Origin of the sequence: Anaeromyxobacter oryzisoli, from assembly GCF_022690765.1 — a bacterium.
GTDB classification, from domain to species: Bacteria; Myxococcota; Myxococcia; order Myxococcales; family Anaeromyxobacteraceae; genus Anaeromyxobacter; species Anaeromyxobacter oryzisoli.
Map to the genome: position 1 here is coordinate 1 of NZ_JALCZA010000029.1, position 55,475 is coordinate 55,475.

A 55,475-nucleotide genomic window follows, 5' to 3' on the forward strand; every position below is an offset into this window, starting at 1 on the left:
CGCCGTCCTCGCCCTCGTCGCCCGCGCCCTCGGCCGGCGACGCGCGCGCTAGGGATGCGCGTCGGCGCCGGCTTCGACGGCGTCGAGGACCCGCTCGTAGACCTCCCGGTCCGGCGCGGAGAAGCAGCAGAAGATCGCCCGCTTCACGGAGGTCGGCGCCTCGAGGGCGCGCCGCACCTCCCGGACCGCGATAGGGGCGGCCCGCTCGATCGGGAAGCCGTACACGCCGGTCGAGATGGAGGGGAACGCGATGGTCGCGACGCCGTGCTCGGCCGCGAGCCGCATCGCCTCCCGGTAGCAGGAGGCGAGCAGAGAGTCCTCGCCGGCGCCGCCGCCGCGCCAGACCGGACCGACCGCGTGGAGCACCAGGCGGGCCGGCAGGTGGTACCCCCGGGTCGCCTTCACCTCTCCGGTGCGCGCGCCCCCGAGCTTCCGGCACTCGGCGAGGAGCTCCGGCCCCGCCGCGCGGTGGATCGCGCCGTCCACGCCCCCGCCGCCGAGCAGCGATCGATTCGCGGCGTTCACGATGGCGTCCACCGCGAGCCGGGTGATGTCGCCCTGCACGAGCGCGAGCCGTTCGCCGAGCCAGGTCCGCTCCATGGCCGGGTCTCTACCCGCGGCCGCGGGGGAGGGCAAGCCGGCGCCAACGTGCGTCCGACCCGCACACCCGCACGGAATGCTGCCGGGGAGGATGCGCGGACCGTCGCGGAGGCGATCCGGTGCCGTAGGACTTGAAAAAAGTCCACGGTCCGGCATGTTCCGGCGTCCGATCGAGGCGCCGGCCGCTCCGACGGCGCACGGCGGCCGCAATTCGTGCACGCAAACCCGGCCAAAAGCCGGGTACGGCGCTTGCTATGCCTCGGCCGATCTGGTCTTCCCGATGAAACGCGAACGCATCCTGGTCATCGACGGCAATCCCCTCGACGGTGCCGCCCTCCGCGCCGCCCTGTGCGAGCGCGGCTTCGACGCGGTGGAGGCGGGGAGCGCCGACGGCGCCCTCGCGCTGGTGCCGAGCTTCGGTCCAGGGGCCGTGCTGGCGGACGCCACCCTGCCCGACTGCGACGGGCGCACCTTGATGGCGCGCCTCCGGGAGCTCGGCTCGGACGCGGCGGTGGTCGTCTCGGCGTCGCAGCCCGAGCTCGACGCGGCGGTCGCCGCGCTGCGCGCCGGCGCGGACAGCTATCTGCTGCGCCCCATCGACGGCGCCCAGGCGTGCGTGGTCCTCGAGAAGGCGCTGGAGCGGCGCCGGCTGCGGCGCGATCGCGCCGAGCTCCGTGAGCAGGCGCGGGCCCGGGTCGCGCTGATCGGCTCGACCGCGGAGCTGGCGCAGGTCGTCGAGGTGGTGCGGCGGGTGGCGCCGACCAAGGCGACCGTGCTCGTGGTCGGCGAGGCGGGCACCGGCAAGGAGCACGTCGCCCAGGCGCTGCACGAGGCCTCGCCGCGCCGCGAGCGGCCGTTCGTGCGCGTGAACTGCGCCGCGCTCTCCGAGATCCTCCTCGACTCCGAGCTGTTCGGCCACGAGCGCGGCGCGTTCGCAGACGCCGACGCGCGGCGCGAGGGGCGCCTCGAGCAGGCCGACGGCGGGACGCTCTACCTCGACGAGGTGTCCCGGCTGCCCCCCTCGCTCCAGGTCAAGCTCCTCCGCGTGCTGCAGCACGGGGAGATCGAGCGCGTGGGCGGCACCGAGGCGATCAAGGTGGACGTCCGGATCGTCGCCGGCGCGCAGCACGACCTCGCCGAGGAGGTCCGGGCGGGTCGGTTCCGCGACGATCTCTACTACCGGCTGAACGTGGTCGCGATCCCGCTGCCGCCCCTGCGCGAGCGGAAGGCCGACATCCCGGCGCTGGTGAACCACTTCATCGAGGCGTTCGCCCGCGATCAGGGGAAGGAGCTGGCCGGCGTCACCCCCGGCGCGCTCTCCACGCTGTTCGCCTACGACTGGCCGGGCAACGTGCGCGAGCTCGCGAACGTGATCGCGCGGGCCGCCGCCTCGGCGCGTGGCAACGAGATCACGGGCGAGGATCTCTCGCCGGTACTCCACGGCGGCCGCCCGGACGAGAGCGCCGCGTCCGCCCTCATCCCGGGCGCGACGCTGTTCGAGATCGAGCGCGAGGCGATCCTCCGCACGCTCGAGCAGTGCGACGGCTCCACCGCCCGCGCCGCGGAGATCCTCGGCGTCTCGGTCCGCAAGATCCAGTACCGGCTGAAGGAGTACCGGAGCGGCGTCTCCGGCCGCCGCCGCGCCTCGATCGACGAGGCGTTCCGGGTGGCGGGCGAGAAGTAGCCGGGCGCCGCTCCCGCTTCCTTCAGCGCCCGAGCCGTGCGGCGGCGTGCCGCACTCGGGGTCATGCCCGCGAACGCTTCACGCACGGAATGCGTGGACGGTCCGTGAACCGCGCAATGTTTCTCCGGCTCGCGCGAGCGGCCGGGCCGCGTTCGCCGGACGATTCTCCTGTCTTTCCGGGACGGCGAGCGATCACCGCGGGCGCAGGCAACCGCGCAACCGCGCCCGTGGCGTCCATGTTGCAGCCGGGCTGTCCCCGTCGGCGCCGAAGGCGCCAGCGGAGGGGAGCCATGCAACCTGACATCATCGTCACGATGCACGAGGATCTGGAGCGTGCCCTGAAGAAGCCGCCGGAGCAGCGGCGCTGGGTGATGCTCCTCGACGTGCGGAAATGCATCGGTTGCCACGCGTGCACCATCGCGTGCGTCTCCGAGAACAAGCTGCCGCCACACCTCTATTACCGGCCGGTCTCCGACCAGGAGCGCGGGAAGTACCCGCACGTCACGCGGACGTTCCTGCCGCGGCCGTGCATGCAGTGCGACGAGCCGCGCTGCGTCGCCGCGTGCCCGGCGAAGGGGAAGGGCGGCGCGACGTGGAAGGAGACGGAGGGGGTCGGCGCCGGGACGGTGCCGATCGACTACGCGAAGTGCCGCGGCTGCGGGAAGTGCGTGGCCGCGTGCCCTTACGGCGCGCGCACCCTCGACCGCGGCGGGTACCACTCCGACGGCACGCCGGCGCGGCAGCGCTACGAGGCGATGCCGTCCTACGAGTACTCGAAGAAGTGGCCGCGCGAGGGCGAGAAGCCGCCCGTCGGCCGCGCCCGCAAGTGCCACTTCTGCGTCCACCGGCTCGCGAGCGGGCTGCTCCCGCAGTGCATCACGAGCTGCGTCGGGCGCGCCGGCTACTTCGGCGACGAGAACGACCCCGAGAGCCTCGTCGCGAAGGTGAAGAAGGCGAACCGGATCCAGATCCTGGAGCCCGCGGCCGGCACGGCGCCGCGCGTCTACTACGTCGCGAACGAGAAGCTGGAGGTGTTCCATGGCTGACCGGAACGGATCCTCGCGCCGCGAGTTCCTGAAGCGGAGCGCCCTCGCCGGCTGCGGCGCGCTCGCCGCGTCCCAGCTCGACCTGGCCCGCGCGCTCGTCGCGAGGGCGGAGGCGGGCGAGCTCACCCCCGCGGAGCTCTACGAGCTGAACCGGCTCGAGAACACGCTCTACACCGCGTGCCTCGGCTGCAACACCGGCTGCGGGATCAAGGTGAAGGTCCTCGACGGCGTCGCGGTGAAGATCGACGGGAACCCGTACAACCCGTTCACGCTGCACCCGCACCTGCCGATGACCACCGACCTCTCGACCGCGGCGAGGCTCGACGGCGCCATCTGCCCGAAGGGGCAGGCCGCGCACCAGGGCGCGTACGACCCGTACCGCATCCGCAAGGTGCTGAAGCGAGCGGGGAGGCGCGGCGAGAACCGGTGGACGTCGATCCCGTTCGACCAGGCCGTGGACGAGATCGTGAAGGGCGGGAAGCTCTTCGCGCACGTGCCCGGCGAGGAACACCGGACCGTCACGGGCCTCGAGGAGGTCTTCGCGCTCCGCGATCCGAAGGTGTTCGCGGAGATGGGCGAGGACGTCGCGAAGCTCCGCAAGAAGGCGATGACGGTGGAGGAGTTCAAGGCGAAGCACGCCGCGAACCTCCGCTTCCTCATCGACCCCGATCACCCGGACTTCGGCCCCAGGAACAACCAGTTCGTCTACTTCTGGGGGCGCAAGAAGGGCGGCCGCAGCGAGTTCGCGAAGCGGTTCCTGGACGCGTTCGGCACCGTGAACGCCCACGGCCACACGACGGTGTGCCAGGGGTCGCTCTACTTCGCCTGCAAGGCGATGAGCGAGCAGTACGCCGGCGACGGGTTCAAGGACGGGCAGAAGTTCTACTGGCAGGCCGACACGGAGAACGCCGAGTACGTCCTGTTCGTCGGCGCCAACCTGTTCGACGCGAACTACGGACCGCCGAACCGCAGCCCGCGGATGACCCAGCGGCTGGCGGACGGCTCCCTGAAGATCACGGTGGTCGATCCGCGCTTCTCCAAGCTCGCCTCGCGCGCGCCGGGGAGCTGGGTCCCCGTGAAGCCGGGCACCGACGCCGCGTTCGCGATGGGCATGACGCGCTGGATCTTCGAGCACCAGCGCTACGACGCGAGGTACCTCGCCAACGCGAACAAGGCGGCCGCGGCCGCCGACGGCGAGTCCACCTGGTCGAACGGCGCGTGGCTCGTGAAGATCGGCGCGGACGGCGAGCCCGGCGGGTTCCTGCGCGCCTCCGAGCTCGGCCTCCGGCCCGCCGAGGTCCGCACGAGCCAGGACGGCAAGCAGACGCGCTACGAGGACCTCGTGGTCCTGCGCGACGGCAAGCCGGTGGCCTTCGATCCCAACGACGAGAAGGAGGCCGTCGAGGGGGCGCTGTTCGTGGACACCGCGCTCCCGTCCGAGCAGGGGCCGGTGAAGGTGAAGAGCGCGCTCCAGCTCATGCGCGAGGTCGCGTCGGAGCGGACGATCGCGCAGAACGCGGCGCTCTGCGGCGTCGCGCCTGAGGTCATCGAGCAGGTGGCGCGCGAGTTCACCTCGCACGGCAAGAAGGCGGCGGTGGACGTGCACCGCGGGCCGGCGCAGCACACGAACGGCTTCTACGCCATCTCGGCGCTGATGAACCTCAACCTGCTCGTCGGGAACTTCGACTGGGCGGGCGGGATGATCGCCGCGTCCACCTTCAACGTGGACGGGACGAAGACCGCGGCGCAGCCGTTCGACCTGAAGAAGCTCGCGCCGAAGCCCCGGAAGCCGTTCGGGCTCTCCGTCATCCGGCACGACGCGAAGTACGAGGAGTCCACCGTCTTCGCGGGGTACCCGGCTAAGCGGAACTGGTGGCCGCTCTCCTCCGACGTCTACGAGGAGATCCTGCCGTCCATCCAGGACGCCTACCCGTACCCGGTGAAGGTCGTCTACTCGTACATGGCGGCGGCGACCTACTCGCTGCCGGCCGGCCAGACCAACATCCGGGCGCTGCAGGATCTCGAGCGCGTCCCGCTCTACTTCGCGAGCGACATCACCGTCGGCCCGACGTCGCTGTACGCCGACTACGTCTTCCCCGACGTGCACTTCCTCGAGCGGTGGGAGATGCAGGGCTCGCACCCGAACATGCCGGTGAAGGTCCAGCCGGTCCGGACGCCGGTGATCGGCTCGCCCAACGAGGTCGTGAGGGTCTTCGGCGAGGAGCAGCCGATCTCGTACGAGACGCTGTGGCTCGCGCTCGCCGAGCGCCTCGGCCTCGCGGGCTTCGGGAAGGACGGCTTCGCCCCCGGCCGGGACCTCACGCGCCCCGACGACTTCTACGTCCGCCTGACCGCGAACGTCGCCACCGACGGGAAGCAGCCCGTCGCCGACGCGTCGGACGAGGAGGTCCGGGTGTTCCTCCAGTCCCGCCGTCACCTGCCGCGGAGCGTCTTCGACGCCGCGCGGTGGGAGCGGAGCGCCGGGCCGGCCTGGCGCAAGGTCGTGACCGTCCTCACGCGAGGCGGGCGGTTCGACACGGCGGAGAAGGCGTACGAGGGCGATCACGTCGCCAACCGGTACGGGAAGCTGATCAACCTGTACCAGGAGAAGACCGCCCGGGCGAAGGACGCGTTCACCGGGAAGCACTACCTCGGCATGGCCCGGTACGTGCCGGTCACCGACACGCTCGGCCGCGACACGAGGGCGCTCGAGGCCGGCCACGACCTCCAGCTCATCACGCACAAGGACGTCCGGATGACCAAGTCGCGGACGATCACGCACCCGTACCTCACGGCGCACCTGCCGGAGAACGCGATCCTCGTGAACGCGCGCGACGCGAAGCGGCTCGGGCTGCGGAGCGGTCAGCGGGTGAAGGTGGTGTCCGCCACGAACCGCCGCGGCGTCTGGGACCTGGGGAACGGGCACGAGAAGCCGATGATCGGCAAGGTGGCGGTCGTCGAGGGCATCCGCCCGGGCGTCGTCACCTTCACGCTCGGCCACGGCGTGTGGGGCTCGGGCGCGACCGCGATGGTGATCGACGGCGCGACGCTGGAGGCCGCCCCCTCCCGGCAGGGCGGCGTGCACGCGAACGCGGCGATGTGGATCGACCCGCACCTGAAGAACACCTGCTTCATCGACAAGGTCGGGGGCAGCGTCTCGTTCTACGACACGCGCGTGAAGCTCGTCCCGGTGTGACGCCGCCCGCCGCGGGACGCGCGGCGACGGGAACGCGAAGAGCGGGAACGCGAAGGGCGGGCACGTCGTCGGCGTGTCCGCCCTCCGCTCGTCTCGCGCCCGGTAGGGGCGGTGCCAGGGGGCGCTACTTCGCGGCGGGGGCCGGGTTCCTCGCCATCCAGCGCTCCATCTCGCGCACCGAGTCGTAGTCCCTGTCCTTCGGGACGATGAACCGATCCACCATGATCCCCTCCAGGATCGCGTGGCCCTTCGGGTCGGCGTGCATCGCGAGCAGCACCTCCCGCAGCTTCGCCTTGAGCGCGGGGGACGCGGCCTTGTTCACGACGACCGGCGGGATGCCGTACGGGGGCGACTTCGCCACGATCTTCGTCTGCCGCGTGAAGGTCGGCGACTTGGCCGCGAGGTAGTCGTAGATGAGGCTGTCCACGGAGGCCCCGTCCACCACGTGCTTCGCGACCTCCTCGATCGACTTGTCGTGGGAGAACGTGAACTTCACGGTCGAGAAGAACCTCTCGGGCGTCGAGGAGAACTCCTTCGCGACCAGGTACGTCGGCACGATCTTCCCGGTGTTCGACTTGGGGTCGGTGAACGCGAAGCTCTTCCCGCGGAGGTCGGCCAGCGACCGCGCCTTGCTGTCGAGCGGGACGATGACGTACGCGTGGTAGAAGGGCTTCCCGTGCGACTGCGGCGCCACGAGCAGCTCGGCCCCGAACTTGTCGTGGTCGCGGACGTACGGGCCGGCGCAGATGAAGGCGACGTCGAGGTCGCGGCGCGCGAGGGCGGCGTCCATCTCGTCGTAGGTCCGGTACTGGACCATCTCGACCTTCCGGCCGAGCTTCTGCCCGACGTAGCCGAGGAGCCCGTTGTAGTAGATGAGCGTCTCCTTCGGCGAGATCATCGCCGCGAGGCCGATCTTGAGCGGCGGCTCCGCGGCGCGCGCGGAGAGCGATCCTGCGACGAGGGCGAGGAGCAGCGTCGATCTCAGGAGCTTCATGACACCTCCAGGGGTGGGCTCAGCGGGAGACGGCGAAGATCGTTCGGGGACGAGCGGCGGGGGGCGGCCCGTCCGTCGCGTCCAGGCGCGGGGCCGGCGCGGCGGCGTCGAAGCGGAAGTAGCGGACGATCTCCTGCAGGCGCGACGCCTGCTCGGAGACGTGGGCCGCGGTGGCGGCGAGCTCCTCCGCCGCCGGCGCGTTCTGCTGCGTCACGCGATCGACCTGGGACATGGCCTCGCTCATCCGCGCGACGCCGTGCGCCTGCTCCCGGGACGCGGCGGCGACCTCGCGGACGAGCTCCGTGGTGTCCCGGATCGAGGGCACGAGCGCGGCGAGGAGCGCCCCGGAGCGCTCCGAGATCCCGACGCTCGTCGCGGAGAGCTGCGCGATCTCCTTCGCGGCGGCCTGGCTCCGCTCCGCGAGCTTGCGCACCTCGGCCGCGACGACGGCGAACCCCCTGCCCTGGGCGCCGGCCCGCGCCGCCTCGATCGCCGCGTTCAGGGCGAGCAGGTTCGTCTGGTAGGCGATCTCCTCGACGATCGAGATCCGCTCCGCGATGCCGCGCATCGTCGCGACCGTCCGCGCGACGGCCTCGCCGCCGGCCTCGGCGTCACGGGCGCTCGCGTTCGCCATCTCCTCCATGCGCCGGCTCGTCTCGGCGTTGCGCGTGATCGCCGACTGCATCTGGACGAGGAGCTCCGTCGTGGCCTGCACGCTCTCGGCCTGCTCCGTGGTGCCGGAGGAGAGGGAGCGCGACGCGCTGGCGACCTGGCTCGACGCGTGGCCCAGCGTGTCGGCGGACTCGCGGACGTCCCCGAGGACGCGCGCGAGATCCGCGGACATCCTGCGCATGGCCTCGAGCAGCCGCCCCGCCTCGTCGCGCCCGCCGCCGGAGATGGCGAGCGAGAAGTCGCCGCGGGCGATCTGCTCGGCCGCCGTCACCGCCTCCAGGATGGGGTTCGCGACGCTCCGGGTCACCAGCGTCGCGACCACCGCCGCGAGCACCGCCGCGAGGACGATGAGGCCCACCACGAGCGAGCGGCTCGCGTAGTAGCGCTCGTGCCCCTGGGTCCGGGCGAGCTCGATCTCGTCCCCCTGGTGGCTCGCGTACGCGCTGAACGCGTCGATGAGCGTCGAGAGGAGCGGGACGACCTCGTCGGTGAGCTTGCGCTGCGCGTCGGAGAGCCGGTCCTGATCGAGCATGTCCTTGGCGGCCTGGGCCGCGGTGCCGTAGGTCCGCCACGACGCGCGCGCCTTCTCGAACAGCGCCTGCTCCGCCGGCTCGCTCGCGGAGAGCTTCGAGATCTGCGCGAGCGCGCTGTCGATGGCGCCCCGGTTCTGGTCCACCGCGGCGAAGTCCTTCTGGGCCGCCTCGCGGTCCATCTGGAGGAACGCGTGGTTCAGCCGAAGGCTCGTGTCGTTGGCCGCGAGGAGCGCGCGCTGCGTGAGCCGGGCCTTCGCCCAGTTCACGTCCGCGACGTGCGTGAGGCTCTCGTCGAGCGATTGCATCCGGACGACGGCGAGCCAGCCCACGCCCACGAGGAAGACGATCAGGAGCCCGAACGCGACCGCGAGCCGCTTCCCCATCGCGAGATGGTTCATCCCGTCCCCTCCCGGCGGCGCCGCCGCCTCGCGAGGCGACCCTCGCTCAAGCCGCGAACGTACCGCCGACGAGGGTGAGGGTAATGCCCCACGAGTCGTCTACACCATGGGTCGGCGCAAGACCGTGCGTCAAATTACCCTGGGTCGCTGAAACGCACCGTCCGGGTCGGCGAGAGTGGAACTTCCGCACAGCGGCGGAGAGCGGCCTCCGCTCGGCGGTGTTCGGGTGAGAGCGGGCCCGGACCTCGGGAATCGCTGCGCTCGAGCGGGTGCGGGGCCGCGTGCGGCGGGAACGAGCACTTCCCTCGGTGAAGCGAAACTTCTCTCGGTCGGGTGAACGCGGTCGGGTGAACGCGGGTGAACGCGACCTGGCGCTGAAGGTCGTGGAGGAGCGCTCGGTCGGAGCGGCTCCTCGAAGCAGCCCCGTTTGGGGGAGAACACGGCGTCGGGATCGACTGGCTCGATCCGGCGGTGATCGCCGTCAGTCCTCGGAGCCGGCGAGGGCGGGAGCCTGCAGCCGCTCGAGCCGGCCCGCGATCAGGGCGGCGAGGGCGTCGGCCACCGAGCCGCGGGCGCCGCCGTAGACGGAGACGTGCCGCCGCTCCATCCGCTCCACCGTGCGCGGGTCGGCGCGCTGCACGAGCACCACGTCCACCGGCGTGTCCTCGAGCGCCTCGCACGGATCGCAGCCGCGCTCCCTCCGCCGCTCGGCGGAGTTGGGGATCGACCGGAACGCCAGGGTCTCCGCGTCCACGAGCAGGAGGTACGGCGCGTTCGCCAGGTCCGGGTGGACCGGGCTGAACAGCCCGCGACCTTCGGCCGTTGGGATGCAGACGATCTTCATCGCTTCTCTCCGGACGCGCCGCCGCGCATCGCACCCATGAGAGACGCGCGCGGCCGTTCGGGTTCGCGAGGTGCGGCAAAATATTCCGAAGACCAATCAATGCGACGTTCTGTCGCATGGGCCCCGGGTGCTCCCCACGTGCGCGTCCCGGATGTACGTGCGGCGCGCTGGCCCTTCCGCGTGGCTCCGCCGCGCAGCAGGAGAAGGCAGCTCAGGATGGCCACCTCCAAGGAGACGAGCCCCATGCAACGCGTCGCGATGATCCTCGCGGTCGGCGTCGGCCTGATCGCGCAGCCGGCGGGCGCGGCCGACCTCGCCGCCCAGGCCCGCAAGACGTTCAAGCCGATCCCGGCGAAGGCGCCGGCCTCGAAGAAGAACCCGAGCACGCCGGCGAAGGTCGCGCTCGGCGAGAAGCTCTACTTCGATCCGCGGCTCTCGGCGTCCCAGCTCATCAGCTGCAACACCTGCCACAACCTGGCGCTCGGCGGCGCCGACCTCCAGCAGACCTCCATCGGGCACGGGTGGCAGAAGGGGCCGCGCAACGCGCCGACCGTGCTGAACGCCGTCTTCAACGTCGCCCAGTTCTGGGACGGGCGCGCCGAGGATCTCGCCGCCCAGGCGAAGGGGCCGCTGCAGGCTTCGGTGGAGATGAACAGCAAGCCCGAGCAGGTGGTGGAGACGCTGAAGAGCATCCCGGGCTACGCGCCGGCCTTCCGGGCCGCGTTCCCGGGCGAGGCGGACCCGATCACCTTCGACAACGTGGCGAAGGCGATCGAGTCTTTCGAGGCGACCCTGCTCACGCCGGACGCGCCCTTCGATCGATTCCTGAAGGGCGACCCGAAGGCGCTCTCCGCGACGGAGGGGAGGGGGCTCGCGGCCTTCATGGAGAAGGGCTGCGCCGCCTGCCACGACGGCGTGAACGTGGGCGGGGCCGGCTACTTCCCGTTCGGCGTCGTCGAGCAGCCGTCCGTCGGGGTCCGCCCGGTCGAGGACCCGGGGCGCTTCAAGGTCACGAACACCGAGGCCGATCGGTACGTGTTCCGCTCGCCGTCGCTGCGCAACGTCGCGATCACCCAGCCGTACTTCCACTCGGGCGCGGTGTTCGTCCTCGAGGACGCGGTGAAGATCATGGGGTCGGCGCAGCTCGGCGCGACGCTCTCCGACGGCGAGATCGGGGAGATCACCGCGTTCCTCCGCTCGCTCACCGGGAGGCAGCCACGGGTGGCGTACCCGCTCCTGCCGCCGAGCGGCGAGAAGACGCCGCGGCCCGCGGTGGCCGTGACGCCCGCGTCGGGCGGATGAGCGCGCCGCCCGGCCGACGTCCGCCACGCCCTACAGGCCGGCCAGGGACAGCGCCCAGCGGACGGAGCCCGCGACGACGAGCACGAGCACCGGGCTCAGGGGGAAGCGCGTCAGCGTGAGCGCCGTGGCCGCGGCGATCCCGACGTCCGCCGGGCCGCCGAGCGTGCGCCCGAGCGTCAGGGCGGCGGCCGCCATGAGGCCGACGACCGCGGGGGTGAGGCCGCGCAGGGCGGCGCGCACCGGGCGCCGCGAGCGCGCGCGCAGCAGCCAGCCGCCGAGCACCACCACGAGCGCGAACGGCGCCGCGAAGATGGAGACGGTCGCGACGGCCGCGCCGGGGAGGCCGCGCGCGACGTAGCCGACGAAGGTCGCCATCAGGAGCACCGGCCCTGGCGTGAGCTTGCCGACGGCCACCGCGCTCGCGAGCTGGCGATCGGTGATCCAGCCGCCGTCCACCACCGTCGCGTGGAGCTGCGGCACGATCGCGAAGCCGCCGCCGTAGGCGCCGAGGCCGGTGCGAAAGAACAGGAGGCCGAGGGCGACGAGCCCGCTCGCCCCGGCGCTCGCCGCGAACGCGAGCGGGGCCACCGCGAGCAGCTCCCCGCGATCGTGCGCCGGCCGTGACGTCCCCGGGCGCTCCGACGCCGGCGCCGGGAGCGGCTGTCCCTCGTCCGGGAGGGCCACGGGTGGGCCGGGCCTCCGGGGCTTCCGTCGGATCCGCTCCAGGCGCGCGCGCTTCGCCGCGAGGTCGATGAAGAGCCCGGCCCCGATCCCCATCGCGGCGATCTCGCCGGAGGCGGCTCCCCCCGCGATGCTGAGGAGCAGGGCGCCGCCGGCGACGCCCATCTGCCAGAGGCGCCCGATGGAGGAGCGCACCATCTGGATCGCGAGCGCCGCGACGATCCCGACGACGCCCGCGTTGAGCCCGGACAGGACGATCGCCGCCCGCGGCGCGACCCCGAACCTCACGTAGGCCCAGGCGAGCGCGAGCGTGAGGAGCGCGCCGGGGAGGATGAACCCGGCGTAGCCCGCCAGCGCGGCGCGCGAGCCGCCGAGGCGCAGGCCGAGGTGCGCGAGCGCGTTCGCGGCCGCGCCGCCCGGGAGCATCTGGGCGACGGTCGCGGTGTTCGTGAACTCGCGCTCCGTCACCCAGCGCCGCCGCTCGACGGCGACGTGCCGGATCATCCCGAGGACGCTCACGCCTCCCCCGAAGCCGACGAGGCCGAGCCAGGACGAGATGCGGAGGAGCTCGCCGGCCGACGGCTTCGCGCGCGTGGCGGCCCGCTCCTTTCGGTGTGGCGGTTCGGTCGTGCTCGTCTTCAAGGGCGATACCTCGCGGCCGGCGGCCTCGCGGGCGAGCCGGATGCTACACGCTGCCGGCCGCCGTCGAGGACGGTCGCCGCCATCCGGAGCCCCGGGCGAGCGGACCGCTCGCGCGCGGCGAGCTCACGGCGCGCCCTCGTACAGCCATCGTCCGAGCCGCGGAGCCGGAGAAGGGTTCTCGGCTCCGCGCCTGTTCGCACCCTACCTGCGTCCGCCGCCGCCGCCTCGCCCGCCACCCATGCCGCCGCCCATGCCGCCCCGTGCGCCTCCGCCGCCGCGCGGTGCGCTGGGAACGGGGCGTCCGCCCGACCCGCCGCCACGGAAGCCGGGGGCGCCGTGGAAGCCTGGGCCACGCCCGCCGCGGAAGCCGTCGAAGCCGCGGCCGTCGAAGCCGCGCCCATGGAAGCCGCGGCCGTGGAAGCCGGGATGCGGCCGGACCCCGCGGAACGGCGCCGACCGCCACCACCACGGGGACCCCCACCACCACCCGCCGCCGGCGAACCAGCCGAAGTTCACCGCGCCGTAGAAGCCGAAGTACGGCCAGGGACCCCAGCCGTAGATCCAGGGCGCGGCCACCCACACCCAGCCGTACGCGGGATAGTACACGTACTCGTAGGGCGGCCCGCTGTCGTATGGCGCCGCGACGTACTCCTCCGAGTACGGGATCCAGATCCAGCCGTACTGCTGCGTGTAGACCCACTGGCCGTCAGGCGTCCCCGACCGCACCGGCGCGCGCTGCGCCTGCTGTGGCGGGGCCTGCTGCGGCGGCGTCGCCTGCGGCTGGGCCTGCTCCGGCTGGGCCTGCTCCGGCTGGGCCTGCTCCGGCTGGGCCTGCTCCGGCTGGGCCTGCTCGGTGACGGCCGGAGGCTCCGCAGGCGGTAGGGCCTGCGACCGGTCCTGCGGCGTCACCCCGTCGCCGCCCCCGCCCGGCAGGGCGACCTCCTCCCGGCTCCTCTCCGGATCGGCGGAGCGGGCCGTGGCCGGAACCATCGACAGAACCTCGATCAGCGCGAGCGCCTCGAGTCGAGCTCTCATGGCGTCTCCCCCTACACCATGCTTCATGAGCATCCTGCGTGCCATCACCGGGCCACCTCTGGCAGTGGACTCTGCGCCGCGCATTGGCGAGGCACTCGTGGTGGCACGGCACGGAGTGCGTGCCTGGCCCGCACGCCACGGGCGGGACGATTCCTCCTCGCGTTCGCCCAGCTTTGCCGCCGCCGTGGTGGGCGGCCGGCCGGGCTGCCGTCCGATCGAGGGCGAAGCGAAGGGACCGGACCGGAATCCGAATCCTGCTGTCCGATCGCCCGGCCGTGCGCCGCGCCGGGCGTCACGTGCCGGCGCTCCGCCGCTCCCCATCCTCTTCGGGAGGGAGGGCGAGACATGAACCCACGAGAGAACGGGTCGGGGGCGCAGACGACGACGCCGAGCGGAAGCCAGGCCGGGACCGAGGCGATGCCTCGGGAGACGGCCGCGGCGCTGCGCGGCCAGCTCCGGGGGAAGCTGTGCCTCCCCGACGAGCAGGGCTACGACGAGGCGCGCACCCTCTGGAACGCGATGATCGATCGGCGGCCCGCGGCGGTCGTCCGCGCGGCCGGGGCGGCCGACGTCCGGCGCGCGGTCGGCCTCGCGAGCGAGCTCGCGCTCGCGCTCGCGGTGCGGGGCGGCGGCCACAACATCGCCGGGAACGCGTGCTGCGACGGCGGGCTGATGATCGACCTCTCGCCCATGAAGTCGGTGCGGGTCGATCCGTTCGCCCGCGTCGCGCGCGTCGAGCCCGGCGTGACCCTCGGCGAGCTGGACGCCGAGACGCAGGCCTTCGGCCTCGCGACCCCGGTCGGGATCAACTCGACCACCGGCGTCGCCGGGCTCACGCTCGGCGGCGGGTTCGGGTGGATCTCCCGGAAGTACGGGCTCACGGTGGACAACCTGCTCTCGGTGGACCTGGTCACCGCGGACGGCGCGCTGCTCCACGCCAGCGCGGACGAGAACCCGGAGCTCTTCTGGGCGGTGCGCGGCGGCGGCGGCAACTTCGGCGTCGCCACCTCGTTCGAGTACCGGCTCCACCCCGTCGGCCCCGAGGTCCTCGCCGGGCTCGTCGTCCACCCGCTCTCGAGGGCGAGGGAGGTGCTCGACGGGTATCGCCGGCTCGCGGCCGGCGCCCCCGACGAGCTCACCTGCTGGGTGGTGATGCGGAAGGCGCCGCCGCTCCCGTTCATCCCGCCCGAAGCCCACGGGACCGACATCCTCGCCCTCGCGATGTGCTGGATCGGCGCGCCCGAGGCGGGCGAGGCCGCCGTCGCGCCGCTGCGGGCCCTGGGGACGCCGCTCGCCGAGCACGTCGGCCGGATGCCCTTCGTCGCCTGGCAGCGGGTGTTCGATCCGCTGCTCGCCCCCGGCGCACGCAACTACTGGAAGTCGCACGATCTGCTCGCGCTCCCGGACGGCGCGATCGACGTGCTGCTCGACCACGCGGGGCGGCTGCCGTCGCCGGAGTGCGAGGTCTTCATCGCGCACCTCGGCGGCGCGGTGAACCGCGTGGCGGTGGAGGCCACCGCCTATCCGCACCGGAACGTGCAGTTCGTCGTCAACGTCCACACCCGCTGGACGGACCCCGCCGACGACGTGCGCTGCATCGCCTGGGCGCGCGCGCTGTTCGACGCGGTCGCGCCGCACGCGACCGGCGGCGTGTACGTGAACTTCATGCCGCTGGACGAGGCGCACCGGGTCGAGGGGGGCGCGTACGGTCCCAACTACGGGCGGCTGGCGCGGATCAAGGCGAGGTACGACCCCGGCAACCTGTTCCACCTGAACCAGAACATCCAGCCGGCGTCTTGATGGCTGGTGAGCGGAGCTGCCGCCGGGCACGCTTCGGCGGCGGGCGGGCTCGCGTCGTCGGCGGGCCTCCCTCGGCGGACGCGATCACACCGTGACGTGATCCATCAGCGGCGCGCTTGACATACCCCCTCCCCCTATTTAGATCCGTGTGGCGCAAGATAGGGGGCGGGGGTATCGCATGGAGGTGCTGCAGATGGAGCCGAGCAAGGTCGTGGTCGCGGTGGCGGGGCTCGCCGCGATCGTCTGGGTCAACTGGTACTTCTTCCTGGCCGAGGGCCGGAAGGCCGCGGTCGCGGCCAAGGTCGGGGCCACCGGCCTGCAGCAGGTCGTGATCCGGGTCGAGGGCGGGTACGCGCCCTCCCGGGTGCGGCTCCGCGCCGGGCAGCCCGCGCGCCTCGTCTTCGATCGCCGCGAGGACTCGAGCTGCTCCGAGGAGGTCGTGTTCCCGGCCTTCGGGATACGGCGGTTCCTCCCTGCGCACCAGCGGACCGGGATCGACCTGCCGGCGACGGCGGCGGGCGCGTACGAGTTCACGTGCGGCATGGGCATGCTCCGGGGCAGCCTGGTCGTGGAGGACGCGTGATGGCCTCCTCGACCGAAGCGGCGCGCGCGGACGGGCCCGGCGCGGCCGGGCTGGCGGTGGCCCCCGGGCCGGCGCGGATCACGATCCAGGTCTCCGGGATGACGTGCGCGGCGTGCCAGGCCCGCGTCCAGAAGGCGCTCGCCGGGGCGCCCGGCGTCCTCGACGCCACCGTGAACCTCATGACCGCCGAGGCGACGGTCTCCTACGACCCGGCGGCCTCCGGCGCCGAGGCGCTCGTCGAGCGGGTGCGCGAGACCGGCTACGGCGCCGCGCTCTCCCGCGCCGGCGCCGACGCGGTGGTCGAGCAGGACGCGGCGCGGGCGCAGGAATTCCGCGAGCTCCGCGCGAAGGCGCTCGTCGCCCTCGCGGCGGGTGCCGCGGCGATGGTCGCCTCGATGCCGCTCATGGCCGCCCACGCGCACCTCGGGCTCGGCGCCCCCGCGGATCCCTTCATGCGGTGGAGCATGCGGGTCCTCGATCCGCCGCTCGCGCGCGCCCTCCCGTGGCTCTACGCGGTCCCGCCTCGCGCGCTCGCCTTCGGGCTGCTCGCCCTCACCACCGCGGTGATGGCGTGGGCGGGGCGCCACTTCTACGTCCGGGCGTGGGCGGCCTTCCGCCACCACGCCGCCGACATGAACACGCTCATCGCGGTCGGGACCGGCGCCGCGTACGTGCTCTCGCTCCTCGCGACGGTCGCGCCGGGCTTCTTCGTGGCGCGCGGCGTCCCGCCCGACGTGTACTACGAGGCGGTCGTCCTCATCATCGCGCTCATCCTGGTCGGCAACACGCTCGAGGCGCGCGCGAAGCGGCAGACCTCCACGGCCCTCCGGGCGCTGCTCCGGCTCCAGCCGCGGACCGCGCGGGTGGTCCGGGGCGGCGAGGAGCGGGACGTCCCGGTGGAGGAGGTGCACGCCGGGGACGTCGTCGTGGTCCGCCCCGGCGAGCGCCTCCCGGTGGACGGCGAGGTCCTCACCGGCGCGAGCGCGGTGGACGAGTCGATGCTCACCGGCGAGCCGCTCCCCGTCGAGAAGCACCCGGGTGACCGCGTCATCGGCGCGACCGTGAACGGGGCGGGGGCGTTCCGCTACCGCGCGACCGGCGTCGGGGCGGAGACCGTCCTCGCGCACATCGTGAAGCTCATGCGCGAGGCCCAGGGCTCGCGCGCCCCCATCCAGAAGCTCGCGGACCGGATCAGCGGGATCTTCGTGCCGGTGGTCCTCTCGATCTCCATCGCCACGTTCGTGGTCTGGTTCCTCGCGGCGGACGCCGCGCCCGCGGTCCGGGCCTTCGCGGCGGCGGTGGCGGTGCTGGTGATCGCCTGCCCGTGCGCGATGGGGCTCGCCGTCCCGACCGCGGTGATGGTCGCGACCGGCAAGGGGGCGGAGCTCGGGGTGCTCGTCAAGGGCGGCGAGGCGCTCGAGCGCGCGCACGCGGTGGACACGGTGGTCCTCGACAAGACGGGGACGATCACCGAGGGGAAGCCGGCCGTCACGGAGGTGGTCCTCGCGGCGGGGGCGCCCGTCCCGGAGGACGTCCTCGTCGCGCTCGTCGCGGCGGTGGAGCGCGCGAGCGAGCACCCGCTCGCCGCGGCGATCGTGGCGCGGGCCACGGCGAGCGGGCTGCCGGCGCCCGAGGTGCAGCGCTTCGAGGCCCTCGCCGGCCGCGGCGCGCGCGGCGTGGTGGACGGACGCGCGGTGGTGGTGGGGAACCCGGCGCTGCTCGCGGCGGAGGGGATCTCCACGGCCGCCCTCGAGGCGAGCGCGGCGGAGCGGGCGGAGCGCGGCTGGACCACCGTGTTCGCGGCGGTGGACGGCGCGCTGGCGGGCTTCCTCGCGGTGGCCGACCGGCTCCGGCCCACCTCGCCCGAGGCGATCCGGCGCCTCCGGCGGATGGGGCTCGAGGTGGTGATGCTCACCGGCGACACGCGCCGCACCGCGGAGGCGATCGCCCGCGAGGCCGGCGTGACCCGGGTGGTGGCCGGGGTGCTGCCGGAGGGGAAGGTCGCCGAGGTCGAGCGCCTCCAGCGCGAGGGACGGGTGGTCGCGATGGTGGGCGACGGGATCAACGACGCCCCGGCGCTGGCGCGGGCGGACGTCGGCGTCGCGATGGGGAGCGGGACCGACGTGGCGGTGGAGGCGTCCGACGTGACGCTGATGCGCTCGGACCTGCGCGCGGTGGCGGACGCCATCGCGCTGTCGCGCCGGACCATGCGGACGATGCGCCAGAACCTGTTCTGGGCGTTCGCGTACAACGTGGTCGGGATCCCCGTCGCGGCCGGCGCGCTCTACCCGGCGCTGGGGCTCCAGCTCTCGCCGGTGCTGGCGAGCGCGGCGATGGCCTTCAGCAGCGTGAGCGTCGTCACGAACAGCCTCCGCCTGCGGCGGTTCCGGGGGGCGTGAGATGGCAAAGGGGAAGGCGAGCGGAGCGGCGGCGGCGACCTGCGCGTGCGGCGCCGCGGAGCGCGTGGGGCCCGGGGGGCGGGCGGTCGCGGTGGACGCGGCGGCGACCGAGGCGAATCTGAAGCGGCTGCGCCGGATCGAGGGGCAGGTCCGCGGCCTCCAGAAGATGGTCGAGGAGGGGCGCTACTGCGCCGACGTGCTCACGCAGATCGCGTCGGTGCACGAGGCGCTGCGCGCCGTCGGGCGCGAGCTGATGCGCAATCACCTGAAGCACTGCGCGACGACCGCGATCCGGGCCGGCGGCGAGGAGGCGGACCGGATGTACGACGAGCTGCTCGAGCTCATGTACCGTCAGGTCCGCTGACGGGCACGGCCGCGAGGCGACCGCGGCCCCGGAAACCGTCCCTGGGGGCCGCGTCCGTGTCACCGCGCCGTGGAGCGCTACGGGCAGCCGAACGGCTTCGTGGTCGCGCCGGCGTGGCCTGGGTGCCCGGATCGGCGCGCCCCTGGCTCTTTCGCCGCGCCGTGGAAGAGGCGGCCGCAGCGACGCTCGTGCGCCCGCGCGGATCCTCGCGCGAGGCCCTGCCTCCGGAGCACCCCGGATTGCGGCGCGGGGCGGACGCACCGAGGGCCATCATGTCCGTGGCACCGGCTTGGCGCCGCCGGCGCGCGGGCGCCACGCGCCGGGGCTGTGGCGGGGGTGACCGCATGACCGTCGTCTGCGGCACGGATCTGTCGGAGCGCTCGCGGCCCGGGATCGCCGCCGCCGCGGCGATCGCCGCCGCGATGCGGTCTCCGCTGTGGATCGCCCACGTCGTCGGCGAGTCGTTCGCGCTCCTCGACCCTCAGGCGCGGGAGCAGCTCGAGGCCGCCGTCCAGGAGCGGCTCGACAGCGAGACCGCGCCGGCGGCGGGCGGCGTGGCCGTGCGCCACGCCATGCTCGAGGGGAGCCCGCACGACGCGCTCTTCGCGCTCGCGCGCGCCCAGCACGCGGAGCTGATCGTCGTCTCGTCGCGCGGTCACGGCGCCGCGTCGCGGTACCGCACCGGCGGGACGTCCACGCGGATCGCGGCGGACGCGCCGGTGCCGGTGCTGGTCGTCCGGGACGCCGAGCCGTTCCAGGCGTGGGCGCGCGGCGAGCGGGCGCTGCGCGTGGTCGTCGGCGTGGACCTCGGGGCGAGCGCGGCGGCGGCGGTCCGATGGGTCAGGACGCTCGCCGCCGCCGGTCCCTGCGACGTCGTCTTCACGCACGTCTACTTCGAGAACGAGGCGCTCGAGCGCTACGGCCTCTCGGGCGCCCCCGAGTCGCACGACCTCGCCGAGGCGGAGCGCCTGCTCGTGCGGGACGTCACCGCGCTCGTGGGCGCCTTCCCCGGGTACGGCTCGCACGCGGTGCGCGTCCTCGCGGGCACCGGCGCCGTCGCGGACCCGCTCCTCGGCGTGGCGCGCCAGGAGCGCGCGGATCTGGTCGTGGTCGGCACGCACCACCGGCGGGGACCGGCCCGGCTCTGGTCGGTGTCGAGCGCGGTCCTGCACCTCGCCCCCATGGCCGTGGCGGTCGTCCCGCGGCCCGCGGCGGGGCCCGCGCGCGAGCGCCCCGAGCGGCCGCGCCACGTCCTGGTCGCGACCGACCTCTCGCCGGACTCCAACGCGGCCGTCGCGTTCGCCCTCGCGCTCGTCCCGCGCGGCGGCGCCCTCCACGTGCTGCACGTGCTGCCCCCGCGGGAGCAGTCCGAGGAGCGCGAGCGCGCCGACGCGGCCGTCGCCGAGAAGCTGCGGAGCCTGATCCCGGCGGACGCCGGGGCGCGCGGCGTCTCCGTGCAGGTGGAGGTCGCGCACGGGCAGACGGTGAGCACGATCCGGGATCTCGCGGAGCGGCTCGGAGCGGAGCTGGTCTGCGTGACCGCCCGCCACGAGGGGCTCGCGCGGCTCGCGGGCTCGAGGGTGGTCGAGCTCCTGCGGGAGAGCCGGAAGCCGGTGCTCGTGCTGCGCCCGCCGCCCGCGTGACGGACGACTGGCGCGACGCGAGCAGCGGGCGGAGGTTCGAGAGGGGGAGGCACCATGTTCCGCGATCGCGAGGACGGGGGGCGGAGGCTGGCGGCGAGGCTCGAGCGGTTCCGGGCCGAGCGGCCGATCGTGCTGGGGCTCACCCGCGGCGGGGTGCCGGTCGCGCTGGAGGTGTCGCACGCGCTCGGCGCGCCCCTGGAGGCCATCGTGGTCCGCAAGCTGGGCGCGCCGGGGTGCCCGGAGTACGCCATCGGCGCCCTCGCCGAGGGCGGCGCGGTGTACGTGCGCCGCGAGGCGCTGCAGGAGGTCGGGCTCGACGAGGCGGAGGTCGCCGCGCTGGCGGAGCGCGAGGCGATCGAGGTCGCGCGCCGGGTGCGGATCTACCGCGGCGACCGTCCGCTGCCCGAGCTGGCCGGGCGCACCGTGATCGTGGTGGACGACGGCGTGGCCACGGGCGCCACCGCGCACGCCGCGGCGCGGGCGGTGCGCGAGCGCGGGGCGGCGCGGGTCGTCCTCGCCGCGCCGGTGATCGCGGCGGAGTCCGTCCCGGAGCTCGAGCAGGACTTCGACGAGGTGGTGGCGGTGGACCTGCCGGAGCCGTTCATCGCGGTGGGGCTCTGGTACGAGCGCTTCGGGCAGGTGTCGGACGAGGAGGTGCTCGGGTGCCTCGACCACGAGCGGTCGCCCTCCGCGCAGGCCGACGAGAGCCTCTGGAACGGCGAGTGGAACCAGCCGGCGTCGGCGGATCCGTCCGCCGCGCCGGGCGAGGAGACCGTCGCGATCCCGTTCGACCACTCCCACGCCGGCCCGGGGGCGCTCGAGGCGGACCTGGTCCTCCCCGAGGGGGCGAGGGGGCTCGTGATGTTCGTCCACGGGAGCGGGTCCACCCGGCGGAGCCCGCGGAACCGCTTCGTCGCGGGAGTGCTGCAGGCGGCCGGGTTCGGGACGCTACTGTTCGATCTCCTCACGCCCGGCGAGGCGGAGGAGGACGAGATCACCGGGCAGCTCCGCTTCGACATCGAGCTCCTCACGGCCCGGGTCGTCGCGGCGACGCGCTGGATCACCGCGCTCCCCCTCATCCGCGGGCTGCCGCTCGGCTACTTCGGCTCGAGCACCGGCGCGGCGGCGGCGCTGGGCGCGGCGGCGATCCTGCCGGATCACGTCGCGGCGGTCGTGTCGCGCGGCGGCCGGCCGGACCTCGTGCCCGGCCCGACGCTCGCCCTCGTGCGCGCGCCCGTCCTCCTCGTCGTCGGGGGCCGCGACGAGACCGTGCTGGAGCTCAACCGGTCCGTCCTCCCGTACCTCGGGCGGGCGCAGCTCTCCGTGGTGCCGGGCGCGACGCACCTGTTCGAGGAGCCGGGGACGCTCGGGGCCGTGGCCCGACTGGCCGCGGACTGGTTCGGGCGGAGCTGCGGCCCGCACGTCGCCGGGCCGAGCCCGGCCGCGTGACGGGGCCGGGGCGGCGCGTCGCCCGGCGCGGCCCCGGCTCGCGTCGCCGCGGGGGAGGACGGATGGTGAAGCCCGTCATCGTCTCCGGATCGGCCCACCCGGCGCTCGCCGAGGCGCTGGGGCGGGAGCTCGAGTGCGCGCCCGCGGCGTGCGTGCACCGGAGGTTCCCGGACGGCGAGCCGGAGGTGGAGGTCCAGGCGAGCGTCCGGGGGCAGGCCGTCTTCGTCGTCCAGCCGCTCGGCCCCGGCGCCGGGGAGCACCTGCTCGAGCTCCTGCTGCTCGCGGACGCGTGCCGTCGCGCGGGCGCGGCCTCGGTCGCGGCGGTGGTGCCGTACGTCGCGCTAGCGCGGCAGGACCGGGTGACGAGGGAGGGGCAGCCGCTCGGGGCCGCCGTGCTGGCCCGGGCGCTCGGGACGGGCCAGCTCTGCCAGGTCATCTCCGTGGATCTCCACAGCGCCGCGATCGCGTCCTGCGTGGAGGCGCCCGTCGTCCACCTCACGGCCGTGCCGCTCGTCGCGGCGGCGCTCCGGCCCATGGTGCGCGAGGACGCCGTGGTCGTCGCGCCGGATCTGGGGGCGGTGAAGCTGGCGGAGTCGTACGCGCGGCTCCTCGCGCTGCCGCTCGCGGTCGTCTCCAAGGTCCGGGTCTCGCCCAGCCAGGTGAGCGTGCGCAGCGTGGTGGGCGACGTCGCCGGCAGGCGGCCGATCGTGGTGGACGACATGATCTCCACCGGCGCGACCGTCCAGGCCGCGGTCGAGGCGCTGGTCGAGCATGGGGCCCGGCAGGAGGTGCTGGTCGCGGCGACGCACGGGATCTTCGCCGGCGACGCGCTCGAGCGGCTCTGCGGAGCAGGGCTGGTCCGGGTCCTCGCCACCGACAGCCTCCCGCCCCCGCCCCGCTCGCCCCCCGGCCTCGAGGTGATCCGGCTGGCGCCGCTCCTCGGCGAGGCCATCCGGCGGATCGTCGGGATGCGCGGGCTGCACGATCTGCTCGCGGGGCGGTAGCAGGAGGCGGTGAAGGCTTCAGGCCGCGCGGGTGAGGCGGTCGAGCTCGCGACGTCCCCGAGCCCCCGACCCCGACCGGAGCACGCGCGGACGCGTAACGAGCCCCCGAAGGCGGACACGGTTGTGCTCGTGCACGCAGACGAAGACAGGGGGGTGAGGGAGGCGCATCGGCTCATCCGCGTTGGGCCAGGAGCACGGCTCACTCGACAACCACGCGCCGATGGAGTGTGCTCACATCTAACCGGCCTCACGCGGGCAGCCGCCTAGAGTCGGGGGCAGGTCAAATCGGCACCGAACTCGGGCAGCAGCCACCAAAAATGCGGCACAAATTGCTCTATGCGCTTCTGCTGCTTCTGTTGTTCCTGCTCTCTTGTGGGACTGTCTGTCTAATGTATGGGTTGGGTAATGGACTCGGACAACAAAGAGGAGAATGTGAGTCCGAGACGGTTTCAAGGGCTATTTCGCAAGATGGCGCTTGGAGCGCGTACGTGTATGAAAGCATCTGTAGTGATGGTTGGTTCACCACGGTCGTAGCTGATACCGTTCACCTCGTGCGTGCCGGGGGGCAGCGGCTCGAAGGTGATGTGTTTACCGTGGATACAGGAGGGGACCCCGTGTGCAGACCGAAATTGGAATGGCTGTCGCCCCGTCTGCTGCAGGTCGAGGTTCCGAATCGGTCCTCGGTTGGGTTGAATAGAGGGAGATTTGGTGAGGTAGTCGTTCGTGTCAAATTCAATCCCGATGATCCTGCCGAGAGAGAGCGTTGGTTGAAGGAGATTGAAGTAGGCCCTTCGGCTGATCGGTGACCTCGCTGTGCAGCCACCGATCGGTCATCGGTTCACCAGCTTCGCTGCGGCGATCGCCGCGACCGCGGCCGCGAACAGCACAACGACGACGATCCGGACCCAGGCGGTCGGCCCGCGGGAATGCTCGAACGCCTTCCGGGCCATCTCGATTTGAGGAACGGCACGGGGCGGGTTTGGGCCGATCCAATATCGAGAGCTGTCTCCGAAAGGCTCCTCGATCGCGAAGCGGACCCCTTCGATGTCCGCCTCGCAGAACGAATCCTCGCGCAGCCACGAGAGCGACTTCGGCCGACGTACCGGGCGGCATCCAGGAACCTCGAACAGCAGCCGACACGCTCGTCTCCTGCCGAGGCCCGCGTTGTCGACCTCGAAAGCCAGAAGGCGACCCTCTTGGTCGAAGATCTCGAAGATCCGCATAGGACTGAGTTCCAGTTCACGACTGGCCTACCCGAACCTCACCTGGATTATCCACCCGAGGCCTGTCAACCTCGGCAGGAGGGAACACCGTTCGGGAGAGGTGTGCTGATCATCGGCGCTGCCCTCTCTGGTGGACGGGCTAAATTTAGCCCCGCGGATGGGAGCCTTGCGCGTTCTCGGTATCGAAGTAGACCGCAACGCGCTCATTCTTGAACAGGTACAGGCCGATCACGACCACGAACAGTGCGCCCAGGATGAGGTGACTCAGAATAGCGGCCAAACTGAGCCCAGTGACACTTTCCATGAGCGCAACCGATACGCTTGCTACGCACCATCCCAGCACGCACATCCGCCGCGCATGTCGAGACCGGACCAGCATCAACACGGCAGATGCAACGAGGAGCGCACTCGCGATGGACGTTCCAGCCCCCGCTCCGCTGAGCCACCACCGTGAAGAGGACACCGGCGTCCCATCGGCAGCAATCACGCCGCCGACCAGGGCGGCTCTCGCGGCAATCAACAGGAATCCGGCCGAGAATAGCGTCAGCCACCTGAGAGGTCGCGGCATCGCTTCGAAGTTCGTGATCATGATGCACCGCCTAGAAATGGGAAATCATGTGCCTGATCGTGAGTTGGCCGGTCAAACTCGGGTTGAGGGCTGGGGCAACGCGCACAAGTCGCGCCACGACGTTGTGCTCGTGCACGCGAGGATCTCGTCCTGTGTCGCCAGGTCATCTTCTGCGTCGCGGGCGAGGAACAGGGCTCCTCTGGGCTTTTCGGCTCACGCTGCGGAGTTCCCGCTATATCGTTCTGCCCACTCTCGTCTATATCGACCGTACGAGATGAAGATCTGCCGAGCGTCCTTCCCGCTCATCAGGAAGAGAACTGGGACTGCATCCCATAGGACCTTCCACGGCCAAGTCAGCTGATGCCAGTAGACCCACGCGACAACGATGCACGTCACCGACGCCATCAGCATGAACAGACCGAGGGCCCTCGTTGCGACGAACGCAGGTTTCGAAAGCGGTTGGTCGGGCGTTCTCATCAGCGTCAACCCACTGCTGCCTGTACCGACCATGCGAAACTACTGTTGTCGAGTGAAGTAGGCGTTCACGGCACGGCTGGAGAAGAGGTAAGAGGCAGCGAGAGTCGTGGCGAGCCCTGTCGAGACGAGCCCGGAAACGATAGGTGTAGCACCAACTCCGGCAGCTACAAGGGCGATGGGGATGGAGGCCGTCAATTTCACCAGGCCGCAAATGAACGCTGTTCGCCCGACGGCGGAGCGCTTCAATATCAACACGCTTGCGACTCCCAGCAGGGCGCCGCTCACAACGAGAACAAGCCCAGACCCGCTTGACCACCAGCGCGCAACCGAGATGGCAGCGCCCCTGGTGTCAACCAGCGCTACCGGAATGGAATAACGGAGAGCGATCAACGCCATTCCGGCCGAATACGCAGTGAGCCATCTTAGTGCTCGCGGCATCGCCGATATGTTGTTCAGAAGCGTCATTGGTGCACGAACGCCTCCGCGCCTGCGTCCCGTCGTGAAGACGCCCTGTGCAAACGCCAACACACTAGAGCGGATGCGAGCACGCGTCCCCCCGGGAAGTGCGCGACCGGACGCGAGCGAACAGATACGGACACTCGAGTCGCTCACGGATTAGTCTCGTACACGAGCCGGATTCCCGATTTCAAGCGGCAGTCTTGGGGTGTCCGTGGGTGGGCATGCGCCAATGTGACTTTCCTCCACGATGTCGCACGTCTGCGGGGGCCGAGACATGCGACTAAAGGTATAGGCATACCCTGCGTCCGGTTGTCCCGCGTTTGTCCCGCCGCGGCGGCGCGGTCGAACTGTTGCCCGGTCACGACCTCGACCGCGCGCGCGGCGCCGTTCGCGGATCGGAGCCGCAGGCCGCGGTCACAGTCACGGAGGCGGGCAGGGGCATGAATGGTGGACACGACCGTTTCCCGTGCATCGGCGTCGCCGCGCGCGCATCCTCCAGCGTCATGACGACGCAACCTCTCTCCGCGCGGCGGCAGCTCGGGCGCTCCGAGCTCCGCGTCTCCCCGCTCTGTCTCGGCGGCAACGTCTTCGGCTGGACCGCCGGCGAGAAGGAGTCCTTCGAGGTCCTCGACGCCTTCCTCGAGGCGGGCGGCAACTTCGTCGACACCGCGGACGTGTACTCGCACTGGGCCCCCGGGAACGTCGGTGGCGAGAGCGAGACGATCCTCGGCCGCTGGGTGAAGGCGCGCGGCGCGCGGGACCGCGTGATCGTCGCCACCAAGGTCGGCTCCAAGATGCCGACGGGCGAGGGGCTCTCCGAGCGTCACATCCGCCGCGCGGTGGACGACTCGCTCCGGCGGCTCCAGGTGGAGCGGATCGATCTCCTGTACGCGCACAAGGACGATCCGAGGACACCGGTGGAGGAGACCGTCCGTGCCTTCGACGCGCTGGTCCGGGCCGGGAAGGTCCGGGTCGTCGGGGCGAGCAACTTCTCCGCCGAGCGGCTCGGGGCGTCCCTCGAGCTCGCGCGGCGCGAGGGGCTGGTGCGCTACGAGGCCCTCCAGCCGAACTACAACCTCGTGGAGCGCGTCGACTTCGAGGGCCCGCTCGAGGCGCTCTGCCGGCGGGAACGGATCTCGGTCGCGCCGTACTACGGGCTCGCCGCCGGTTTCCTCACCGGGAAGTACCGCCAGGGCGAGCCGCGACCCGCCTCGCCGCGCGCCGCGAGCGTGCTCCAGCGCTACGGCACCGCGCGCGGGTGGGCGGTCCTCGAGGCCGTCCGCGCGGTCGCGAGCCGCCGCGGGGCGTCGCCGGCCCAGGTCGCCCTGGCGTGGCTCCTCGCCCAGCCCACGGTCGTGGCGCCCATCGCGAGCGCGACCTCCGCGGTGCAGCTCCGCGAGCTCCTCGGGTTCGAGCGGCTCGTGCTCTCCCCGGAGGACCTCGCCGAGCTCGACGTGGGCTGAGCGGGCCCCCGCGCAGGCGGCGCGAGAGGGGCTCCCAACGCGCCAGGCCGCCTCGCCCTGGCGGTCCGGTCGTTCCTGTGCGAATCCTCCACCGCCCCCGGGGCTCTCACCGACACGGCTCCCCCCGGGGGGCGTGGAACGATTCGATGCCCATCTACGAGTACACCTGCACCCCTTGCGGCAAGCAGTTCGAGGAGCTCATCGTCCGGAAGTCGGACGAGGCCCAGGTCGTCTGTCCCGCTTGCAGGAGCGCCGAGGTGAAGCGGCTCATCTCCCGGCCGGCGGCGACGCCGGGATCGGGCGACGGCGGCGGCGGTGGGTTCGGCGGGCCGTCGTGCGGCCCCATCGGTTGAGGCATCTGACCTGTCGCCCGGTCGGGCGACCCCGAAGCTCGAAGCCAGCCCGCGCGGCGCGTCGCGCGCCTCGCTCGGGCACGCCGTCACGGTACGTGTCGATGCGCTCGGCGCTGCGGCGCTGGCGTGCCTGCGACAAATCGTCATAGCGACCCCGTTCGTGACAGGCGCTCTCCCGAGCGCCTGGCGTGCGATGTGCTCTGTCGGTGAATGACCGGCGTTTGGCGCGCCGCGATGCGACGGGGTGTTTCGCGATGACGCGAAATGTGTCAAAGTTGTTTCAAATGACCGTGCTCTCGATCTCCGCGCAGGACACCCGATCCAGTCACCAGGTGGCGTTCGCCGCGGTGAACGCGGCGTTCGGCTCGATCGGACGGGTCTGCATGGCGCTCGACGGAGACTTCCGCGTCCGGCACGTCTCGGCGGAGCTCGATCGTCTCCTCGGGGAAGGCTCGGCCGGGCGGCTCCTGGGTGAGCCCATCGAGCAGCTCCTCGGTCCGGAGCTCTTCGGCTCGGACGGGCCGGTCCGGCAGGCGCTCCTCGCCGGCGAGAAACGCGAGGGGTGGCGCGCCTTGCTCCACGGCGCCCACGGGGCGCGGCTGCTCTCGGTCACGGCCGCGCCGCTGATGCACGATCCTCACGGAGTGTGCGATCCGACCGCGCGCTACCTGCTCGTGCTGCGGCCGGCGGACGAGGAGGGCGTGGAGGGGGTGGGCGCCGAGGCCGCGGGCACGTTCGTCGCGCCCGGCCTGGTGTACCGCTCGCCGTCGATGAGCAGGGTGCTGCGCCTCGTGGAGAGCCTGCAGCACAGCGAGACGTCCGTGCTCATCACCGGGGAGAGCGGGAGCGGCAAGGAGGTGATCGCGCGCACCATCCACGCGCACTCGCCCCGCCGCAACGGCCCGTTCGTCGCCGTCAACGTCGCGGCGCTCCCCGGCGAGCTCCTCGAGAGCGAGCTCTTCGGTCACGTGCGCGGCGCCTTCACCGGCGCCACCCGGGATCGGGCCGGGCGCTTCGCGGCCGCCGCGCAGGGGACCCTCTTCCTGGACGAGGTGGGGGACCTGCCGCTCCACCTCCAGGTCAAGCTGCTCCGCGTCCTCCAGGAGCACGCCTACGAGCGCGTGGGCGACGACGAGACCCGCCGGACCGACGCCCGCATCATCGCGGCGACCAACCGCGATCTGCGCAAGGCGGTGGCCGACGGGACGTTCCGCGAGGACCTCTACTACCGGTTGCGCGTGTTCCCGCTGGAGATCCCGCCGCTCCGCGAGCGGCGCGAGGACATCGAGCCGGTGGCCCGGCTGCTCCTCTCGCGCGTCGGCGCGCGCGCCGGGCGCGCGCTGCGCTTCTCCCCCGACGCGCTCCGCGCCATGCTCTCGTACTCCTGGCCCGGGAACGTGCGCGAGCTCGAGAACGCCCTCGAGTTCGCGGTGACCGTCTCGCGCGGCCAGACCCTCCAGCCCGAGGATCTCCCGCCCGAGGTGGTGACGGCGCGCCCGCCGGAGCTCGCCGCCGCGCGCGAGCCGCCCCGCTCCCTTCCGCCGGTCCAGGACGAGCGGTCCACGCTGCTCGCGGCGCTCGAGGCGAACCGGTGGAGCCGCTGCGACACTGCGCGTGCGCTCGGGCTGTCGCGGAGCACGCTCTGGCGGCGGATGCGTGCGCTCGGGCTCGAGCCCCGCACGCGATCGCGGCCGGTCGTCTCGTCGGGAGGCGGCGACGCCTCCGGCGGCGATCAGCGCGGGGGCTGCTCCTCCGGCGGTCCAGCGGCCGGCTGATCGGTCGTCTCGGCGTTGCTTCTCTTCGCGCCGCCCGGGCGCGAGTAGGGGACGCCTCAGGTAGGGGCGCCGAGCTTCGGGAGGATCACGTACTGGAGCAGCACCCAGCCGGCGAGGAACAGGACGAAGGACAGGAGGTCGGACATTGGCGGGCAGGCGCTCCCCTTGGAGCGATCTGGCCTCCATGGGAGCCCGGCGGCCGCGGGACGGTTCGACCGGTCGCGGCCGCATCGCGCGCCGGCCAGCTCCCGACCGTCAGGAGCAGTCCTCGGGGGACGCGCCGTTGACGCGGGCGACGCGCGGGGGCGAACCGTTCCCGCTCGGCCGTGCTCTCGATCGTGCGGAGGCAGAGGCGATGACGACGAGCGAAACGGGGGCGGGCGCGACCGGCGCGCCGGAGGAAGGGGCGGCGCGTCGTGGCCGGGTGCCGCGCTACCTCTGGACGGCGCTCGCCGCCCTGGCGGGCGCAGCGATCGGCGCGGCCTGGTCGCACTTCGTGGGCTGCAAGACGGGGACCTGCCCCATCACGTCCAACGTGTGGGTCGCCGCGCTGTACGGCGGCGGCGTCGGGCTGCTGCTCGGGATGCCGTCCCGAAGGCCGCCAGCGGCGCGAGGGGCGAAGCCCCCGGATCGGTGAGGCAGCGCCGGCTCCCGCCGCCCGCGCGCGAGCGGAGCGGACGGCCCTCGGGGAGCGCGGGGCGCCGAGGCGCCCGCGCAGCGTTCACCCCGCCCGCAGGTACTTCTGCGCCGCGAGCGCGGCGACGGTCCCGTCGGCGACGGCGGTCGTGATCTGGCGGAACCGCTTCACCCGGAGGTCGCCGGCCACGTAGAGCCCCGGGATCTTCGTCTCCATCCCGTCGGTCGTCTCGACGTACCCGCCGGGCTCGAGCTCGAGGTAGGGGGCGAGGAGCTCGGTCCGGGGGACCATGCCGATGAAGACGAACACGCCGTCGGTCCGGAGCTGCTTGCGCTCGTGGGTCCGGAGGTCCTCGACCTCGAGCCGCTCGAGCGCCTTCTCGCCGTGGAAGGCGCGCGGCTCGTGGCCGAACAGGACCCGGATCTTCGGGTGCGCCAGCGCCTCCTGGGCGGAGGCGGGCTCGGCCTGGAACTCCTGGAACTGATGGACGATCGTGACGGTCCGGGCGAACTGCGTGAGGAAGAGGGACTCCTCGACGGCCGAGTTCCCGCCGCCGATGACGTGGATGTCCTTCCCCTCGAAGTACGCGCCGTCGCAGGTGGCGCAGTACGAGAGGCCGCGCCCCTTGAAGACGTCCTCGCCCGGCACGCCGAGCGGGCGCGGCCGCGCGCCGGTCGCGACGATGACGGCGCGGGCCTCGACGGTCTCCTCCTCGTCGAGCTCGAGCGTCTTCACCGGGCTGGCGAGGTCGTGCTTCGTGATCTCGACCGCGCGGCGGACGTCCGCGCCGAAGCGCTGCGCCTGCGCCGCGAACGCCGCGGCGAGGGCGGCGCCCTCGACGTCCTGGGCGAAGCCCGGGTAGTTCGACACCTTGTGGGTGGTCTTCACCTGACCGCCGGGGATGCTCTCGTCGAGGACGAGCGTCCGGAGGCGCGCCCGCGCGGCGTAGATGGCGGCGGCGAGCCCGGCGGGCCCGGCCCCGATGATGACGACGTCGTGGCGTTCGGCCATCGGATCCTCCGCGCTACGCGAGCAGCCCCTCGACCGCGGCCTTGAGCGCGGAGCGCTTGATGTCCTCACCGCTCATCCGCGGCGCGGCCTCGCTGCCGGCCTTGAAGAAGAGCAGGGTCGGGCTGCCGGTGACCCCGAGCCGGACGGCGAGGTCGCGGTTCCCCTGGCGGAAGATCTTGAGGAAGCGGACCTTCCCGGCGAACTGCCCCGCGACCGCCTCGAACTTGGGCGCGAGCGCCTCGCACGGCGGGCACTCCGTGGAGAAGAAGTCGAGCACGACCGGCGTCTCGGCGCCGAGCACCTCGCGGTCGTAGTCGGCGGCGACGATCTCCTGGACGATCCCGGACATCCGGACCTCTGGGGGAGCGCTCCGGCCCCGGCCAGCGGCCGGGCGGAGCGGAGAGGGTGGAAAGAGGGCGGGGCGGACCCCGCGTGAACCAGCTTCAGTCGTGGCAGCCCGAGACGAGCCGGGATGCCTTCGCACAGCACTGCGCCGCCTTCTCGGGGCAGCAGGTCTTCTTCTCGAGCGTGGTGAGCAACTTCATCGCGCGCTCTCCTTCGGTGTCGATGTGTGACCTTCTGCGCGCTGCGTCGGATAACGCAGCGCGCCTGCGGATGAGAGCCGCGGCCGGCGGGATCGATTCAACGATCGGGCGTGCGACAAGGTGCCACACACGGGCCGAACCCGAACCCGAATGCGAACCCGTCATCCGTATCCCGTGTCCCCGCTCCCCGTGGCCCGTGCCATCGACGCGAAGGCGGCCGGGCGGCGGCCACGCGCGCGGGGAGGAAAGAGCCTCAGCGTGAACCGCGCTGGAACGGGCACCGCTCCCCGATGCACTCACGGTTCATCGAGGCGAAGGTGCACGGCTCGCCCCGGCCGCCGAGCGTCACGCCGAGGTGCTCGCGGGCGAACCGGACGAGGGTGAGGAGGACCAGCCAGGAGTTCCGCTTGCAGCAGCGCGGCCCGCCGACCCGCGCCAGGGCGTCGAGCGCCCGGGCGGTGGCGGCGTTCGCGAGCGACCAGGGCTCGACGGAGAGCGGGGTCGCGCCCGTCGCGAGGCTCACCGCGATCCCCGCCCCGATCGCGGCGCCGCACGCGCCCTGGAAGCCGCAGAACCCGCCCGCCACCGGCTCGGAGCGGCGGCGCGCCTCCGCGAGGAGGCGCCGCTTCTCCCCCGGCTCGCCGCGGGCGTTCGCGAGGGCCGCGAGGAACGCGGCGGGGACGAGGAGGTGGTGCTCGGGACCGTGCATCTTCAGCGTCGGGTGACGCATCAGCGCCCGGGAGATCGCCAGCGGATCGGTGTCCTCCGTCGCCAGGCAGACCCGCTCGATCACGTCCTTCGCCGACCCGGAGTGGCACGCGTCGCAGACGAAGTGACCCGACCGGCACCGGACGGCGCTCTCGACCCTCGCCCCGCACCCGCCGCAGGTCATCGGCTGGGCCGCCTCGAGGATCTCGAGGGCGGCGCCGCACACGACGCACCCGCTCCGGTAGCCCGGCGCGATCGGGGTCATGGCGCCACCCGCTCGCGTCGAGCGTCGCGAGGCACACGATGCCGTCGCCGAGCGTGGGCACACGACGACCGAGCAGCGCAGGCGTGCCTGTTGGCACGTCGAGCAGCGCAGGGAGGAGTCTGCCCCGCGCAGGCAGGCAGCGTGCGCCGCAGCAGCTCGATGCGGGTGGGGGTCGCCGTCATGCCCCGAGCCCGTAGTAACGCACGCCGAGGCCGTACAGCTCCGCGACCGGGCGGCAGTCGGGCGCGAGCGGGGTCGCCGCCTGGTCCCAGGCGATGGCGCCGCAGCCGCCGCCGCACACCGGGGCGAGGGCGCACCCGCGGCAGCGCGGGATCGTGACGGTGCTGCGGTTCCGCCACGCGGCGATGGCGGCCTCGTCGCGGACGATCTCCGGGTGGAACCGGCCGAGCACGTGGGCGGCGTGGCCGACCGTGGCGGTGCAGCCATAGAGGCTGCCGTCGGGGCCGAACGCCCACTCCTTCTTCGTCGCGGGGCAGGAGTCGAAGTTGGGCGCCGGGAGCTCGCCGGTCTCGGCGAGGTGGCCGATCCCGTGGAAGCGCGGTCGGTGGAAGCGGCGCAGGATCGGGTGCGCCTCGGACAGCTCGACATAGCGGGCCCACAGCTCCACGCGATCGAACAGGTCCTCGCGGCGCTGGCGGGACGCGCAGCCGAACAGCTCGTAGTTCCGGCCCACCTGCGTCTTGAAGCGCGAGGCCGGCAGGTCGAGCCAGCCCTTCGCGGCGGCGAGCTCGGCGAGCGCGGGGAGGGCCGGGAGGTTCCGGCGATCCGCGACCACCCTCAGGTTGACCGGGATCTCCGCCGCGACGAGCCCTTCGAGGCCCGCGATCACCCGCTCGAAGCTGCCGCCGCCGCCCGCGTGCGGGCGGCGCGCGTCGTGGACCGGCTGGGGCCCGTCGAGCGTGACCTGCACCTCCTTCACCGGGCCCGCGGCGAGGGCCGGGAGGAACGCGGGGAGGTCGTAGCCGTTGGTCACCACCGCGAGCTCGAGCCCGCGCTGCGCCGCGCCGTCGAGGAACCGGCCGATCCGGTCGTGGTGCGCCGGGGTGTCGCGCAGCGGCTCGCCGCCGAACAAGGTCACGTAGGGTCGCGGCCGGTCGGCGCCGTGGTGTGCGTCCACGTAGGCGAAGAAGGCGTCGACGACCTCCGGGGCCATGAGGGCGCGCGCGGCGGGGTCGAAGACCTCCTGGTAGCAATACGTGCACGCGAGGTTGCAGCCGAAGCTCGGGACCACGACGAGCTGCACGGGCGTGCGCGCGGCCTCCGCGAGGTACTCGGCGCGCGCCCGCGCCTCGAGGGCGCGATCCTCCTCGTCCGACTCCACCACGAACGACGCGGCGCGCAGCGTCTCCTCGGGGAGCGACGGCGGCAGCGCGCCGCCGCCGTCGAGCCGTCGCAGCGCGTCGGCGTCGTCGCCGGAGACGAGCGCCGCCTGGCCCGAGAGCGGCTGGACGATCAGCGCCTGGGCGGTGCCGGGGACCGGCGCGACGATGGTGGAGCGCGAGAGCCGCATGGGATCAGACCTCCGAACGTTACCGGCGCGCGCCCGCGAGCGTGAGGGAGAGGATCCGGACGCCGCCGCGCTCGTACGGCGCCGAGCGGCGCAGCACGCGCAGGTCGGCGAGGCCGGCCGCGGCGATCGCCGCGAGGTAGTCGGCCTCCGGGACCGCGCCGCCGTAGCACGCCGCCCACGCGGCCGGGTCGGCGCGGACCGCCTCGGGGAGCGGCTGCTCGGACACGACGTCCGCGACGACGAAGCGGCCGCCGGGGCGGAGCAGGCGCCGGATCTCCCGGTACACCGCCCCCTTGTCCGGCGCGTGGTTGATGGCGCAGCTCGAGATCACCACGTCGGCCTGCCCGTCCGGCAGGGGCACCGCCGCCAGATCCCCGAGGAGGAAGCGGATCCGGTGGCGGTCGGCGGCCGGTGCGCGGGCCGCGGCGATCATGGCGGGGTTGGAGTCCACGCCGACGGCGAGCCCGGCTTCGCCGACCGCCGCGGCCGCCCGGAGCACGTCGCCGCCGCGGCCGCACCCGAGATCGACGACGGTCTCGCCGGCCCCGGGCGCCGCGAGCTCGAGGACGCTCCCGCACGAGAGCGAGGCGCGCGCGTCCGCCGCGAGCGCGGTGTAGCGCGCGTCGAGCGCGCGGGCGAGGGCCGCCGGCGAGGGGGGATCGGGGAGGTGGGACACGGTGAGGGATCTCCTCCCCGGGGAGAGCCCGGGAAACCCGGGAGGATTCGCGGGCGAGGACGTACACCGGAACCCTCGGTGGGCGCCACGGCTCTCATCGCCGTCGCCGCGCTGGGACGCGGTGCAGGAGCGAGGCATGGTCCACACGACGATGATCGCGGTGCTGCTCGCGGTGGCGCCGGCGGCGGTGGCGCCGGTCGCCCAGCCGGAGCCCCGGGTGATCGACGCGAGCGAGGTGCACGCGCTCCTCGTGAGCCGCAGGGGCGTCGTCGTGGACGTGCGCTCGCCGCAGGAGTACGCGGAGGGCCACATCCCGGGCGCGGTCGGGATCCCCGCCGACCAGATCATGGCGCGCGCCGCGGCGCTCCCTCGCGACCGCGTGACGCAGGTGGTCTTCTACTGCCGCGGCCTCGGTTGAAGCCTGTCCCGCTCGGCCGCGGTCGCGGCCTCCGCCCTCGGGTACCGGAACGTCCTGATCTACCAGCCCGGGATGCCGGACTGGATCCGCCGGGGGTATCCGGTCGCGAGAGGCTGAGGCCCGCGGGGACGGCGGGACGCGCCGGTCGGGGGCGGGCCGAACCCGCAAGCCGCCGCGTGGGCTCGCACGGGCATGAGGATCGATCCCGGGCGACGGAGCCGGCGCGGGGGCAGGCGAGCGATCCGCGGAGGTGCGTGATGCTCGCGCTTCGGCCGGCAGCTCCCTGCGACGTGATTCGATCGCGGCTGTCCGAATACCTCGACGGTGAGCTCGCGCCGCACGACCGCGCCGAGGTGGCGCTCCACCTCGCGGCCTGCGCGCCCTGCGCCCGGCTCGCGCTGGAGCTCGCGCTCGTGGTGGCCGCCCTCCGCGAGCGGTCCGCGTCGCAGGGCGCGACGTGACCGCCCGACCGGACGCGGGGCGCGTCACCCCTGCTGCGCGGAGATGAACTGGTGCAGCGCGGCCCGGACGGCGCGCTCGACCGGCGCGGGGATGGGCTCGTCGCCCATGCGCTTGCACATCGCCAGCGTCGCGCGGATCGCCTCGCAGCGGCCGCGGCAGGTGCTGCACCCCTGGAGGTGCTGCTCCAGCTCCGCGCACGCGCCGGCGTCGATCTCGCCCTCGAGGCGCCGCGAGAACATGGCGGCCACGTCCCGGCAGCCCTCGGAGACCGCCGGCGCGCCGCTGACGCTCTCGGGCTCGAGGACCGGCGCGAGCCGCTCGCGCACGGCGACCCGCGCGCGGTGCAGCCGGCTCTTCACCGCGTCCACGCTGATCCCGAGGATCTCCGCGACCTCGGCGGCGGAGAGCCCCTCCACGTCGCGCAGCACGAGCACCTCGCGGTACATCGGCTCGAGGGCGGCGATGGCGTCGTCCAGGGCGGCGCGGAGCTGCCGGCCGGCCACGTCCTCCTCCGGCCCGCGCGCCGGATCGGCGACCGCCGCGGCGGTCTCCGGCTCGGCGTCGAGGGACTGGAGCTGCTCGGGCGCGTACTTCCCGGTCCGGCGCTTCTTGATGCAGAAGCTCCGGGCGATCGTGTAGAGCCAGGTCGAGACCGACGAGGCGCCGCGGAACTCGGGGAGCGTGCGCGCGGCCGCGAGGAGCGTCTCCTGGAGGACGTCCTTCGCGTCCTCCTGCTCGCGGCACATCTTCAGGCCGAAGCGAAACACCGCGCCCTCGTGGTTGCGCAGCAGCCGCTCGAGGGCCGCCCGGTCGCCCGCCTTCGCTGCGGCGATCAGATCCCGATCCTTCTCGCTCATGCGTGATCCGTAACCGAAATGGGGTGACGGCACAACGGCCGCCCGCCCCCTCCGACCGACGCCCCGCGAGGCGCCGAGGCTCGCTCGCGGCGAGCGATGGAGGCACCCGCCGGAGGTGGGCCGCCGGCGCGGCAGGGGATCGGCGGTCGGCGTAAGGCGCCTGTCGTCGCGGTGCACGCTGCCTGCCTGCGCGGGGACTCCTCGCTGCGCTGCTCGCCCTTCGACTCCGGCGCGCAGCGCGCGCCTACGCTCAGGGCGAACGGAGCTTCGAAGAGCCTGCGCCGCTGCGAGTGGGTGTCGCCTTGAGAGCCGCGGGACGGGGGATCGGTTCGGCCGCGCCCCTCGTGGCTTCACCTCGAAGCGTTTCGTCGAGTCTAGGCTCAGAACGAACCGTGAACGACGCAAAGACCATTCCCATCCGGCTCGCGCGCGCGACCCTCCTCGCCGCGATCCTCGCCCCCGCCCTCGCGGCCGGGGCCCCCCTCACCGTGGACGAGGCGATCCGCGCGGCCTGGACGCGCGGGCTCGCCCTGCGCGCCTCCGCCTCGCAGGTCGAGGCCGCCCGGGCGGACGCCGACCGGGCGCGCGACGCGCGGCTGCCGACCCTCTCGCTCTCGGCGAAGGGCGTCCGCACCGACGAGCCCATGATGGCGTTCGGCATCAAGCTCGACCAGGCGCGCATCACCGCGGCGGACTTCGATCCCGCGCGGCTGAACGACCCCGGCGCCATCGGCGCCTGGGGCGGCGGCGTCACGCTCTCCGTCCCGGTGTTCATGGGCGGGCGCCTCCTCGCCGGGCAGCGCGCCGCGGGCGACGCGGCCGAGGCCGAGGCGTCCGACGACGTCCGCCGCCGGATGGAGGTCGCGGCCGCGGTCGTCGAGGCGTACTTCGGGAGCCAGGCCTCCGAGGAGGGGGTCCAGTACGCCGAGGACCTCGTGGCGCACGCGACCGAGACGGAGCGGTTCGTCAAGGAGCGCAACGCGAAGGGGCTCGCGCTCGACGCCGACGTGGCGCGCGCCTCGGCCTTCCGCGCCCAGGCGGAGGCGGAGCTGGCCACCGCCCGGCAGCGGCGGACCTCCGCCCGGTCCGCGCTCGCGCTCCTCGCGGGCGACGAGGCGGCGCAGGCGGAGCTCGTGACGCCCATCGGCGCGCTCCCGCCGCTGCCTCCGCGGGAGGGCCCGAGCCTCGCCGCGCGCCCCGATCTCGCCGCCGCGCGGCTGCGGCGCGACGCGGCGGACGAAGGCGTCACCGCGGCCCGCGGCGCGCTCCTGCCCTCCCTCTTCCTCCAGGCGAGCGCCGAGGCGCTCCGCACGTCGGACTTCGGCCGCGGCACCGGCTGGACGACGCTCGGCGCGATGCTCCGCTGGGATCTCTCCCTCGGGGACGCCGACGCGACCCGCGCCGCCCGGGCGCGGGCGCGCGCCGCGTCGGACGCGCTCGCCTGGCGCGAGCGCGAGGCCTCCCGGGAGGTGAGCGAGGCGTGGGTCGCGGTGGACACGTCGACCGCCCGGGTCCGCGCCGCCGAGGAGGCGGTCGCCGCCTCCGAGTCCGCGCGCACGCTGCGCCTCGCCCGCCACCGCCAGGGGCTGTTGCCCCTCACCGACGTCCTGGACGCCGAGGCCGGCCTCGCCGGCGCCCGCGCCCTCCTCCTCGCGAGCCGGGTGGAGGCGCGCGTCGTGCGCGCCCGCCTCGCGCTCGCCCTCCACCAGCCCATCGAAGGCCTGCTGCCATGACCCACCGCTACCCGAAGCTCGCCGCCGTCGCGCTCGCGACGGCGATCCCTCTCGCCGTCCTCGCCGGGGCGGCGCCCGCCGCCCCCGCCGCGCCCGTCAAGGTCCGCGGGGTCAGGTCCGGGGCCGCCGCGGGCGGCGCCCTGGTGCCCGCGAGCGTCCTCGCGGTCAGCCGCGCCACCATCGCGACGCGCGTCGCCGCGACCGTCCGCGCGGTCAAGGTCCGGGAGGGCGAGCGCGTCCGCCGGGGCCAGCTCCTCGTGTCGCTCTCCGACGATGACGTCCGCGGCGCCCTCGGCGCTGCGGACGCGTCCCTCGCCGCCGCGTCCGCCCACGAGCGCCGGATCCGGGACCTCGCCGCCGAGCGCGCCGCCACCCCCTCCGAGCTCGACATGGCGCGCGCGCAGCAGGCGCAGGCGCAGGCGGCCGTCGCCTCGGCCCGGGCGACCCTGGCGTACACCCAGGTGCGGGCGCCGTTCGACGGCACGGTGCAGTCGCGCCGCGTCGAGCCCGGCGATCTCGTCAACCCGGGGCAGCCCATCCTCGAGATCGTGGGGAAGGCGCTCGAGCTCGTCGCGAGCCTCTCCGAGCCGGAGGCGCACGGCCTCGCGGTCGGGACCCCGCTGCACTTCCAGGCCGGCGCGGTCCGGGGCACGGCGGTCATCACCGCGCTCACGCCGGGCGGCGATCCGCTCTCGCACCGGCGCGGGCTCCGCGCCGAGGTCCGGAAGGTGGACGGCGAGCTCCGCTCGGGCGACTTCGCGCGGCTGGTGCTGCCACAGGTCAGCGCGGCGGCGGGGGTCACGACGAGGTGGCTGCCGCGGACCGCGCTCGTCGAGCGCGGGGACCTGACGGGCGTCTTCGTCGCGCGGAGCGGTCGGGCGGAGCTGCGCTGGATCTCGCTCGGCGAGCAGGCCGGTGACGTGTTCGCCGTCCGCGCCGGCCTCGCCCCGGACGACGTCGTGATCGACGCGCCGGGCGCGCTCCGGGACGGGCAGGCGGTCGAGGTGCTGCCGTGACGAACGAGACGCGGCTCGGGATCGCCGGACGGGTGGCGAGCCCCTTCCTCAGGTCGAAGCTGACGCCCGTCATCGTCCTCGCCTCGATCCTGGCCGGGGTGCTCGCGGTCAGCCTGACGCCGCGCGAGGAGGAGCCGCAGATCGTCGTCCCGATGATCGACGTGATGCTGCCCTACCCGGGCGCGACGCCGGGCGAGGTCGAGAGCCAGCTCGTCACCCCGATCGAGCGGCGGCTCTGGGGCATCCCCGGGGTCGAGTACCTCTACAGCACGAGCCGCCCGAACGCCGGCTTCATCACCGTCCGCTTCAAGGTGAACGAGCCGCTCGAGCCGAGCCTCGTGAAGGTGCACCAGGAGCTCGGCGGGCACCCCGAGCTCCTCCCGCCGGGGGCGCTCCCGCCCACGGTGCGGGCGCTCACCATCGACGACGTCCCGTTCCTCACGGTCACACTCCACGCCGCCGAGCCGCTGCCGGCCGGCGCCCTCCGCACGCTCGCGGACGAGGTCGCGCGCCAGCTCTCCGACGTCCCGCGCACCGCGCAGGTGAGCGTGGTCGGCGGCGCGCGCCGCGTGATCCGCGTCGAGCCGGATCCCGATCGGCTCCGCACCCTGGCGGTGTCGGTGCCCGAGCTGGACGGCGCGCTCCGGTCGGCGCAGGCGCAGCTCCCGGCGGGCGACCTGGTCGCCGACAACCGCCGCGTCGCCGTCGAGGCGCGGGGCTTCGCGCTCTCGGCGGCGGAGCTGCGCCGGGTCGTCGTCGCGGTGCGGGACGGCCGGCCGATCTACGTCGAGGACGTCGCCCGGGTGGTGGACGGGCCCGACCAGGAGCCGCCCGTCGTCCTGACGGCCTCGAAGGAGCACCCCGAGTTCGAGCAGGCCGCGAGCATCGTGGTCGCGAAGCGGCCCGGGACGAACGCGACCGAGCTCGCCGACGCGGTGCAGGCGAAGCTCGGGACGCTCCGCGGGCGGCTCATCCCCTCCTCGATCGACGCGACGATCACCCGGAACTACGGCGCGACCGCGGCCGAGAAGTCGAACGAGCTCATCGAGCACCTGCTCATCGCGACGCTCTCCGTCGTGGCGCTGATCCTGGTCGCGATGGGCTGGCGCTCCGCGCTGGTCGTCGCGGTCGCGGTGCCGGTGACGCTCGCCCTCACCCTCGTCCTCACCTACCTGAACGGCTACACGCTGAACCGGGTCACGCTCTTCGCGCTGATCTTCTCGATCGGCATCCTGGTGGACGACGCCATCGTGGTCGTCGAGAACATCCACCGCCACATGTACCTGCCCGGACCGCGGCGGAGCTTCGCGCGGATCGTGGTCGAGGCGGTGGACGAGGTGGGGAACCCCACCATCCTCGCGACCATCGCGGTGATCGCGGCGATCCTGCCCATGGCGTTCGTGCGCGGCATGATGGGGCCGTACATGCGCCCGATCCCCGTGGGCGCCAGCGTGGCGATGGTGTTCTCCCTCGTCATCGCGTTCGTGGTGAGCCCGTGGGCCGCGATCCGGATCTTCCGGCACGAGGCCAACCTCCCCGGGACCGACGCGACCGGCCTCCACCCGGGCGATCCGGAGCGCGACGCGCCGGAGCCGGTGGCGGACGAGCCCTCGGCGCACCCGGAGACCGCGCCGGAGGGGCGGCTCGCGCGCGTCGACCGGCGGGTCATCCGCTGGCTCCTGGGGCCGGCGAAGATCCGGATCGGCTTCCTCGCCGGCGTCGCGGTGCTGCTCGTGGCCGCGGTGGGGCTCCTCTATGTCGGCGCGGTGAAGGTGAAGATGCTCCCGTTCGACAACAAGCGGGAGCTCCAGGTGCAGTTCGACCTGCCGGCCGGGACCGCCCGCGAGGTGTCGCTCGCGCTCGGGCAGCGCGTGGCCCGGCGGCTGCTGCAGGAGCCGGAGGTCGAGAGCGTCCAGGTCCACTCGCGGGTCGCCGCGCCGTTCACCTTCGTCGGCATGGTCCGCCACAGCTTCATGCGCGACGCGCCGGAGCAGGTGGACCTCCAGGTGAACCTGCTGCCGAAGGGCGAGCGGAAGGCGCCGAGCCACCAGATCGCGGTCCGGATCCGGCCGGAGATCGAGCGGCTGGCCGCGCCCGAGGGAGCGCGGGTGAAGGTGGTGGAGATCCCGCCGGGGCCGCCCGTGCTCGCGACGCTCGTCGCGGAGGTCTACGGGCCGAGCGCGGCGGAGCGCGACCGGATCGCCGGCCAGGTGCGGGACGCGTTCCGCTCCGTGAACGGCGTGGTGGACGTGGACTCCACCCTGAACCCGACCTCGCCCCAGCTCCGGCTCTCCGTCGATCGCGAGAAGGCCGCGCTCCACGGCGTGCAGCCGTCGCACGTGGTCCAGACGCTCGCGGCCGCCGGGTACGGCGACCAGGTGGGGACGTTCCACGGCGCCCGCGGCGCCTCGCAGGTGCCCATCGTCGTCCAGCTCGCGCCCGCGAACCGGAGCCACCTCGACACGCTCCTCGCCCTGACCGTCCCCGGCGCGAAGGGCCCGGTGCCGCTCTCGGAGCTCGTCCGCGTCGAGCAGGGGCGCGAGGGCGCCGAGATTCAGCACAAGAACCTGATGCCGGTCGCGTACGTCACGGCGGAGCTCGCCGGCGCCATCGAGAGCCCGCTCTACGCCCTCCTCGCCCTGGAGAAGAAGATGTCCGCGATCCGCTCGGACGTCGGCGAGACGATCCCGCGCTTCGGCCTGGAGCACCCGACGGACACCGAGCGCCCCGCGATCAAGTGGGACGGTGAGTGGCACATCACGCTCGAGGTCTTCCGCGACCTCGGCCTCGCCTTCGCGGCGGTCATCCTCCTCATCTACGTGCTGATGGTCGGCTGGTTCCAGAGCTTCAGCATGCCGCTCGTGATCCTCGCGCCGATCCCGCTGTCCCTGATCGGCATCCTCCCGGCCCACGCGCTCCTCGGCTACTTCTTCACCGCGACGAGCATGATCGGGTTCATCGCGGGCGCGGGGATCGTGGTGCGCAACAGCATCATCCTCGTGGACTTCGCCGAGCTGAAGCTCAAGGAGGGGATGCCGCTCGCCGCGGCGGTGGAGGAGGCCGTGCTGGTCCGGTTCCGCCCCATGGCGCTCACCGCGCTCGCGGTCATCGTCGGGAGCGCGGTCATGCTCGCGGATCCGATCTTCCAGGGGCTCGCGGTCGCGCTCATGTCCGGCGCCGTCGCGGCGACGCTCCTCTCGAGGTACGCGGTGCCGGTCCTCTACTTCATGCTGGCGCGGCGTGGACGGGCCACGGAGCTCCAGCGCGAGGGCGCCCTCGAGCGGGGAGAGCAGCCGGTGGCGGCGCTCCGGAGCCAGGCGAGCTGCTAGCGGAGAGCGGCCCGGGCGCGACCGGTCCACCGGCGCGCGCCCGGGCCTTCGTTCGCGCGGGCCACTCGGACTCCCTCACGCGAGGCTTCGAATTTGCGCTTCACTACCTGACGAGCCCGGTGAGCAGCGCAACCAGCCGGTCCGCGATCCGCGCGACGTCGGCCGCCGCTCCTGCCGGCGCGTCACCGCAGAGCGCCGCGATCTCGACCGCGGCCGCCGCCTCGACGGTCTCCGCACGGGCGATGCCGAACACGCGCGCCTTGTCGGCGCGGCTCACTCGCCCCGCGCCCTCGGCCGTGTTCAGGCACGCCGACTTCGCTGATCGAAGCGCCTCGTCCCGGAGCTTCGGATCGCGGATGGAGCAGCGGATCACCGCGAGGAGGAAGTCCCGGGCGACCCCGTAGGCGATGAGCTTGTGGTGGGGGAGGACGGGGGAACGAGCCGAAGAGGGAAACGGAACCTTGGACTGATCGACGCCGTGGTTGGAGGACATGCGCGGCTCCTTTCGACGAAAGGCAAGGAGCCGCGCATGTCCGACCCGCGGCGTGAGCTGGTCCCGCAAGCGAACGGCGGTCGTCGAGCGTGGCACGCGCAGTGACACGCCGAAGGCGTGGCGCGAGCGTGCGATCGCCCCCAGCCGTTCGCGCCCCCACCCGCAGCACCGCCCCGACCCCGCAACCCCGCCCCGACCCCGCAACCCCGCACCGACCCCGCAACCCCGCACCCCGCCCCCGCCCTCGCCCTCGCCCTCGACCCCGACCCCGACCCCGACCCCGACCCCGACCCCGACCCCGACCCCGACCCCGACCCCGACCCCGCCCTCGCCCTCGGACCCCGACCGCGACCCCGACCCCCGACCGCGACCCCCGACCCCGCAACCGACCCCGACCCCGACCCCAGCCCCGACTCCAGCCCCGGACCCAGCCCCGGACCCAGCCCCGGACCCGGACCCGGACCCGGCCGCGACCTCGGTCTGCGCGCCTCATGTCGGGCCACGGGCCACGGGCTACGGGATGCGGGAGCCGGGCACGGGGGACGGTCACGGTGACGGTGACGGTGACGGTGACGGTGACGGTGACGGTGCTTCGGGTCCGCCCCGGAGCCCGAGCGCCCGCCCGCCCGTCGCCGCGGCCTCGACCGCCGGGAAGGCGCACCATCGAGGTGACGCACTCGAGGAGGCGCCCATGATCGACCCGATCCGTGCCCTCGCCCAGCACGGCCAGAGCCTCTGGTATGACGGGCTGAAGCGGGACCTCATCCGCACGGGCGGGCTCGCCCGGCTGATCGACGACGGGGTCCGCGGCCTGACGACCAACCCGGCGATCTACGAGAAGGCCATCGCGGAGACGACCGACTACGACGCGGACATCGCCGCGCTCGCGGGGCGCGGGCTCGACGCCCGGGCGATCTACGAGGCGCTCGCCATCCAGGACCTCCGCGCGGCGGCGGACCTGATGCGCCCGGTCTGGGAGGAGACGGACGGGCGCGACGGCTTCGTGAGCCTCGAGGTCTCTCCCCTCCACGCCGCGGACACGCGCAGCACGGTGGAGGAGGCGCTCCACCTCTGGAGCGCGCTCGCGCGGCCGAACGTCTTCATCAAGGTCCCCGGCACGCCGGCGGGCATGCCCGCCATCGAGGCGCTCTGCGCCCAGGGCGTGAACGTGAACGTCACGCTCCTCTTCTCCCGCTCGGCGTACCGGGCGGCGGCGGCGGCGTGGATGGCCGGGCTCGAGGCGCGCGCGCGCCGGGGCGGAGACCTCTCCCGGGCGGCGAGCGTGGCGAGCTTCTTCGTCTCGCGGGTGGACACGCTCGTAGACCGGCGGCTCGAGGAGCGCGCGCGGGGCGCCGACCCCGCCGCGCGGGCCCGGCTCGAGGGGCTCCGCGGCAAGGCCGGCATCGCCAACGCGAAGCTCGCCTACCAGGACTTCCAGGGGCTGAGCGCCACCGGCCGGTGGGCCGGGCTCGCGGCCCGCGGGGCGCGCCCGCAGCGCGTGCTCTTCGCGAGCACGAGCACCAAGGATCCGCGTTACCCGCCGCTCATGTACGTGGAGGGGCTCGTCGGCCCGCACACCGTGGACACCGTCCCGCCGGAGACGCTCGAGGCGCTGCGCCGTGGCGCGAGCATCCACGCCACCCTCGAGGAGGACGTGCCGGGCGCGCGGGCGCACCTCGCCGCGCTCGAGGCCGACGGGATCTCGATGGCCGCCGTGACCGATCAGCTCCTGGCCGAGGGCGTGGAGAAGTTCGCCCAGCCCTTCGAGCGCCTGATCGGCACGCTCGAAGCGCGGCGGGCCCGGCTCGGCGCGCCGGCCGCCGGAGCGCATCGCGGGTGACGAAACGGCGTCACCGCGGCCGCTCGGTCTCCCGCGCGGCGGTCGCCGGCTCGGTCCCGGCCTGGAGCGTCTTCGCGACCTCCGGGATCACGCCGAGCCGGGCGTAGATCGGGTGCACCTGGGCGCGGAGCGCGGGGAGCGCGCGGGCGAAGACGGCGACGCCCGCGAGGCAGCCCAGCCCGCCGAGCGCCACCGTCCAAGTGGCGCCGATCCGGCTGGCCAGCGCGCCGGCGACGAGGTTCCCGATCGGCGTCGTCCCCATGAACGAGACGGCGAACAGGCTCATCACCCGGCCGCGCTTGTCGTCCTCGACGATCGTCTGGAGGATCGTGTTCGTGGACGCCATGTGGACCATCATCCCGAACCCGGTGACGGCCAGGACGGCCACCGCGAGCGCCTGCGAGCGCACCGACGCGAACGTCACCAGGCCGAGGCCGAACGCGAGCACCGCCCCGACGATGACGCGCCCGAGGCCCACGACGGTCCGCCGCGAGGCGAGGAAGAGCGCGCCGCACAGGGCGCCGACGCCGACGGCGGAGACGAGGAACCCGAGGGTGTGCGCGCCGCCGTGCAGGATCTCCGTGGCGAAGATCGGCATCAGCACCGTGTAGGGCACGCCCACGAGGCTCACGAGCGCGAGGAGCAGCAGGACGGCGCGGAGGGGCGCGAAGCCGCCGACGTACCGGACGCCCTCGGTGAGGTGGGTCCAGAGGTGCGCGGCCGGCGGCGGGCGGCGGCCCGAGGGCTCGATGCGGATGGCGAGCAGCGCGCCGATCACCGCGACGTAGCTCAGGCCGTTCACGAGGAAGACCATCCCCTCGCCGACGACGCCGATGAGCACCCCGGCGATGGACGGGCCGACGAGCCGCGCCACGTTGAACACCGACGAGTTGAGGGCGATCGCGTTGGGGAGGTCGGCGCTCCCGGCGACCAGCTCGATGACGAACGACTGGCGGGCGGGCACGTCGATCGCGTTCACCACGCCGATGACGAGGCTGAGCGCGAGGATCTCCACGATCGTCGCGCGGTGGGTCAGCACCAGGGCGGCGAGCGTGAGCGCCTGGACCATCGAGGCCGCCTGCGTCCCGATCACCATCCAGTGCCGGTTCCACCGGTCCGCCCAGACGCCGGCGAGCGGCGCGATGACCAGGCTCGGGATCTGGGCCAGGAAGCCGCTCAGCCCGAGCAGGAACGGCGAGCGCGTGAGGCGGTACACCAGCCACCCGAGCGCGACCGACTGCATCCACGTGCCGATGAGCGAGATGAACTGCCCGGCGACGAACAGCCGGAAGTTCCGGTGCCGCAGCGCGCGGAAGCTGTGCTGCAGTGGGCTCGCCTGTCCGGTCACGTCGCCTCCGCACTCCATCGCGCTCCGGTCGCGGCGCTGCGGGCCGGGGAGGAAGGGGGTCCACCCGGGGGCTGGACCCGGCGCGCGGCGCAGCGTACCACCCATGACCAGGAGGTGCAGCCGATGGCCACGCGGGCGGAGCAGTTCCGTTACTGGACCGAGCGCTCGGGCGCAAAGAAGCCGAAGGCCCCCCCTCACCCGAGGCGGGACGTCCCGGTGGACACGTCGAAGCCGGGCGTGAGCGCCACGGACCGGCGCACCGGGGCGCGCAAGCCCTCGGCCCGCGTCGACAGGAAGGCCGGCTACGTCCTCGAGGACACGAAGGGGAGGCCGTCGCGCAAGTCCACCCGGAAGTCCTCGAACCGGCAGAAGACCGACACGCAGATGCGGGTGAAGGCGCGCACCCAGGAGACGCGCCCCCGCGCCCCGATCAGCGGCCGCTGACCGTCCCGAGCGCGCCGTGCGTCGTCGGCGCCCGAGGTCCGACGCCCGGGGCCCGATCAGGCCGGCGCCGACGCCGCGGGCGGCTCGGGCGGCGGAGGCGGCTGCACGCTCAAGATGTGAAGCCGCGCGGACCGCCCCTCCGGGAGGGGCCAGTCGATCGAGTCACCGGCCGAGAGCCCGAGCAGCGCGGCGCCGATGGGCGCGACCACCGAGACGCGACCGGCGGTCGCGTCGGCGGCCGACGGGTACACGAGCACCACCTCCCGGACCACACCCGTCGCGGCGTTCTCGAAGCGCACCCGCGAGCCGATGGCGACCACGTCGGGGGGGAGCCGATCGACGACGATCGCGCGGTCGAGCTCCGCGCCGAGGCGCTCCGCCGTGACGGCGTCGCGCCCCTCCGAGAACTGGTCGACGAGGTCGCGGAGGCGGGACAGCTCGGAGCGCGCGATGTGGACGGCCATTGGGAGACTCCTCCTCTTTGGGGGACACGACAGGGCGCCGCGCGAGGTCCGGCGCGGATCCGCGCCGGAGGTCCGGATGCGCCTCGACCGATGAAGCTACGGGCCGAGGCGCGCTAAGGGAGGAAGGCCGCGCCGCGGGCGTGCGCACGCGGCGCGCCCCTGCGGGCGGGCGAGGCGGCGCGAGAGGCCAGGATGGGGCGGACCACGAGCACGATATACTGTGTGTATGCGCCGCGGCCGGCCCCGTCAAGGCGCCCGCGGGCCGGCGGCGACCCCCGCCTCCACCCGCGGGTAGCTCCCGAGGATCTGGACGCCGGCGCGTGCGGCCCGGATCTCGGCGAGCGCGGCGGCGATGGGCGCGTCGAGCTCGTGCCCCTCGAGATCGAGGAAGAACGCGTACTCCGAGGTGCGGCGGCGCGCGGGGCGGCTCTCGATGCGGGTGAGGTTGATGCCGCGCCGGGCGAGCGGCTCGAGGATGTGGAGCAGGACCCCCGGGCTGTCCTTCACCGTGACGAGGAGGCTGGTGCGGTCGCGGCCGGTCGGCGGGGAGGGGCGATTCCCGAGCACCCAGAAGCGCGACGGGCCGCTCCCGGCGTCCTCGATCCCCTCCACCGTGACGCGGAGATCGAACAGCTTCGCCACGACCTCGGGGGCGACGGCGGCGCCTTCCGGATCCGCGCGGGCCAGGCGGGCCGCCTCCGTGGCGCCGGGCGCCGTCACGCGGGCGACGCCGGGGAGGTGCGCGGTCAGCCACTGCTCGCAGTCGTGGAGCAGCTCGGCGGGTCCGTACACGCGGCGGAGCTGCAGCAGCTCGACCTCGGGGTGGGCGAGCAGCGCGAGCTGCAGGGGGAGGAGGATCTCGGCCACGATCCGGAGCGGGCTCTCCTGGAACGCGTCGAGCGTCGCGTCCACCACGCCGCGGCTCTCGCTCTCGACGGGCACCACGCCGTAGTCGTACCGGCCCGCCTCCACCGCCTGGAACACCGCCGCGATGGAGCGGTGCGGGAGCGCCTGGGCGGAGAGGCCGAACTGGTACTTCACCGCCTGGTGCGAGAAGGTCCCCTCGGGGCCGAGGAAGGCGACGCGCAGGGGCCGCTCGAGGGAGAGGCACGCGCTCATGATCTCCCGGAACACGGGGCGGATCGCGGAGGTCGGGAAGGGCCCGGAGTTCATCGCCTCGAGGCGGGCGAGGATCTCCCGCTCCCGCGACGGGACGTGGAAGGGCGCGCCCGGCTGCGCGGCACGCTTCTGCTCTCCGACCTCGGCGGCGATCCCGGCGCGCTCGTTCAGGAGCTCGAGGAGGCGCTCGTCCACCGCGTCGATCCGCGCCCGCAGCTCGCTGAGGCTTCGGGGGGGCGCGGCGGGAGGGTGGGGGCTCGTCATGGCGTGCTCGGGGAGGCTCGGGTGGACGCCGACCATGGTACCGGAGAGCGCGCCGCGGCGCCCGTCCGGGGAGGCACGGACGGGTCGAGACCGCTCGCGGGAGGCGCCGGGGAGGGCCGAGCGTGTCGATCGTGGCGCTCGACCGGAGCCGAAGAGAGGAGAGCGCGCCATGTCTCGAGCACTCGTCGCAGTCCTGGCCTTCACCACCCTCGCGGGCGTCGCCTGCGCGCACGCGGAGCACCCGCCCGCCGCGAGCGCCGCCACCGCGCCGACCCAGCCCGGCGCCACCGCGTCCGACCACGGCATGGCCGGCGTGTGTCCGATGAACGTCCCCGGGACGCAGGTGTCCGCCGAGGACACCGCCACCGGCGAGGCGGTCACGTTCAGCACGACGCCCGATCAGGCGTACGCGCTCCGCGACCGGGTGCACGCCCTGGCGGCGATGCACAACCGCTACCACCTCGGCGCCGCCGGCGGCGGCATGGATCACGGCATGGCCGGCATGGACCACGGCAGAGCCGGGATGGATCACGCGACGGGCGGGATGGGCGGCATGGATCGCGGGATGACGGGCGGGATGGGCGGCGGCATGGCCGAGGGCCACATGGCGGCCGGGGCGCAGGCCCCGCCGGCGCGCGCCGACGTCGAGGACACCCCCACCGGCGCACGGCTGCTGCTCACGCCGGTCGACCCGGCGGATGTCGGCGTCCTCCGCTCCACCGTCCGGATGCACGCCGAGCAGATGCAGCAGCACGGCTGCGCGATGATGGAGGGCCCGGGCGGCTCCATGCGGTAGCGTGCCGTGATCCGGGACCGGGGGCCCGGGCAGGGATTCACGGGTTCGCGTGCGCGTTCGGGGACGGGTTCATTCCTGTCCACGGGCCCCGAGCAGCCGTGGCGCCTCAACGCGCGGCGCCGACGTCCACCGGGCGGGCGGCCCGCTCGAGGAGCGCCTTCCCGTCCTTCACCCACTCCTTGGCGTCCGGCTCGGCGCTCCGCTCGGCGAGGGCGAGGGCGCGCTTCGTCGCGGCGCGCCCCTCGTCGGTCGCGCCGGTGGCGAGGAGGGTCTCGCCGAGCGCGAGCGGGTTCGGCGGGAAGTCCGGCGCCCGCGCGACCGCCTTGCGCGCCTCCTCGAGCGCCGTCTCCGGATCCCCGGGCCCCAGCGGCCACGCCGGGGCCCGGACGAGCACCAGCGCGAGGACGCGCTCCGGTCCCGCCGAGTCGATCGAGGGGTCCTCGGCGGCGGCGCGCCGGAGGTGCTCGACCATCTTCTTCAAGCCGTCGAGGGCGGTGCTCCGCTCCTCCTGCGCCTGCATGCCGAGGGCCTGCGCGAGGCCGTAGTCGCACCACGCGCTCGAGGGGGCGCGGCGAAGGCACCACTGGCCCGCGTCCACCGCCGAGCGCGCCAGGGCCCCACGGTCGGCGGCGCGGTCGTGATCGATGAGCCAGACCTTCGCCTCGATCGCGCCGTACAGCCCCTCGACGCCGGCCGGATCCACCTGCGCCGCGGCGACGAAGAGCGACTCGGCCTTGCGAACCTCCGCGACGTCGGGGCGCCGCTCCAGCGCGGCGCGCGCCTCCGCGAGGAGCTCGGCGGCGCTCCGGCCTGGCGCGACGTGCACCGGGCCGCCGAGCGCCCCGACGGGCTTCGGCGCGCGGAGCGCCGCGGCGCAGCCGAGCGCGAGCGCGAGCACGAGGGCGGGCGAGGCGGGTATCACCGCGATCCTCCCCGGAGCCGCCGGATCTCCTGGAGGGCGGCGGGCTCGAGGGGCACGAGCCGCTCCATCTGGAGCCCGCGCAGCGCGCTCGCGCCGTCCGGAGAGGAGGGGAGCGCGAGGAGCGCCTTCTCGAGGGCCCGCCAGCGGGCGGCCGGCAGCCGCTCCCCGACCGTCACCACGAACCCGGACGGCAGCTTGGCGGAGCGCGCGACGGCCTCGAGCTCGCTCGCGAACGGCAGGGACGGCAGCGCGGCCGTCTGCGCGCCGTCCAGCAGGACCGCCACCGGCTCGCCCTTCGCCGCCTTGCGCAACATGGAGAGCACCTGCGAGGACTCCACGATGCGCACGTCCTCAGGGAGGCGCCCCCACGACGCGAGCGCGCCTCGTACGAAGGCGGGGGCGTACCCCGCGGTGGACGAGAGGGTGAAGCCCGAGAGCGCCGCGGGGGAGGCGACCCGGCCGCGCCGGGCCACCAGGGTCCAGACCTCGCCCGGCTCGCGCGCTCCCTGCGTCACCACCTCGAGCCGCGGCACCAGCTTCAGCGCGGCGCCGTGCTTCACCACGAAGGGCAGCGGCACGAGCGCCGCGGCGGCGTCGGGCCGGCCGAGCCGCACGAGGCCGTCGCGCTCGGCGGGCTCGTAGACGGCGGCGAGGGCGCCCGCCGGCCAGCCGGCGGCGCGGGCGGCCGCGCTGGCGAGGGCGTCCATGCCCGGCTGCGCCTCGGCCGTGGTGCCGGGCTGTCCGGGGGCGCAGGCGACCAGGGTCACGGGGCGGGACGCCCGCGCGGGATCGGCGGCGAGGGCGGACGCGGACAGAGCGGCGAGGACGACGGCGGCTGCGACGCGCATCCGGTGGAGATTAACCCCTCCCCGCAGCGCGGCAAAACGCGAACGACGGATCACGAAGACGGGTCGCGACGCCCGACCGCTGGTAACCTGCGCGGGACCATGGCACCTCCCCGGACCCTCGGCCTCTTCCGCCGGATCGTCGCGCTGCGCGTCCCGATCCTGGCCGCCGCCGCGATCGCGACCTGCGCGGCGGCGATCCTCGCGGCGCGCATCCCCTCGGAGAGCGCCATCGACCGGCTGCTCGTCCCGTCGGATCCCGACTACGTCGCGACCCGCGCGTTCCACGAGGTGTTCCCCGAGGGGCAGTTCGTGCTGCTCCTCCTCGAGGCGGACGACCCCTATGCACCCCCGGTGCTGGGGGAGCTCGAGAGGGTCGAGGACGCGCTCCGGAAGGTCGAGGGCGTGACCCCGACGTCCGCGCTCGACGTGTACCGGCGGTCCCGCCCGCAGGACGTCCTGGACGCGCCGGGCGCGGCGGCGTTCCGGAAGTTCGTGGCGGGCGTCGACGTCTTCCGGCGGCAGGGGCTGGCGGGGGACCGGTTCATCTCCATCGCCATCGACCTCCAGGCCGCGACCGACGCCGAGCGGGACGCGGCGCTCGCGGGGATCGACGACGCGGTGGCGCGGGCCCGCACCGGCGCGGCGCGGGCGGTGCGCAAGGTGGGGGCGCCCTACGTCGAGTCCTGGATCGAGCGCCAGACGGGGGAGGCGTCGGGGCGTTACTTCCCCGTCTTCGGCCTCCTCGTGATCGTCCTGGTCCTGTTCCTCTACCGCTCGTGGCGGGCGTTGCTGGCGATCCTGCTCTCCCTCGGCGCGGCGGTGGCGCTCGCCGTCGCGGCCGGGGAGCTGCTCGGGTTCTCCTTCACCATCGTCTCCGCGCTGGTCCCGCTGACCGTGATGGTCACGGCCCTGGCGTCCCTCGTGTACGTGCACTCGCGGTTCGTGGACCAGCCGGAGGGGGTGGACGTGGACACGCACCAGCTCCACGCCCTGGCGAACAAGTTCCTCCCGGTCACCGCGTCCACGGTCGCGGCGTCGCTCGGCTTCGCGGCGCTGGCGGTCTCGCCCATCCGGCCGATCCGCGAGATGGGGATCTGGACCGCGGTGGGGCTGGTGCTGTCGTGGGTCGTGGTCTTCACGGTCTTCCCCTCGCTCCAGCGGGTGCTCCGGACGCCGACCGGCCGCAGCGTCGCGATCCGGACCCGGGTGTACGACGCGGTCGCGGGGGCGCTGCCCGGCTTCACCTACCGGTGGCGCTGGCCGCTCCTCGTCGGCGCCCTCGCCCTCGCGGCGGGCGGGCTCGTGGCGCTCACCGGGATCCCCGGGCGCCTCGCGCCGATGCGCATCGGCCTCGATCAGCTCGACTACGTGGACCGCGACCTCGCGATCCACCGCGACCTCGTGTTCTTCCAGCAGAACGTCGCGGGGCTGGACGTGGCGCGGGTCTGGATCCGGACCCCGCCGGGGAACGTCACCGACCCCGAGGTGCTCCGAGGCGTCGAGCAGCTCACCCGCGCCGTGGAGGGGCTGCCGCGCGTGAACGCGGTGATCGGCCCGACGACCTTCCTCCGGATGCGCCGCGCCCTCGCCGGCCAGGACCCCGCGCTCCCGGAGGACCCGGCCGCCTTCGCGCGCGCGTCGTCCGACGTCGAGCAGCTCCTCCTCACCGAGCCCGAGCTGCGCGGCTTCATCGACGTGGGGTCCCTCGCGAACGCGCAGCTCATGGTCACCTTCGACGCGAAGGACCAGGCCGCCTACCACGCCCTCGCGGACGGGATCCGCGCCGCCTGGGACCGGATCGCGGCGGCGGACCCGGCGCTCCAGGGCGCGTCGATGCAGGTGGTCGGCGAGGCGCTGCTCCAGGCGAAGGTGGGCGGGAGCCTCGTCCCGACGCTCACGGAGAGCTTCGCGCTCACCGCCGGGCTCATCGTGATCGCCTTCCTGTTCGTGTTCCGGAGCGCCTCGGCGCGGCTCCTCGCGATGATCCCCTCGGTGTTCGCGATCCTCGTGACCTTCCTCGGGATGCGCCTCTTCGGGGCGGGCCTGAACGTCGCGACCATCCTGATCGCCACCACCGTGCTCGGGACGACCGAGAACGACCAGATCCACTTCTTCCACCACCTGCACGAGGGCGAGGGGCCGGCCGGGCTCGACGGCGAGCTCCGGCACACGCTGCGCGTCGCCGGCCGCGCCATCCTGTTCGCGACGCTCATCAACGCGTCCGGCTTCCTCGGGCTGGCGCTCTCGAGCTTCCCGCCGATCCGGCAGTTCGGGGTGATCACCGCCGGGGCGTTCGCGCTCGCGATGGTCGCCGACTTCACCGCGCTCCCGGCGGCGCTCTGGATCCTCCGCGGGGAGCGGCCCGCCGGCGCAGGGGACCGTCGCCCGAGCTGATCGTCCTGCGGGCGCTCCGCCCCGACGGCCCTCGGGGGGTTAGCGCGCGCCGGGACCGGCCGCGGGCGTCCGCCGGGCCGACGGCCGGAGCCTCCCGGAGCGGTCCACGTCGAACGCCTCGCCCCGCCATCTCACCTGGCGGCCGGTCAGGGCCGCCACCCACACGGCGGCGGTGAGCGCGTCGCGGAGCGGCAGGAGGGGGAGCGCCCGGAGGGCGGCCCGATCCCTCGTGGCGCGCGCCACGCCGGCGGCGACGCCCCATCGCACCGCGAGCGAGCCCGCGAGCGCGCCCCACCCGACGGGCGCGAAGCCGGTCGCGAGCAGGGCGAGCAGGGCGAGCGGCGTCGAGAACGTGACGGCGTAGCCGACGTGGCCGGCCGGCTGGCTCGCGCGCGTGCAGCGCCCCCAGCGCACCTCGCGATCCCACCCGTCGCGGAACGCCGTGCGGCCCAGCACGCTGTCCACGATGTGCGAGGAGAGCACCACGCGCCGCCCGAGCGCCGCGACCCGGGCGCCGAGCTGGTAGTCGTCGGCGAGGTAGTCGGCGAGGGGGCCGAACCCGCCGATGGCGTCGAGGTCGCTCCGCCGGAGCGCCATGGTGGAGCCCATCGCGAACGGCATCCCGAGCCGGTCGCTCGCCACCACCGTGGACGGCAGGAAGGTCACGCCCATGTGGAGCGCCTCGAGGCGCGCCGCGAGGGAGCGCGGGGCGGCGCCGCGGTACGGGCACGTCACGAGCCCGACGCCGGGCGCCGAGAGCGCCGCCACGACGTCGCGGAGCCAGGACGGGGCGACCCGCATGTCGCTGTCCGTCGCCACGAGCACGCCATGGCGCGCGACCTTCGCGATCGCCTCGAGGAGGCAGGCCTTGCGGTTCGGGCCGGGCGCGGGCGCGACCACGACCCGGGACGGCACCTCCGGGTGCGCCGCGCGGAGCTCGGCGAGCAGCGGGAGGACCGGGTCGGCGGGGTCGGCCACCGCGAAGACGATCTCGTACTGCGGATAGTCGAGGCGGAAGAAGCTCTCGTGGCACTCCCGCGCGTCGGCGTCCACGCCCCGCACCGGCTTGAGCAGCGAGACCGGCGGCGGCGGGACCGGGAGCGGCGGCGCGGCGCCGCGGAAGTGGCGGCGCACGGCGACGAGCGCGAGGAGCCAGTACGCCCAGCTCGCCAGGGCGAGCAGGAGGAGGGCGCGGGCGAGGAGGGTCATGGCGCGGGCGGCTCCGGCGTGGCCCAGGACGCGAGGGCGAGGCCGCGCGCCGCGAGCGCCGCGCGGACGGCGGGATCGAGCAGCGCGGCGAGGTCGCCGGGGTTCGACCCCCGGGCCGGGCCGGGCTCGGTGCTCGGGTGGAGGAACAGCTCGGTCGTCCCCGCGGGCAGCCGGGCGGCGAGGGCGCGCACGTACGCGGGCCCCATCGCGCCGCTGCGGACCAGCCCGTGCACGCGGTCGGCGTACCGCAGGCCGAGGCGGCGGGCGAGGCGGCGCGCCCGGAGCGCGAGCGCGCCGAGGATCGCGCCGTCGATCGCGGCGCGGCGAGGCCGGGCGTCGGCGAGGGCGGCGACGCCTTCCCAGGGGAGGCGGATCCCTCGGGCGCCCGCGCGCGCGGCGAGCTCCGCGACGAGCGGGAACGCGAGCGGGTGGACGTGGAGGTGGTGGTGACCGTCCACGTGGGCGAGGGGGAGGCCCGTCGCCGCGAACCGCTCGAACTGCGCGGCGAGCTCCCGCGCGAGCTCCCGGCGGGCCGCGCCGCTCGCCGCGAGCCCGAGCCCGGCGCGGGCGGGGTCGGCGTGGAGGCGCCCGTCGGGGCCGACGAGGTGCGGGATCTCCGCCGGCGGGAGCGCCGGGCGCGCGTCGGCGAGGACCAGGTGGAGCCCGATCGCCAGCCCCGGGTTCGCCCGCGCGAGGGCGACCGCCTCGTCGAGGGCGTCCCCGGTGACCATCAGGCTCGCGGCGGTGAGGACGCCCTCGCGGTGGCCCCGGACGATGGCGGCGTTCACCGCGGGAGACGCGCCGAGATCGTCGGCGGTGACGATCACGCGGCCGCGGAGGGGGGCCGTCGGGCCGCGGGCGGCGGCGTCGGTGGGCTGGGGCGCGCGGGGCACGCTCACCTCGAGCCCTGCGCGCCGGCGAGGGTGGCGAGGCCGCCCGCCCCGCGCGCCCAGGCGTCG

General features: G+C 74.1%; 46 protein-coding genes. 24 read left to right on the plus strand and 22 right to left on the minus strand.

Translation table 11 applies throughout. From position 1 onward, the window contains the following. Positions 1-48 precede the first annotated feature (48 nt). Positions 49-600 (minus strand): O-acetyl-ADP-ribose deacetylase, encoded by a 552-nt coding sequence (locus MNZ27_RS11140; protein WP_242394122.1) that lies wholly within the window; start codon positions 598-600, stop codon positions 49-51. A 280-nt stretch (positions 601-880) separates the two neighbouring features. Between MNZ27_RS11140 and MNZ27_RS11145 the strand changes: the two genes are divergently transcribed. From MNZ27_RS11145 to MNZ27_RS11155, 3 genes are all read left to right on the plus strand, one after another. Further along, positions 881-2,284 (plus strand): sigma-54-dependent transcriptional regulator, encoded by a 1,404-nt coding sequence (locus MNZ27_RS11145; protein WP_242394123.1) that lies wholly within the window; start codon positions 881-883, stop codon positions 2,282-2,284. Between the two features lie 290 nt (positions 2,285-2,574). Continuing rightward, entirely contained in the window at positions 2,575-3,330 is a 756-nt protein-coding gene (locus MNZ27_RS11150; RefSeq protein WP_242394124.1) for a 4Fe-4S dicluster domain-containing protein, read from the plus strand. Then, a complete protein-coding gene (locus MNZ27_RS11155) occupies positions 3,323-6,526 on the plus strand; it encodes a molybdopterin-dependent oxidoreductase (protein WP_242394125.1) in 3,204 nt (1,067 codons plus the stop codon). The genes MNZ27_RS11150 and MNZ27_RS11155 overlap by 8 nt, the downstream gene beginning before the upstream one ends. A gap of 124 nt (positions 6,527-6,650) precedes the next feature. Here the strand turns inward: MNZ27_RS11155 and MNZ27_RS11160 are convergent, their stop codons facing one another. The 3 genes from MNZ27_RS11160 to MNZ27_RS11170 form a co-directional block, all read right to left on the minus strand. Then, positions 6,651-7,520 (minus strand): substrate-binding domain-containing protein, encoded by an 870-nt coding sequence (locus tag MNZ27_RS11160; protein WP_242394126.1) that lies wholly within the window; start codon positions 7,518-7,520, stop codon positions 6,651-6,653. Between the two features lie 19 nt (positions 7,521-7,539). Beyond that, positions 7,540-9,123 carry a methyl-accepting chemotaxis protein gene (locus MNZ27_RS11165; protein WP_242394127.1) on the minus strand — a complete coding sequence of 528 codons (1,584 nt, stop codon included), beginning with the start codon at positions 9,121-9,123 and terminating at the stop codon, positions 7,540-7,542. A 481-nt stretch (positions 9,124-9,604) separates the two neighbouring features. Next, positions 9,605-9,967, minus strand: coding sequence for a NifB/NifX family molybdenum-iron cluster-binding protein (locus MNZ27_RS11170; protein ID WP_242394128.1), 363 nt, complete (start codon positions 9,965-9,967; stop codon positions 9,605-9,607). 216 nt (positions 9,968-10,183) lie between these two features. Here MNZ27_RS11170 and MNZ27_RS11175 point away from each other — a divergent pair, with 216 nt between their 5' ends. Next, complete coding sequence (locus MNZ27_RS11175; protein ID WP_277957845.1) at positions 10,184-11,269, plus strand: cytochrome-c peroxidase; 1,086 nt, start codon at positions 10,184-10,186, stop codon at positions 11,267-11,269. A 30-nt stretch (positions 11,270-11,299) separates the two neighbouring features. Here the strand turns inward: MNZ27_RS11175 and MNZ27_RS11180 are convergent, their stop codons facing one another. Together MNZ27_RS11180 and MNZ27_RS11185 are read right to left on the minus strand one after the other, a co-directional pair. Then, positions 11,300-12,592, minus strand: a complete 1,293-nt coding sequence (locus MNZ27_RS11180) for a chromate transporter (RefSeq protein ID WP_242394129.1) — start codon at positions 12,590-12,592, stop codon at positions 11,300-11,302. 201 nt (positions 12,593-12,793) lie between these two features. Beyond that, positions 12,794-13,627: a hypothetical protein gene (locus tag MNZ27_RS11185; RefSeq protein ID WP_242394130.1), complete on the minus strand. Its 834-nt coding sequence runs from the start codon at positions 13,625-13,627 to the stop codon at positions 12,794-12,796. A 345-nt stretch (positions 13,628-13,972) separates the two neighbouring features. Between MNZ27_RS11185 and MNZ27_RS11190 the strand changes: the two genes are divergently transcribed. From MNZ27_RS11190 to MNZ27_RS11220, 7 genes are all read left to right on the plus strand, one after another. Continuing rightward, positions 13,973-15,427, plus strand: a complete 1,455-nt coding sequence (locus MNZ27_RS11190) for an FAD-binding oxidoreductase (protein WP_242394131.1) — start codon at positions 13,973-13,975, stop codon at positions 15,425-15,427. A 193-nt stretch (positions 15,428-15,620) separates the two neighbouring features. Then, on the plus strand, positions 15,621-16,010 hold the full coding sequence (locus MNZ27_RS11195; protein WP_242394132.1) for a cupredoxin domain-containing protein: 390 nt from the start codon (positions 15,621-15,623) through the stop codon (positions 16,008-16,010). Continuing rightward, positions 16,010-18,409, plus strand: a complete 2,400-nt coding sequence (locus MNZ27_RS11200; protein ID WP_242394133.1) for a heavy metal translocating P-type ATPase — start codon at positions 16,010-16,012, stop codon at positions 18,407-18,409. Before MNZ27_RS11195 ends, MNZ27_RS11200 begins: the two co-directional genes overlap by 1 nt. A gap of 1 nt (position 18,410) precedes the next feature. Continuing rightward, positions 18,411-18,773, plus strand: a complete 363-nt coding sequence (locus tag MNZ27_RS11205) for a metal-sensitive transcriptional regulator (RefSeq protein WP_242394134.1) — start codon at positions 18,411-18,413, stop codon at positions 18,771-18,773. A gap of 344 nt (positions 18,774-19,117) precedes the next feature. Beyond that, a complete protein-coding gene (locus tag MNZ27_RS11210) occupies positions 19,118-20,416 on the plus strand; it encodes a universal stress protein (protein WP_242394135.1) in 1,299 nt (432 codons plus the stop codon). A 54-nt stretch (positions 20,417-20,470) separates the two neighbouring features. Continuing rightward, the gene (locus tag MNZ27_RS11215; protein ID WP_242394136.1) at positions 20,471-21,865 is read left to right on the plus strand and encodes a phosphoribosyltransferase family protein; all 1,395 of its coding nucleotides are present in this window, start codon (positions 20,471-20,473) and stop codon (positions 21,863-21,865) included. Between the two features lie 62 nt (positions 21,866-21,927). Then, a complete protein-coding gene (locus MNZ27_RS11220; RefSeq protein ID WP_242394137.1) occupies positions 21,928-22,869 on the plus strand; it encodes a ribose-phosphate diphosphokinase in 942 nt (313 codons plus the stop codon). An 830-nt stretch (positions 22,870-23,699) separates the two neighbouring features. Here the strand turns inward: MNZ27_RS11220 and MNZ27_RS11225 are convergent. Both MNZ27_RS11225 and MNZ27_RS11230 read right to left on the minus strand, forming a co-directional pair. Next, complete coding sequence (locus tag MNZ27_RS11225; RefSeq protein WP_242394138.1) at positions 23,700-24,092, minus strand: hypothetical protein; 393 nt, start codon at positions 24,090-24,092, stop codon at positions 23,700-23,702. A 145-nt stretch (positions 24,093-24,237) separates the two neighbouring features. Continuing rightward, positions 24,238-24,681 (minus strand): hypothetical protein, encoded by a 444-nt coding sequence (locus MNZ27_RS11230; RefSeq protein WP_242394139.1) that lies wholly within the window; start codon positions 24,679-24,681, stop codon positions 24,238-24,240. A gap of 1,418 nt (positions 24,682-26,099) precedes the next feature. Here MNZ27_RS11230 and MNZ27_RS11235 point away from each other — a divergent pair. From MNZ27_RS11235 to MNZ27_RS11250, 4 genes are all read left to right on the plus strand, one after another. Beyond that, positions 26,100-27,059 carry an aldo/keto reductase gene (locus MNZ27_RS11235; RefSeq protein ID WP_242394140.1) on the plus strand — a complete coding sequence of 320 codons (960 nt, stop codon included), beginning with the start codon at positions 26,100-26,102 and terminating at the stop codon, positions 27,057-27,059. A 146-nt stretch (positions 27,060-27,205) separates the two neighbouring features. Further along, the gene (locus tag MNZ27_RS11240; RefSeq protein ID WP_242394141.1) at positions 27,206-27,412 is read left to right on the plus strand and encodes an FmdB family zinc ribbon protein; all 207 of its coding nucleotides are present in this window, start codon (positions 27,206-27,208) and stop codon (positions 27,410-27,412) included. A gap of 284 nt (positions 27,413-27,696) precedes the next feature. Beyond that, positions 27,697-29,187 (plus strand): sigma-54 interaction domain-containing protein, encoded by a 1,491-nt coding sequence (locus MNZ27_RS11245; protein WP_242394142.1) that lies wholly within the window; start codon positions 27,697-27,699, stop codon positions 29,185-29,187. A 355-nt stretch (positions 29,188-29,542) separates the two neighbouring features. Then, positions 29,543-29,824: a DUF6132 family protein gene (locus MNZ27_RS11250; RefSeq protein WP_242394143.1), complete on the plus strand. Its 282-nt coding sequence runs from the start codon at positions 29,543-29,545 to the stop codon at positions 29,822-29,824. An 84-nt stretch (positions 29,825-29,908) separates the two neighbouring features. Here MNZ27_RS11250 and MNZ27_RS11255 read toward each other — a convergent pair whose 3' ends face one another. From MNZ27_RS11255 to MNZ27_RS11275, 5 genes are all read right to left on the minus strand, one after another. Further along, on the minus strand, positions 29,909-30,835 hold the full coding sequence (locus tag MNZ27_RS11255; protein WP_242394144.1) for an NAD(P)/FAD-dependent oxidoreductase: 927 nt from the start codon (positions 30,833-30,835) through the stop codon (positions 29,909-29,911). A 13-nt stretch (positions 30,836-30,848) separates the two neighbouring features. Further along, positions 30,849-31,184: a thioredoxin family protein gene (locus MNZ27_RS11260; RefSeq protein WP_242394145.1), complete on the minus strand. Its 336-nt coding sequence runs from the start codon at positions 31,182-31,184 to the stop codon at positions 30,849-30,851. Positions 31,185-31,633: 449 nt separating this feature from the next. Beyond that, on the minus strand, positions 31,634-32,353 hold the full coding sequence (locus MNZ27_RS11265; protein ID WP_242394146.1) for a DUF5714 domain-containing protein: 720 nt from the start codon (positions 32,351-32,353) through the stop codon (positions 31,634-31,636). A gap of 178 nt (positions 32,354-32,531) precedes the next feature. After that, complete coding sequence (locus tag MNZ27_RS11270) at positions 32,532-33,884, minus strand: radical SAM/SPASM domain-containing protein (protein WP_242394147.1); 1,353 nt, start codon at positions 33,882-33,884, stop codon at positions 32,532-32,534. 19 nt (positions 33,885-33,903) lie between these two features. Continuing rightward, a complete protein-coding gene (locus MNZ27_RS11275; protein ID WP_242394148.1) occupies positions 33,904-34,560 on the minus strand; it encodes a methyltransferase domain-containing protein in 657 nt (218 codons plus the stop codon). A gap of 136 nt (positions 34,561-34,696) precedes the next feature. On the opposite strand from MNZ27_RS11275, the gene MNZ27_RS11280 reads away from it, so the two are divergent. Together MNZ27_RS11280 and MNZ27_RS11285 are read left to right on the plus strand one after the other, a co-directional pair. Beyond that, positions 34,697-34,978: a rhodanese-like domain-containing protein gene (locus MNZ27_RS11280; protein WP_242394149.1), complete on the plus strand. Its 282-nt coding sequence runs from the start codon at positions 34,697-34,699 to the stop codon at positions 34,976-34,978. Positions 34,979-35,268: 290 nt separating this feature from the next. Continuing rightward, positions 35,269-35,439, plus strand: a complete 171-nt coding sequence (locus MNZ27_RS11285; protein WP_242394151.1) for an anti-sigma factor family protein — start codon at positions 35,269-35,271, stop codon at positions 35,437-35,439. A gap of 24 nt (positions 35,440-35,463) precedes the next feature. On the opposite strand, the gene MNZ27_RS11290 is transcribed toward MNZ27_RS11285, so the two are convergent. Next, the gene (locus tag MNZ27_RS11290; protein WP_242394153.1) at positions 35,464-36,297 is read right to left on the minus strand and encodes a sigma-70 family RNA polymerase sigma factor; all 834 of its coding nucleotides are present in this window, start codon (positions 36,295-36,297) and stop codon (positions 35,464-35,466) included. A 392-nt stretch (positions 36,298-36,689) separates the two neighbouring features. Between MNZ27_RS11290 and MNZ27_RS11295 the strand changes: the two genes are divergently transcribed. The 3 genes from MNZ27_RS11295 to MNZ27_RS11305 are packed head-to-tail and all read left to right on the plus strand — an operon-like array spanning position 36,690 to position 42,375. Next, positions 36,690-38,030 (plus strand): TolC family protein, encoded by a 1,341-nt coding sequence (locus MNZ27_RS11295; RefSeq protein ID WP_242394155.1) that lies wholly within the window; start codon positions 36,690-36,692, stop codon positions 38,028-38,030. After that, positions 38,027-39,046: an efflux RND transporter periplasmic adaptor subunit gene (locus MNZ27_RS11300; RefSeq protein WP_242394156.1), complete on the plus strand. Its 1,020-nt coding sequence runs from the start codon at positions 38,027-38,029 to the stop codon at positions 39,044-39,046. The genes MNZ27_RS11295 and MNZ27_RS11300 overlap by 4 nt, the downstream gene beginning before the upstream one ends. Then, complete coding sequence (locus MNZ27_RS11305) at positions 39,043-42,375, plus strand: efflux RND transporter permease subunit (RefSeq protein WP_242394158.1); 3,333 nt, start codon at positions 39,043-39,045, stop codon at positions 42,373-42,375. The genes MNZ27_RS11300 and MNZ27_RS11305 overlap by 4 nt, the downstream gene beginning before the upstream one ends. A gap of 103 nt (positions 42,376-42,478) precedes the next feature. Here MNZ27_RS11305 and MNZ27_RS11310 read toward each other — a convergent pair whose 3' ends face one another. After that, entirely contained in the window at positions 42,479-42,868 is a 390-nt protein-coding gene (locus MNZ27_RS11310) for a four helix bundle protein (RefSeq protein WP_242394159.1), read from the minus strand. 691 nt (positions 42,869-43,559) lie between these two features. Here MNZ27_RS11310 and tal point away from each other — a divergent pair. Next, on the plus strand, positions 43,560-44,708 hold the full coding sequence (gene tal, locus MNZ27_RS11315) for a transaldolase (RefSeq protein ID WP_242394161.1): 1,149 nt from the start codon (positions 43,560-43,562) through the stop codon (positions 44,706-44,708). 10 nt (positions 44,709-44,718) lie between these two features. Here tal and MNZ27_RS11320 read toward each other — a convergent pair whose 3' ends face one another. Then, entirely contained in the window at positions 44,719-46,056 is a 1,338-nt protein-coding gene (locus MNZ27_RS11320; RefSeq protein ID WP_242394162.1) for an MFS transporter, read from the minus strand. A 123-nt stretch (positions 46,057-46,179) separates the two neighbouring features. On the opposite strand from MNZ27_RS11320, the gene MNZ27_RS11325 reads away from it, so the two are divergent. Then, positions 46,180-46,500, plus strand: a complete 321-nt coding sequence (locus MNZ27_RS11325; protein WP_242394166.1) for a hypothetical protein — start codon at positions 46,180-46,182, stop codon at positions 46,498-46,500. 56 nt (positions 46,501-46,556) lie between these two features. On the opposite strand, the gene rnk is transcribed toward MNZ27_RS11325, so the two are convergent. Next, the gene (gene rnk / locus MNZ27_RS11330) at positions 46,557-46,964 is read right to left on the minus strand and encodes a nucleoside diphosphate kinase regulator (protein WP_242394167.1); all 408 of its coding nucleotides are present in this window, start codon (positions 46,962-46,964) and stop codon (positions 46,557-46,559) included. Between the two features lie 246 nt (positions 46,965-47,210). After that, entirely contained in the window at positions 47,211-48,347 is a 1,137-nt protein-coding gene (gene pheA, locus MNZ27_RS11335; protein WP_242394170.1) for a prephenate dehydratase, read from the minus strand. Positions 48,348-48,516: 169 nt separating this feature from the next. Here pheA and MNZ27_RS11340 point away from each other — a divergent pair, with 169 nt between their 5' ends. Then, a complete protein-coding gene (locus MNZ27_RS11340; protein ID WP_242394171.1) occupies positions 48,517-49,143 on the plus strand; it encodes a hypothetical protein in 627 nt (208 codons plus the stop codon). 106 nt (positions 49,144-49,249) lie between these two features. On the opposite strand, the gene MNZ27_RS11345 is transcribed toward MNZ27_RS11340, so the two are convergent. Together MNZ27_RS11345 and MNZ27_RS11350 are read right to left on the minus strand one after the other, a co-directional pair. Beyond that, on the minus strand, positions 49,250-50,065 hold the full coding sequence (locus MNZ27_RS11345) for a tetratricopeptide repeat protein (protein ID WP_242394172.1): 816 nt from the start codon (positions 50,063-50,065) through the stop codon (positions 49,250-49,252). After that, the gene (locus MNZ27_RS11350) at positions 50,062-50,913 is read right to left on the minus strand and encodes a type 2 periplasmic-binding domain-containing protein (RefSeq protein WP_242394174.1); all 852 of its coding nucleotides are present in this window, start codon (positions 50,911-50,913) and stop codon (positions 50,062-50,064) included. Before MNZ27_RS11350 ends, MNZ27_RS11345 begins: the two co-directional genes overlap by 4 nt. A gap of 99 nt (positions 50,914-51,012) precedes the next feature. On the opposite strand from MNZ27_RS11350, the gene MNZ27_RS11355 reads away from it, so the two are divergent. Next, complete coding sequence (locus MNZ27_RS11355) at positions 51,013-53,307, plus strand: efflux RND transporter permease subunit (protein ID WP_242394176.1); 2,295 nt, start codon at positions 51,013-51,015, stop codon at positions 53,305-53,307. Positions 53,308-53,346: 39 nt separating this feature from the next. On the opposite strand, the gene hpnI is transcribed toward MNZ27_RS11355, so the two are convergent. Further along, the gene (gene hpnI, locus MNZ27_RS11360) at positions 53,347-54,516 is read right to left on the minus strand and encodes a bacteriohopanetetrol glucosamine biosynthesis glycosyltransferase HpnI (RefSeq protein ID WP_242394178.1); all 1,170 of its coding nucleotides are present in this window, start codon (positions 54,514-54,516) and stop codon (positions 53,347-53,349) included. Further along, on the minus strand, positions 54,513-55,475 hold a 963-nt coding region (hpnK, locus tag MNZ27_RS11365), incomplete at its 5' end, for a hopanoid biosynthesis-associated protein HpnK (protein WP_242394179.1). The genes hpnI and hpnK, both read right to left, overlap by 4 nt.

What these genes read in the sequence shown, in the direction of transcription:
- MNZ27_RS11140 (WP_242394122.1), bottom strand. Translation starts at nt 600, where the DNA reads ATGGAGCGGACCTGGCTCGGCGAACGGCTCGCGCTCGTGCAGGGCGAC.
- MNZ27_RS11145 (WP_242394123.1), top strand. Translation starts at nt 881, where the DNA reads ATGAAACGCGAACGCATCCTGGTCATCGACGGCAATCCCCTCGACGGT.
- MNZ27_RS11150 (WP_242394124.1), top strand. Translation starts at nt 2,575, where the DNA reads ATGCAACCTGACATCATCGTCACGATGCACGAGGATCTGGAGCGTGCC.
- MNZ27_RS11155 (WP_242394125.1), top strand. Translation starts at nt 3,323, where the DNA reads ATGGCTGACCGGAACGGATCCTCGCGCCGCGAGTTCCTGAAGCGGAGC.
- MNZ27_RS11160 (WP_242394126.1), bottom strand. Translation starts at nt 7,520, where the DNA reads ATGAAGCTCCTGAGATCGACGCTGCTCCTCGCCCTCGTCGCAGGATCG.
- MNZ27_RS11165 (WP_242394127.1), bottom strand. Translation starts at nt 9,123, where the DNA reads ATGAACCATCTCGCGATGGGGAAGCGGCTCGCGGTCGCGTTCGGGCTC.
- MNZ27_RS11170 (WP_242394128.1), bottom strand. Translation starts at nt 9,967, where the DNA reads ATGAAGATCGTCTGCATCCCAACGGCCGAAGGTCGCGGGCTGTTCAGC.
- MNZ27_RS11175 (WP_277957845.1), top strand. Translation starts at nt 10,184, where the DNA reads ATGGCCACCTCCAAGGAGACGAGCCCCATGCAACGCGTCGCGATGATC.
- MNZ27_RS11185 (WP_242394130.1), bottom strand. Translation starts at nt 13,627, where the DNA reads ATGAGAGCTCGACTCGAGGCGCTCGCGCTGATCGAGGTTCTGTCGATG.
- MNZ27_RS11190 (WP_242394131.1), top strand. Translation starts at nt 13,973, where the DNA reads ATGAACCCACGAGAGAACGGGTCGGGGGCGCAGACGACGACGCCGAGC.
- MNZ27_RS11195 (WP_242394132.1), top strand. Translation starts at nt 15,621, where the DNA reads ATGGAGCCGAGCAAGGTCGTGGTCGCGGTGGCGGGGCTCGCCGCGATC.
- MNZ27_RS11200 (WP_242394133.1), top strand. Translation starts at nt 16,010, where the DNA reads ATGGCCTCCTCGACCGAAGCGGCGCGCGCGGACGGGCCCGGCGCGGCC.
- MNZ27_RS11205 (WP_242394134.1), top strand. Translation starts at nt 18,411, where the DNA reads ATGGCAAAGGGGAAGGCGAGCGGAGCGGCGGCGGCGACCTGCGCGTGC.
- MNZ27_RS11210 (WP_242394135.1), top strand. Translation starts at nt 19,118, where the DNA reads ATGACCGTCGTCTGCGGCACGGATCTGTCGGAGCGCTCGCGGCCCGGG.
- MNZ27_RS11215 (WP_242394136.1), top strand. Translation starts at nt 20,471, where the DNA reads ATGTTCCGCGATCGCGAGGACGGGGGGCGGAGGCTGGCGGCGAGGCTC.
- MNZ27_RS11220 (WP_242394137.1), top strand. Translation starts at nt 21,928, where the DNA reads ATGGTGAAGCCCGTCATCGTCTCCGGATCGGCCCACCCGGCGCTCGCC.
- MNZ27_RS11225 (WP_242394138.1), bottom strand. Translation starts at nt 24,092, where the DNA reads ATGCGGATCTTCGAGATCTTCGACCAAGAGGGTCGCCTTCTGGCTTTC.
- MNZ27_RS11230 (WP_242394139.1), bottom strand. Translation starts at nt 24,681, where the DNA reads ATGATCACGAACTTCGAAGCGATGCCGCGACCTCTCAGGTGGCTGACG.
- MNZ27_RS11235 (WP_242394140.1), top strand. Translation starts at nt 26,100, where the DNA reads ATGACGACGCAACCTCTCTCCGCGCGGCGGCAGCTCGGGCGCTCCGAG.
- MNZ27_RS11240 (WP_242394141.1), top strand. Translation starts at nt 27,206, where the DNA reads ATGCCCATCTACGAGTACACCTGCACCCCTTGCGGCAAGCAGTTCGAG.
- MNZ27_RS11245 (WP_242394142.1), top strand. Translation starts at nt 27,697, where the DNA reads ATGACCGTGCTCTCGATCTCCGCGCAGGACACCCGATCCAGTCACCAG.
- MNZ27_RS11250 (WP_242394143.1), top strand. Translation starts at nt 29,543, where the DNA reads ATGACGACGAGCGAAACGGGGGCGGGCGCGACCGGCGCGCCGGAGGAA.
- MNZ27_RS11255 (WP_242394144.1), bottom strand. Translation starts at nt 30,835, where the DNA reads ATGGCCGAACGCCACGACGTCGTCATCATCGGGGCCGGGCCCGCCGGG.
- MNZ27_RS11260 (WP_242394145.1), bottom strand. Translation starts at nt 31,184, where the DNA reads ATGTCCGGGATCGTCCAGGAGATCGTCGCCGCCGACTACGACCGCGAG.
- MNZ27_RS11265 (WP_242394146.1), bottom strand. Translation starts at nt 32,353, where the DNA reads ATGACCCCGATCGCGCCGGGCTACCGGAGCGGGTGCGTCGTGTGCGGC.
- MNZ27_RS11270 (WP_242394147.1), bottom strand. Translation starts at nt 33,884, where the DNA reads ATGCGGCTCTCGCGCTCCACCATCGTCGCGCCGGTCCCCGGCACCGCC.
- MNZ27_RS11280 (WP_242394149.1), top strand. Translation starts at nt 34,697, where the DNA reads ATGGTCCACACGACGATGATCGCGGTGCTGCTCGCGGTGGCGCCGGCG.
- MNZ27_RS11290 (WP_242394153.1), bottom strand. Translation starts at nt 36,297, where the DNA reads ATGAGCGAGAAGGATCGGGATCTGATCGCCGCAGCGAAGGCGGGCGAC.
- MNZ27_RS11300 (WP_242394156.1), top strand. Translation starts at nt 38,027, where the DNA reads ATGACCCACCGCTACCCGAAGCTCGCCGCCGTCGCGCTCGCGACGGCG.
- MNZ27_RS11310 (WP_242394159.1), bottom strand. Translation starts at nt 42,868, where the DNA reads ATGTCCTCCAACCACGGCGTCGATCAGTCCAAGGTTCCGTTTCCCTCT.
- tal (WP_242394161.1), top strand. Translation starts at nt 43,560, where the DNA reads ATGATCGACCCGATCCGTGCCCTCGCCCAGCACGGCCAGAGCCTCTGG.
- MNZ27_RS11325 (WP_242394166.1), top strand. Translation starts at nt 46,180, where the DNA reads ATGGCCACGCGGGCGGAGCAGTTCCGTTACTGGACCGAGCGCTCGGGC.
- rnk (WP_242394167.1), bottom strand. Translation starts at nt 46,964, where the DNA reads ATGGCCGTCCACATCGCGCGCTCCGAGCTGTCCCGCCTCCGCGACCTC.
- pheA (WP_242394170.1), bottom strand. Translation starts at nt 48,347, where the DNA reads ATGACGAGCCCCCACCCTCCCGCCGCGCCCCCCCGAAGCCTCAGCGAG.
- MNZ27_RS11340 (WP_242394171.1), top strand. Translation starts at nt 48,517, where the DNA reads ATGTCTCGAGCACTCGTCGCAGTCCTGGCCTTCACCACCCTCGCGGGC.
- MNZ27_RS11350 (WP_242394174.1), bottom strand. Translation starts at nt 50,913, where the DNA reads ATGCGCGTCGCAGCCGCCGTCGTCCTCGCCGCTCTGTCCGCGTCCGCC.
- MNZ27_RS11355 (WP_242394176.1), top strand. Translation starts at nt 51,013, where the DNA reads ATGGCACCTCCCCGGACCCTCGGCCTCTTCCGCCGGATCGTCGCGCTG.
- hpnI (WP_242394178.1), bottom strand. Translation starts at nt 54,516, where the DNA reads ATGACCCTCCTCGCCCGCGCCCTCCTCCTGCTCGCCCTGGCGAGCTGG.